The sequence below is a fragment of the Psychrobacter sp. LV10R520-6 genome (assembly GCF_900182925.1).
GTDB lineage: Bacteria > Pseudomonadota > Gammaproteobacteria > Pseudomonadales > Moraxellaceae > Psychrobacter.
Genome location: NZ_LT900024.1, coordinates 863904 through 921574 on the forward strand (window position 1 = coordinate 863904; position 57671 = coordinate 921574).

Annotated in this window: 34 protein-coding genes, 1 tRNA gene, 1 pseudogene and 2 CRISPR repeat arrays (1 of these 38 only partly in view); of the genes and pseudogenes, 17 read left to right on the forward strand and 19 right to left on the reverse strand. The window is 41.3% G+C overall.

All coding sequences use genetic code 11. The annotated features are described in order from the left end of the window. Positions 1-72 carry the 3' end of a DUF1810 domain-containing protein gene (locus U1P77_RS03605; RefSeq protein ID WP_321156028.1) on the forward strand. 378 nt of this gene lie to the left of the window's left edge, so only the last 72 of its 450 coding nucleotides appear in the window; its start codon lies beyond the left edge, outside the window; its stop codon occupies positions 70-72. 101 nt (positions 73-173) lie between these two features. Continuing rightward, positions 174-797 carry a hypothetical protein gene (locus tag U1P77_RS03610; RefSeq protein ID WP_321156029.1) on the forward strand — a complete coding sequence of 208 codons (624 nt, stop codon included), beginning with the start codon at positions 174-176 and terminating at the stop codon, positions 795-797. Between the two features lie 265 nt (positions 798-1062). Here U1P77_RS03610 and U1P77_RS03615 read toward each other — a convergent pair whose 3' ends face one another. The 8 genes from U1P77_RS03615 to U1P77_RS03650 all read right to left on the reverse strand — a co-directional run bounded on the left by U1P77_RS03615 (position 1063) and on the right by U1P77_RS03650 (position 12180). Continuing rightward, the gene (locus U1P77_RS03615; protein ID WP_321156030.1) at positions 1063-1749 is read right to left on the reverse strand and encodes a hypothetical protein; all 687 of its coding nucleotides are present in this window, start codon (positions 1747-1749) and stop codon (positions 1063-1065) included. 150 nt (positions 1750-1899) lie between these two features. Continuing rightward, positions 1900-3003 (reverse strand): PD-(D/E)XK nuclease family protein, encoded by a 1104-nt coding sequence (locus U1P77_RS03620; RefSeq protein ID WP_321156606.1) that lies wholly within the window; start codon positions 3001-3003, stop codon positions 1900-1902. A gap of 40 nt (positions 3004-3043) precedes the next feature. Continuing rightward, positions 3044-3949, reverse strand: coding sequence for an IS3 family transposase (locus tag U1P77_RS03625; protein WP_321156607.1), 906 nt, complete (start codon positions 3947-3949; stop codon positions 3044-3046). Next, positions 3922-4233 carry a transposase gene (locus U1P77_RS03630; RefSeq protein ID WP_321156031.1) on the reverse strand — a complete coding sequence of 104 codons (312 nt, stop codon included), beginning with the start codon at positions 4231-4233 and terminating at the stop codon, positions 3922-3924. Before U1P77_RS03630 ends, U1P77_RS03625 begins: the two co-directional genes overlap by 28 nt. Positions 4234-4438: 205 nt before the next feature. After that, positions 4439-5536: a PDDEXK-like family protein gene (locus U1P77_RS03635; RefSeq protein ID WP_321156032.1), complete on the reverse strand. Its 1098-nt coding sequence runs from the start codon at positions 5534-5536 to the stop codon at positions 4439-4441. Between the two features lie 274 nt (positions 5537-5810). After that, the gene (locus U1P77_RS03640; RefSeq protein WP_321156033.1) at positions 5811-7193 is read right to left on the reverse strand and encodes a GIY-YIG nuclease family protein; all 1383 of its coding nucleotides are present in this window, start codon (positions 7191-7193) and stop codon (positions 5811-5813) included. After that, complete coding sequence (locus U1P77_RS03645) at positions 7147-9351, reverse strand: DEAD/DEAH box helicase (RefSeq protein WP_321156034.1); 2205 nt, start codon at positions 9349-9351, stop codon at positions 7147-7149. The genes U1P77_RS03640 and U1P77_RS03645 overlap by 47 nt, the downstream gene beginning before the upstream one ends. A 48-nt stretch (positions 9352-9399) precedes the next feature. Then, positions 9400-12180: a class I SAM-dependent DNA methyltransferase gene (locus U1P77_RS03650; RefSeq protein WP_321156035.1), complete on the reverse strand. Its 2781-nt coding sequence runs from the start codon at positions 12178-12180 to the stop codon at positions 9400-9402. Between the two features lie 159 nt (positions 12181-12339). Between U1P77_RS03650 and U1P77_RS03655 the strand changes: the two genes are divergently transcribed. The 5 genes from U1P77_RS03655 (at position 12340) to U1P77_RS03675 (ending at position 20687) form a co-directional block, all read left to right on the forward strand. Next, on the forward strand, positions 12340-12837 hold the full coding sequence (locus tag U1P77_RS03655) for a hypothetical protein (protein WP_321156036.1): 498 nt from the start codon (positions 12340-12342) through the stop codon (positions 12835-12837). A gap of 378 nt (positions 12838-13215) precedes the next feature. Next, entirely contained in the window at positions 13216-15282 is a 2067-nt protein-coding gene (gene zorA, locus U1P77_RS03660) for an anti-phage ZorAB system protein ZorA (RefSeq protein WP_321156037.1), read from the forward strand. An 18-nt stretch (positions 15283-15300) separates the two neighbouring features. Next, entirely contained in the window at positions 15301-16032 is a 732-nt protein-coding gene (zorB1, locus tag U1P77_RS03665; RefSeq protein WP_321156038.1) for a type I Zorya anti-phage system protein ZorB1, read from the forward strand. Positions 16033-16037: 5 nt separating this feature from the next. Beyond that, the gene (locus U1P77_RS03670; protein ID WP_321156039.1) at positions 16038-17459 is read left to right on the forward strand and encodes an EH signature domain-containing protein; all 1422 of its coding nucleotides are present in this window, start codon (positions 16038-16040) and stop codon (positions 17457-17459) included. A gap of 9 nt (positions 17460-17468) precedes the next feature. Beyond that, positions 17469-20687: a DEAD/DEAH box helicase gene (locus tag U1P77_RS03675; RefSeq protein WP_321156040.1), complete on the forward strand. Its 3219-nt coding sequence runs from the start codon at positions 17469-17471 to the stop codon at positions 20685-20687. Between the two features lie 259 nt (positions 20688-20946). Here U1P77_RS03675 and U1P77_RS03680 read toward each other — a convergent pair. After that, positions 20947-21021 (reverse strand) — tRNA-Gly (locus tag U1P77_RS03680). Between the two features lie 264 nt (positions 21022-21285). On the opposite strand from U1P77_RS03680, the gene U1P77_RS03685 reads away from it, so the two are divergent. After that, positions 21286-22947, forward strand: a complete 1662-nt coding sequence (locus U1P77_RS03685) for an alpha-keto acid decarboxylase family protein (RefSeq protein ID WP_321156041.1) — start codon at positions 21286-21288, stop codon at positions 22945-22947. 136 nt (positions 22948-23083) lie between these two features. Here the strand turns inward: U1P77_RS03685 and U1P77_RS03690 are convergent, their stop codons facing one another. Continuing rightward, positions 23084-23875: a DUF5020 family protein gene (locus tag U1P77_RS03690; protein ID WP_321156042.1), complete on the reverse strand. Its 792-nt coding sequence runs from the start codon at positions 23873-23875 to the stop codon at positions 23084-23086. 711 nt (positions 23876-24586) lie between these two features. Between U1P77_RS03690 and U1P77_RS03695 the strand changes: the two genes are divergently transcribed. After that, on the forward strand, positions 24587-25819 hold the full coding sequence (locus U1P77_RS03695) for an NnrS family protein (protein WP_321156043.1): 1233 nt from the start codon (positions 24587-24589) through the stop codon (positions 25817-25819). 123 nt (positions 25820-25942) lie between these two features. Beyond that, the gene (locus U1P77_RS03700) at positions 25943-26509 is read left to right on the forward strand and encodes an Rrf2 family transcriptional regulator (RefSeq protein WP_321156044.1); all 567 of its coding nucleotides are present in this window, start codon (positions 25943-25945) and stop codon (positions 26507-26509) included. A 76-nt stretch (positions 26510-26585) separates the two neighbouring features. On the opposite strand, the gene U1P77_RS03705 is transcribed toward U1P77_RS03700, so the two are convergent. Together U1P77_RS03705 and U1P77_RS03710 are read right to left on the reverse strand one after the other, a co-directional pair. Beyond that, positions 26586-27332, reverse strand: coding sequence for a hypothetical protein (locus U1P77_RS03705; RefSeq protein ID WP_321156045.1), 747 nt, complete (start codon positions 27330-27332; stop codon positions 26586-26588). Between the two features lie 327 nt (positions 27333-27659). Beyond that, positions 27660-28019, reverse strand: a pseudogene (locus U1P77_RS03710) (hypothetical protein); the annotation flags it as partial. Positions 28020-28201: 182 nt separating this feature from the next. On the opposite strand from U1P77_RS03710, the gene U1P77_RS13510 reads away from it, so the two are divergent. Beyond that, positions 28202-28402 carry a type II toxin-antitoxin system RelE/ParE family toxin gene (locus U1P77_RS13510; protein ID WP_414479039.1) on the forward strand — a complete coding sequence of 67 codons (201 nt, stop codon included), beginning with the start codon at positions 28202-28204 and terminating at the stop codon, positions 28400-28402. Positions 28403-28513: 111 nt separating this feature from the next. Here U1P77_RS13510 and U1P77_RS13515 read toward each other — a convergent pair whose 3' ends face one another. Further along, complete coding sequence (locus tag U1P77_RS13515; RefSeq protein ID WP_414479040.1) at positions 28514-28636, reverse strand: hypothetical protein; 123 nt, start codon at positions 28634-28636, stop codon at positions 28514-28516. Here U1P77_RS13515 and U1P77_RS03720 point away from each other — a divergent pair. The 4 genes from U1P77_RS03720 to U1P77_RS03735 all read left to right on the forward strand — a co-directional run bounded on the left by U1P77_RS03720 (position 28635) and on the right by U1P77_RS03735 (position 31222). Then, entirely contained in the window at positions 28635-28988 is a 354-nt protein-coding gene (locus U1P77_RS03720; RefSeq protein ID WP_321156047.1) for a HigA family addiction module antitoxin, read from the forward strand. The genes U1P77_RS13515 and U1P77_RS03720 overlap by 2 nt on opposite strands. A 126-nt stretch (positions 28989-29114) precedes the next feature. Next, positions 29115-29399 carry an ankyrin repeat domain-containing protein gene (locus tag U1P77_RS03725; RefSeq protein WP_321156048.1) on the forward strand — a complete coding sequence of 95 codons (285 nt, stop codon included), beginning with the start codon at positions 29115-29117 and terminating at the stop codon, positions 29397-29399. Between the two features lie 60 nt (positions 29400-29459). After that, positions 29460-30071: an IS607 family transposase gene (locus U1P77_RS03730; protein WP_321154409.1), complete on the forward strand. Its 612-nt coding sequence runs from the start codon at positions 29460-29462 to the stop codon at positions 30069-30071. Then, complete coding sequence (locus U1P77_RS03735; protein ID WP_321154353.1) at positions 30068-31222, forward strand: RNA-guided endonuclease InsQ/TnpB family protein; 1155 nt, start codon at positions 30068-30070, stop codon at positions 31220-31222. The genes U1P77_RS03730 and U1P77_RS03735 overlap by 4 nt, the downstream gene beginning before the upstream one ends. A 1284-nt stretch (positions 31223-32506) precedes the next feature. After that, positions 32507-37881: direct repeats of the CRISPR family, unit length 28 nt; unit sequence TTTCTAAGTCACCTGAGCGGTGATGAAG. Between the two features lie 157 nt (positions 37882-38038). Then, positions 38039-47732: direct repeats of the CRISPR family, unit length 28 nt; unit sequence TTTCTAAGTCACCTGAGCGGTGATGAAG. Between the two features lie 178 nt (positions 47733-47910). On the opposite strand, the gene cas6f is transcribed toward U1P77_RS03735, so the two are convergent. The 4 genes from cas6f to csy1 form a co-directional block, all read right to left on the reverse strand. Continuing rightward, a complete protein-coding gene (cas6f, locus tag U1P77_RS03740; protein ID WP_321156049.1) occupies positions 47911-48516 on the reverse strand; it encodes a type I-F CRISPR-associated endoribonuclease Cas6/Csy4 in 606 nt (201 codons plus the stop codon). Positions 48517-48519: 3 nt separating this feature from the next. Beyond that, a complete protein-coding gene (gene csy3, locus U1P77_RS03745; RefSeq protein ID WP_321156050.1) occupies positions 48520-49554 on the reverse strand; it encodes a type I-F CRISPR-associated protein Csy3 in 1035 nt (344 codons plus the stop codon). A gap of 96 nt (positions 49555-49650) precedes the next feature. Beyond that, positions 49651-50601, reverse strand: a complete 951-nt coding sequence (gene csy2, locus U1P77_RS03750; protein WP_321156051.1) for a type I-F CRISPR-associated protein Csy2 — start codon at positions 50599-50601, stop codon at positions 49651-49653. After that, a complete protein-coding gene (gene csy1 / locus U1P77_RS03755) occupies positions 50598-52016 on the reverse strand; it encodes a type I-F CRISPR-associated protein Csy1 (protein WP_321156052.1) in 1419 nt (472 codons plus the stop codon). The genes csy2 and csy1 overlap by 4 nt, the downstream gene beginning before the upstream one ends. Positions 52017-52313: 297 nt before the next feature. Here csy1 and U1P77_RS03760 point away from each other — a divergent pair, with 297 nt between their 5' ends. Next, the gene (locus U1P77_RS03760; protein ID WP_321156053.1) at positions 52314-52595 is read left to right on the forward strand and encodes a type II toxin-antitoxin system RelE/ParE family toxin; all 282 of its coding nucleotides are present in this window, start codon (positions 52314-52316) and stop codon (positions 52593-52595) included. Positions 52596-52605: 10 nt separating this feature from the next. Beyond that, complete coding sequence (locus U1P77_RS03765) at positions 52606-52959, forward strand: HigA family addiction module antitoxin (protein ID WP_321156054.1); 354 nt, start codon at positions 52606-52608, stop codon at positions 52957-52959. 15 nt (positions 52960-52974) lie between these two features. Here U1P77_RS03765 and cas3f read toward each other — a convergent pair whose 3' ends face one another. Both cas3f and cas1f read right to left on the reverse strand, forming a co-directional pair. Further along, positions 52975-56541, reverse strand: a complete 3567-nt coding sequence (gene cas3f / locus U1P77_RS03770) for a type I-F CRISPR-associated helicase Cas3f (protein WP_321156055.1) — start codon at positions 56539-56541, stop codon at positions 52975-52977. 57 nt (positions 56542-56598) lie between these two features. Then, positions 56599-57588 (reverse strand): type I-F CRISPR-associated endonuclease Cas1f, encoded by a 990-nt coding sequence (gene cas1f / locus U1P77_RS03775; protein ID WP_321156056.1) that lies wholly within the window; start codon positions 57586-57588, stop codon positions 56599-56601. Between the last annotated feature and the right edge of the window lie 83 nt (positions 57589-57671).

A 57671-nucleotide genomic window follows, 5' to 3' on the forward strand; every position in this document is an offset into this window, starting at 1 on the left:
GCAGGCAATTACGATATAAACACTATAAGAATGTTAATGCAATTAAGTGATAAACAATATCAGCAAATATAACCGAACGAGACTTCAAAAGGTGATGTAATGTCGTCAACTCTCACCACAAATTTATACTTTTGAATACATTAAAAAACCACTAATTATCAGTGAGTATAACTATGAAGTACCAGATTGATGACTCGTATATAGATGATATACCTAGTGCTGTTATGTATCGACGGACCATGGAGCATTGCCCTAAGTCTACTATTGGTTGTTTTATAACGAGCGATGATTGGAATGAGCAGACTCTACTAGAGCTAAAAGAGGGATCAGAGGCTTGGTTTTTAGTGGGCTTACAAACAGATAATATAGATTTTGAGCGCTTAGATATTATAGAGGGCGTTATTAGATGTCAGCCTGATGAAGTAAACGATGTCATTAAACTGCTTAATGTAAACTCTGCAAGTACTATTATCGGTATAGATGTTGTAGATATTAAAAGTATGTTTGAGTGTGATAATTTATTTCAATTCATCCAAGCAAGTGCCACAGGTGAATCTGACTCAGATTTAGTAAAGATAGCTACACAGCAGTTAGTTAGTCAACTTATAAAAGCACGTCATACTAAAGGGTTGTTTATTGGAATGGAGAGTGTCGAAAGTCCCTCACTAGAGGTATTTTCTTATGTATCAGAAGCTGTTGAAGCCTTATTGTCTGATGATGTGTTTATATATTACAGTTCAAGTATTACTGATGAGCCTGATTGTTTTCGTTTAAAGGCGATATATGCTTCGGCATAGCTCAGTTTTGTAGTGGTCAAGTACTGACGTAACATAGGTAATAGCATCACTTGGTTGCTGCTATTACCTGCTGAGTCTGCTTGTGTCTGTACTCTAGTGCCTTTAGGACTACGCAGATTTAAGCATTGCTCAGGAGAAAGGTAACGATAGCCTAAATTCATTAGTAGTGTTAAAGCAGGAATTTAGGCGCTGAATTCTTCTTTGAAGTTGATGCTAGGGTTGGTCATATGAATATTCTTATAGTTATCGCTTGATAAGTGTGAAGCTAGTCGCGGCATTTTTTATAATTTGAAGAAGCATCATTCCAGTCGGCTTTGATACGTACACTTTTATTTGCTAGATATTCGTACTCTATTGTGTGTATGGCTGGTTCAGCTTCATAATAAAATGCGCCGGTGACATTTAATACATTAGAGGAGCTAGGATCTACTTTTATAACCTTGAAGTGTTGAGTGCCATTTGATGAGCCTGTACTATCGCTTAGAAACGCTGACTGACGATCTCCTTTAGCATACTCGCACTCTCCCCAAGAGCCTTGGTATTTTGTAGGAACCAAACTAGATTTTTTTGAGTAAACGTAAGAGCCGTTAAAAGCTTTTTCAGTAGAGGTACAGTTGCTTAAGTTTTTTAGCTGAATTTCATTGGGTGAAAAAGCAACTTCCACTCGGCAACCTAAGTTAGATTGATAATCTAGGTAGCCACTCTCTGGCACCGTAAAAACAACCGTTTGACTGTCTTGTATAGGCTTGGCTTTACTAGCAATAACAAAGCTAGAGTCGCCAATCATATTGGCAAGAAAAAGCTCATAATGTTTAGCGCCCTCATATTCAAAGCTGCTTAGATGTACTCGCTTATTGTTATTGGTACCGCTTACATAGACACCTTCTACTACAGGAGCGGCCATAGCGGTCAGTGGTAGTGTGGCAAGTAGTACAAAAGCTTTTTTGAACATGAGGTAATTCCTTTATATGATTCAACCGTTCTCATTGATAGGCGCAAAGCCTAAGCCTATTAATCCACCTTAACCAGCTTTGCGATTGGTTATCATGCTTCGAGATAGGTCGGATATAGGCGATGCTTAAAGTCCATACAACTAAAATATTTATTCAATCAATGTTGGACGATAATTTAGCTCTAAGTTGTTTAGGTGACCCATTAATTCAACAATATTGGCTGATAGTTCTTCTAAATCAAAATTTTTAAATGTAAAAGATATACCCCAGTAAGTGTTATTTATTTCATACCAAGGTTCACCTTTAAACTCTAGCAATGCATCGCCAATGAAGTTTTCGAATTGCTCTGTCAACTCATCAGACTGCTTGGCAATATGCAAATTAATCTTATGCGATATGTCATTATCACTAGCCTTCATCCATAGAACGATATCAGAGCCTGTTGTCCAGTTGAGGTTAGTGAATTTAATGACAGGTTCATAGTAATACCACTTACCGTGTTTTACTTTACATTCAAAATTTTGAAGATCACTGGCATTTAAGTCTGATGAGATTTTTGCTCCAATCTTAGGCATCAGATTGTTGTAGATATAATCATTCAATTGGGCAAATTCATTCAAGTTTTCAGTTAAAAAAGAAATTTCATTTGCATTGATATCAGTCATCGTGTTCAAGCCTTTTAAATGTAATAGAAACTCTCTGGCAAACAAAGTCCATTTGTTATAAGGGTTGTCAAACATGGTTTTTGACAAGCGTTTTTCAATATGTTCAACCAGTTCGTTGTATGAGATGCCATGCCAGCCATCTGCTGCCAGATCTGCACTGACGTTACCATTGAGGCAGAGCACCATTTTAACGAGTGTCTTTGAGGTTGAGCCTTTAGAGCCATTATTGATACGCTCATTACCAAAGGCTGTGTATTCATCAAAGGGGTTGTTTTGATGATGGTGGATTTTACATTCAATCACTATTACTTCAGTGTCAGTCTCTACGAGTAAGTCAATACGCTTGCCATTTTGCGTAGATACTTCCGTCTCTACACTCTCAAAAGTACCTAAGTCGGATAGTATGCCCTTTTTAGCGATAGCAGACTCTAGACCTCTAAAGAAACTGTTACCCAAACCGTGGTGGTTGGCTGAATCTAAGAAGAAGCTGAGCAGTTCAGTCGTTGGGTTTTCAAAATGCCCTCGTGTGCCAACATCAAATAGATTTAAATCCTCATCCGTAAAGTCTAGCGCTCTAAACTTATCTATAAGGGCTTTAAACCTATCAAGGTCATAGTGTAGTGGTCAACTAATTTAGGACACCTGACAAGAGGTTTTGGTTAAAGTAGCGTCTCTCTTTTTCAGCTGGTGACAGATGATCATTGAAGCTGTGCGGTCTCACGGTTTGATAGTAGCCCCAAATATAATCACTAATGGCGCTCGATGCTTCAGCGATATCCTCGTAACCACCCTTTGGCATCCACTCGGTTTTGAAGCTTCTAAAGAACCTTTCAGTAGGTGCGTTATCCCAACAGTTACCTTTTCGGCTCATACTCTGCGTCATACTCTTACAGTCAGCTATGGCTTCAGCGAATTTCTCACTGGTGTAGTGCGTGCCTTGGTCTGAATGGAACAGTATGTTGCTCGGTTTAAATCTGGTGTGATACGCCATCTGTAGTGCTGAGCTTGTCAATATGCTATCAGGAGAGTCTGATATGCTAAAGCCTACGATACGACGCGCAAACAGATCTAGAACCACAGCCAAATAGCACCAGCCCCCTTTGATACGAATATAAGTCACGTCCCCCGTCCATACTTGGTTCGGTGCTGCTGGGCTAAAGTTGCGATCTAAGATATTGTCATGGGTTCTATGTATTTGATCACAGTGCTTGTACTTGTGTGTCTTTAACTGGCAACTGATGAGCCCCATTTGCTTCATAAGCTTAGCAGTTAGGTAACGTGTCAGCTTAATACCATGCTCATTAGCCAATATAGCGATAACAGTGCGAGCCCCTGCTGATTGCTTTGAGTCGTTGAATATTTGACGTATCAAAGCCTTTAGTTTGACACGTTCTACATCAATGGGCTTAGTCTGTATACCATAGTAGTAGCTGCTTCTCACCACGCCAAATAGGTCACATAACTTACGCTTGCTTAATCGTTTGTCCTGCTCTGCAAGCTTGCTTATCAGTAGTAGCCTTTTAGACTGTCCGATGCCAACAGAGCTGAAGCCTTTTTTAAAATATCACGCTCCATTCTTAGACGCTTATTCTCTTTGCGCAGCTGTTGCAACTCTCGCTGCTCATCTGTTAAAGCCAAGCCTTGGGTTGGGGCAACGCCTCGCTGCTCTAGTCGATACTTTCGTACCCAGTTGTCTAAAGTGGAGATGCCAATCCCTAGCGACTCTGCCACTTCTGCAACCTTGCGCTTGTGATCAATCACTAAGCTGATGGCTTCTAATTTGAATTCTCGGGTGTATTCTCTGCGTTTGGTAGTCATACTAATGTCCTCTTTGAGTTAGTATAACCTCTTAAACACTGTCCAATTTTATTATGCCACTACATAGGGTACTTGCACTGATGTCATTGTAATTCCTTTTATCGGTCGTTTTTATGTTGTTGGCTTAGAGATTCCTAGAGATATCCTTGAAATGATGCACAGCGTACTGTACATCATTGTTAATGTTCACTACGACAATAAAAACCTATAACTGGCTACGCACTTCAGTTTCAAACTCGTTTATTAAAGTCAGTTTATGTATTAAGCCTTCAAGCGCTATCGTTTTGTCAAATTTTTCAAACGGTGCTTTATAACCTAAGGTAGTATCATTTTTACCTGTCTTCCATTGTTTAGTGCTATATCTCTTTAGGTGTTGATTGGCTTTATTTGCCAAGTCTTGGTGCCCTATATCAGTCACATAGTAGTTTATACAAAATGACTCGCCTGCACGTGCGTCTAAATATAGAGCGACAAATGAATTGGACTGCCATTTTTTGAAAGCAAAACGTAGAGCAGGGTACCTATTCCAAGTGCTTAATTTAATATCTATTTTTTCATTGGGGAAAATATTACTTAATTCTTGCAAGAGCTCTGAATGAAAAGCTTTAATGGTTTTGTCTTTTAATCGCTCAGCTTGATGTATTTCTCTTAAGTTTTCCAAAATGTAATCTGTAGTCTCAGGAGAAATGGTTGAACCAGACATAATACCTTCCAAATGTAATATAAATTCACGAAGCAAGACTAACCATTTATTGAGTGGCTGATTAATAAAGGCCTGTGCTAATTTTTCTCTGACGCTATCCAGTAATGCAGGGTAGCTTAAACCGAGCCAGCCTGTAGGTGCATTACCCTTAGGCGATAGCACCACAAAAATAGGGTGTTTGTCTTGGTATTGTTCTTCTCTATGAATATGCTGTTGATAGCTTTTAAACGGGTTGTTTAGTTTATGAAAAACCTTATTTTCGATTACCATGACCCAGTCATTTCCTTCTAACAGGATATCGATATATTTGTTATCCTCAGTAAAGACTTCGCGCTCAGGCTCAGTGATGATAGAGAAATCGCTGAAGTCAAAATCGGCTGACTCTGGATTAGAAACAGTGAGAGCATCAAATAATGCTTCCGTCATCAAGTTACCTAAGCCATGATCACCTTCACTGTCACAGAAAAAGGCTAGCACATCAGAGGTTGGGTTTTCGTAGTAACCACGGCTACCAATGCCGAATATCGTCAGCTCAGGTGTTTCTGGGGTGGGTAAGCTCTTGATATGCTCTATTAATTGTTTTAACTGAATAATATTCATTAATTAATTCACCTTAATTCGTTTCTTACCTGTTAATAATTGCTGCGTAATAAAACCCCGACATTCACAAAGCCACCTGGCAAATCTTACTATTAGCAATTTGTAGTGCTAGCTTTATATAAACAGGCTTAGATAAATTATCAATATAGTGTGTTCATATTTTGGCTGATAATCAGTATATCTATAAATGCTATTTATAGACCCGTAGTATTATAGGTAATCACATCTAATAATTTTTAAATATATGGATATAAGTTAATTCTGCAAAAGCTCATTATTTCAAAACCACCTTGCCAGCCACACCATCCATTCGATAGTTTTTAATATCCCCTGCGATAACCAGGTTAATTGCCTTTTCGATCTCATCAAGGGGAACGTTGAACCACTCTGTCGCCTTGTAGATATTATCATCACCTGCTTTTGAGGATACTTTGATCCTCTGATCATAGAAGAAAGCATGCAATACACTCTCAACGCTGCGGGCATTTGCATCATAAACTTGCCACTCAGCAATAATATCTACTGGTTGTTGCAGGAATGCTGTATCTCTAATCGAGTGCTTGGTTCTTGCTTCACCTGTAAGGGTTGAAAAACCAATTTTATGCAGCTGTTTATAGTGCTTTAAGTTGCTTGGCGTTTCAGTTAGCTTGGCGACATAAATCACACCAGTAAGTTGCCGATCGTCTCCAAAGTTTTTGGCTAGCTCATCATCCATCCAGTCAGGATCAGTAACTAATAGCTGATAGCTGTTTTCATATTTATATTGGGCGGTAGCTAAAGAGCGAATGAGCATGTTAGATTCAGTGCCGTTAGCAAATACTAAGCGTAAGCGCTTTTGGTTACGCTCATTCTTTCGATTCTCTGCTTGATATATGTCCGCTACATAACACAAAATCCCGTTTAAAACGAAGACACTGCCGATGTTGATATCTTTCACTGATGAGAAATTACTTTTAGTAAAAGCACCCGTTTGAATAGCCTTATATATACGCTCGAATGTTGCTTCAAACTTATAAAAGTCCTTACATTCAAACCGGCTTGCTATATCTTCGTCATTATATTGATCGTAGCTGGCACGTGCAGTGTTTTGACTGTCATTGACTAAAATTTCAGAATGAATGTTGTCAAAAAGCCCTAGGTCATCGCTATTAAAGATATCGTCTAAACTATTAATAGAAGATGGTTCGCTAACTGTCTCTATTACTGGCTCATCTTCTTCAATACTAGTTTTACTTTCAGCAATATTATTTTCATTGCTCATACTTTTATCTGAGGCTGTAGGCTCTTCAGGTAGGGTAGAGGTATTACTTTGAGTGGCTAGCAATTCATGTTTATCTATGGAGAGTAATTCTTGGGATTTTGAGCTGTTAGTTTGTATTGTGGTTAAAAGGCGGGCGAGTATTTTTTCATTAATCTCGCCAGCACTATCACTAGGGCAGCGTCCATTTTTATCGATAAAAGTATTTATGTCGTTAAACTGCTGTGTTAAAACGGTGTTATTGGCCGAGCCTTTAGTAACGGGCTTTATATCATCTAATAGACCGGTACTGTCATTAGAGAAAATATCTTCTAGCGTTTTGTACTCACGACTTTGATAGATCTCATCAAGTTTAATCATGATTGTTGGCTTCTCGCTTGGCTTTTTGGTTTCTGACATAGGAGATAACTTCAGCCATACGTCGTTCGATAGCATCGTCTGAGCTTCTATTAGGCTGACGATCTTTGTTCTTCATAAACGCAACTATTTTTGGCCACATCAGTACGGCTTCGGCCTCAGTTACGGTAGAACGGCTGGCATGCACGACATCATTGATCGTTTGTAGTACTTCTTTATCGACTGTCCTAGACAGGACTTCATAAGCATCATGAAATGGGTTAACCGATTTAACTAGATCAATGGGAAGGTTGTTTACATTAACGAACTTACTGCCAACCTTCACAAAGCCGTTGCTAGGGTTAGAGTCATTGCTACTGCTTGATTTGGTTTTAGGGTTATAGATTTTTGCGTCAGCTGGTAAATGGCGCTCTTTAATAATATCGTTTTCATTGAGCTGCTTTTTCCGTTCTGCGTTTAGAGTAGTGATATCTACATACTCCTCATGGCCTTGCTTAATGAAAAATCGTTCATTTTCGATGACAGCATCATCAGGAATATCCTCACCTTCAACCACGCCGCCTTGGCGGTTGATGGCCATATATTGCATAACACCTTCTTGTACTTGTCGCACTTCACTATTATCTAGCGCTGGGTATTTACTACGAATAATACTTGGAATAACGGCGTCTGAAACGGCTTCAGTTTCTACGTTATTGGTTTCAGCGGCGATATACTTTTTAATACTATCTGTATTTTGGCATAGTTGAGCCAATATCTCGTCACGGTCTTGGTTGAGTATCTTCATGACTCGATCAGAAGGGGGATTTACTGTGTCATCAATGATGACGGTACCTGCCGGCAAGTCTAATGTACCTAATATATCTAGCTCACTACGACGTTTAAAGTTGATATTAGGTTTGAGCACCTGCTCCATAAGCAGCGATAGAGTAATGGCTTTTAATAAGTCATTGACAGAGCTTGTCACTTCGGACTTATCAGCTTCTGGCTCAGCAATTAAGTTAGTAAATTGAGCATGGTGTTTGCCTTCACTATCCCGTGTTGAACGTCCAATAATCTGTACAACCTCGGTAAGAGAGCCGCGATAGCCAATGGTTAATACGTGCTCACAGTATTCCCAGTCAAAGCCTTCTTTAGCCATCCCAAGGGCAACGATGATATCCATATCATCATACGAATTAATATTAGATAAGTAAGCCTGTGTATTAACGCGTATGGCATCATCAGTAACTAAGTCAGCAAGTAGTAAGTGTCTGCCATCGTGTGTGCGTACTGTGATTACGCCAGTATTGTCATCACGAGATTCGACCTCACCGATAATATCTATGATGCGGCCAACGGTTTCGTATTTATCAGTTTCTGCAGTCAGGCTATTGACGTTAGGGATGTGAATGAGGGTTTTTTTGGTAGTATCTAAGCACTCATTTAAGGCATCAAAGAATGATTTTTTATAGAAGTGATAACCTAATCCTAATGACTTTAGGTGTTCATAACCATTCAGCTGTTCGTAATAGGTGTAAGTAACTTTATCGAACCTTTCTTCGTCGCTATCTGACAAAATCGGTACTGAGTCGCCACGGAAATAGGAACCAGTCATTGCCACGATATGAGCACTAGTCTGCGTCATAATGCCATCTAGTATCGCACCCAATCGGTTGGACTCATCTGCTGACACGTGATGGAATTCATCAATACCAATAAGTATGTCGTTAAATAGCTCAATATTACCGCCATCCTCGATAACCTTATCAAAGCCATATCGAAAGCTGTGATGTGTGCAAACTAAGACTTGGGGTAGTGAGCTGTGGTCTACATCTTGATTTACAAACTCCGAGAAGATAGCGGTTTTGCGGATATCACTTTGAGCTAGGTTTAAGCATAAGTTATAGCGATCTGCTACCTCCCAGTCTGCAAAGAAACCAAAATCACTAAGTGGTGTTGATTTAAAGGATTTACCAATACTCATCTCTGGTACGGCAATGATGACCTTTTTAGCACCTTGATTGATAAGCTTGTCTAAGGCCAAAAACATCATGGCGCGTGATTTACCAGATGCTGGCGGGGATTTAATCAGCAAGTACTGGCTATTACGTTTCTCGAACGCACGTGCCTGCATTTCCCGCATACCCATTGAATTATGTTTCTTGCTTTGACCAGTTCGGGCGTAAGTCTGATTTAGGATATTAACGGGCTGAGACATACAGCTTTTTACTCCAAAATGTATAAAATCTGCGGTATTGTTTTAAAGTTATTTAGCTTTCTTTTTAACCTTGCTCTGCTTTTCTGCTTCGATAAGCTGCTCATAGCGCGCCAGCAAATGCGCCAAACGCTCTTCAGTATTCGCAAAGCCTTGCGGGCGATACAGCTTGTCTACTGCCTCATCGAGAGTACTATGCGCTTGTTTTAAGTCTTCAGGCATCTTATCTGGATCGTATAGCTCCGCTAAAGTCATGCCCGCATTACTGGCTCGAGCTAATAGGATTTCTTCCGCTAGATTTTCAATATTCTCTTTCTGTTCGTTAGTGGCATCAGGGAAAGGGAAGGTGTTGTATACGATTGTTCCTGAATAGCGGTAACGACTTTCTAATCGACCAGCCACTAATCGCATCCAGTCGTTATGGATAAGTGAGGTTAAAATTGCAAAATCGTATATTGTTCCATTGGGAATGATATTGACGAGGTTCGTAGCTATAACTTCATGACTATAAAAACCTATTGGCACATATTGACGGCGTTCAGAGGTAACTCCAGGAACTAGAATATAGTTTCCTAATTTAGGCTGCGCTCTTTGAGCAAATAAATGGGGTGTTTTGGCAAAGTTACGAGTTGATTTAGCTTTGCTATCTAGTCTGAACACTTCTACATTAGTTACTTTTTCTTTTATAAGTGGGTAATTGTCCAAATTTGATATATAGAAATCTTCAAGCCATAAGCACCATCTTTCCTGACTATTGAGAAACTCTCTTGAGCCCAAAACTTTTTTGATAAAGTGTATTGACTGAGGTTCTTCAAGCTCAAATTTTTCTTTTTCAGATTGGTCTAAAAATAGAAACCCACCATCTCTAGGCATACTTCCAAAAACCATTTTTTTGGAATTATTTAATGTTTCATTTCGACCACCTACGACGGTTTGATTGCCTTTAATTAGATAAGGGCTAATAGTTTTCACTATTTCGGTATGCCAAGACATATCAATTAGCTTGTAAATAGTTTTGTTAATATTTGATTTAGAAGATAGTCCGATGATAACAACATGAACTGCTGCATTGTGTTTGGCATTATTTTTCCATGGAAAGGTTTGATAAGCAAAGCGAATACTTACTCCTAGTTCAAATATATAAGGGAATAGCATTGCTACCTGTGCGCCTTGTGAAATAGAATTAGTCGCTACTAAAGCTAATTCAGCATTGGTATTAGTGATATATTTGGAGCCTTTCCAAAGCCATGAAGACACATAATCTAAGGTTTTATAATTACTAAACTCTTCAAACACTTTTTCCATATCATTATTTTGACTATCGCTATGATTATTTCTTCCGCCAAACGGAGGATTGCCAATAATATAAATCTCATCATTGCCATTATTTGGACAGACCTCATTCCAGTCGATACGCAAACTATTGCCATAGACAATATGGCCACTGTCTTTAAGCGGCAGCATCGGCGTCGATGCGCCAAGCTCCTGCTCGAATAGTACATTCATTTGGTGCTCAGCTAACCAGAGTGATAAACGTGCTATTTGACTGGCAAAGTCGTCATACTCTATGCCGTATAAATTATCTAAACACACTACGCTATCAAAGCCTAAGCCTAATAGGTTGTCTTTAGAGCCTATTAAATCACGTTGTGCTTTTAATACATCAATCTCAAGTTTACGTAATTCTTTATAAGCAATAATCAAAAAGTTGCCTGATCCACACGCTGGATCAAATACTTTGATTTGGCTGATACGCTTAAGTAGGGCATCTAAGCGCTCGGCTTTATTGTTCTTATGGCGATTGTCATGACTCAGTGCTATAACTGTGTCTAGCTCTTCACGTAGTTCATCTAAGAATAGTGGCTGTATGACCTTCATGATATTGCTAACGCTGGTGTAATGCTGTCCTAAGCTGCCACGCTGTTCAGGATCAATCACTGCTTGAAACATTGAACCGAAAATATCTGGGTTAATCTCTGCCCAGCTCAAACGTGCACACTCTAGCAAGATACGGCGGGTCCGCGCATCAAACTCAGGAATGGCAAACTGATATTCAAACAAGCTACCGTTCACATAGGGGAATGCACTTAGGTGAGTGGGTTTAGCATCGCGCTCTGCGCTAGAGTCAGGTAAATCGAGAACTTCAAACAGCTCAAACAGTGTGCTATCGACGTCACTGCCATCTATATGGGTGGTTCTATCAATAACATCATGGAACTGGTTTGCTTTAAAAATACCAGTGTCTTCGGCATAAAAGCAGAATAGCAGTCGCGTTAAAAATATATTGAGAGCATGCAAGTCATCAGCAGTATTAAACTCGTTGAGCTTACGGATATGGTCAAACAAGCGTCCCATCTTTTCAGACGCTTGTACATCAGCAGGGTGCTCTGAGTACTCACGAGCACGCTCTAGGCCGGCAAGTGGCAATAGAAAGTGGTAGTTTTTATAAAGATCAGCAAAGTCGCAGTCGAGCGTCTCATCATACTTGGTGTCGTTAACTAGGACAGTCTTAAAGTCCGTCACCATTATCATACGGATTTTGTGCTGATTAATAATCGAACTGCTTTTTAGCTCGTTTAAAGCTTTAGCAAGGTCTTGACCTGCACCTACAGGCTTGAAGTAGATACGATGTTTATTGGCAACCTCGCCAGCTTCAGGATTGGCTGCTACGTTATAACGGCCGTCATTCTTTTTGAGTGAAGTTATCGTGGATTTTGAGACATCTAGCAGCGTTAAAAAGTCATAAATGAAATCTTCTTTTTTATTTTTATCGATAACTTTAGTGGTTAATTTTTCTAAATCTTCAAAAAACTGGGTTTGGTTAAATGCCATGATTGTCTCTATAGGTGATTTACTGGTGTGAATAGGCAGGCTAATGTGCAATTATAATCACATCTTATAGTATTTAAAGTCTTAGATGTTCTAAATGAGATTTGATAGTGTCTTACCGCTTGTAATAATAAGAAAGAAGTCTATTAATGGGGATAAATAATGATAGTTAGTACTAAGTTTCAAGGTGATTCGACTCGTATTGGATGGATCCAACATGACAGCTATGGAGAAGCGTTACATATCATAATTGATTTTGCTAGTGATAAGCATCGTGAAGCTGAAACAGTGATTGATATTCGCACTGAATTGAGTGACTTACGTGATGAGCTGAGAGTGAAAGGTTTTGATCATAGAACCTTGCAATGGCTTCATGATTCTATGGCTGCAGCTTTTCGTATGGACTATTGTCTTAACGCAGACCTGTTTACTCATGCGACGGCAAACCCTCATGCACCACCAGAAATTATTAATCTTTGGTTTGATTTTCTTAGAAAAGAGCTGGAGAGAGTTTTTACTCATCATTTAGAGCTACCTAGATTAATTCTTACCGTTGCTAGCTATCCAAACCCTAATCCTAAGGGTTCAGATGCGGAAGACGAGATTTATGATTTAACTAGGCAGTTATATCCTAATTTGAAACATTTTCAGCTTGAATAATAGGGATAAAACCTTCAAATTTGCTAAGCATTATTAGATTCGAATTACCTATATCTGCCATATAAAAGGTGGCTGGATTTTACAGACATTCTTAAAGATGGTTTCTACTATTCCTCCCATCCGACATAGTTGTGAACTCTCAGAGCTATCTGTTATTTCCTAAATATTATTTGCCAATCATTTTCTAGTCATTTGTTTATGTTACTATTCTCTTTTTGTAAGTTACAGCTTGTAATTCAGGGTTTGGATTACTGTCATGGGTATTTTGACGTAAATCTTTATTGTCGAATTGAGCTGACTCTAATTTAGTTATGTTTGAATTTGATAGATTAAATTGTACAGCTTTCAATTTTTTATTTGGTGGGATAGGTGGTATTGATGGATTGGTTCAAAACAGCTCAATTTGTGCAAGAATTTTATGTTTTTCCTATACTGGTTTCTATCTTTTTGATATTTATTTCTATTCGATTTATCTTAAATTATTGGATACCTGCTCGTGTACTAAATAATAAACTATCGAAATTAACTGATGAGTTAGATAGCCTTAATGATAATTCTAATATCGATAAGGGTTTATTGGATGCAAGTTTTGAAGATACCCTATACTTAAAGCAGGCTTGGTCAAATTATAAAAAAACCTTTCATGATATTTATGAAGCAGTGGATGGAGAAGATATTGTCGTTCATTCGCGTGCAACCGTTCCAAGTGAAGTGTTTTTTACCGAATCAATCATCATCGATACGCCCTTAAAAGTAGATTTTTATAAGCATTTACCCGGTATGATTACCGGTGTCGGTATTATCGTTACATTTGCAGGTCTGTTGATTGGATTGTTAGCTTTTGACCCTGCAGGAAACCCTGACAAGGTTCAAGACAGTCTGGCTTTGTTACTAACAGGGGTTGCAGAAGCCTTTATGGCATCTGCGTTGGCTATCACCACCGCAATGCTGATTACTTGGCGTGAAAAGTCATGGCTTAGACAGTGTTATGCGCAATTACAACGTTTAAATACCGCCATTGATAATGCCTTTACTGCCGATGACAGTGGTGAGGAATACTTAGCCAAATTACTCAAATCATCGCAAGCCAATGAGGCTAATGCTCGACAGCTTAAAGATAGTCTGGTTAATGATTTAAAAACCATGATGACTAACTTGATCGAAGAGAATAAAAGAAATCAAGCTGCTTTTGCTTCACAACTCAGTGAGTCTTATGCTCAAGTAGGCGCATCAACGGCAACTCAGATTGGTGAATCTATTAAAAGCACATTACAAGAGCCTTTAGATAAAATCGCCTCAAGCGTGCAGCAGGTCAGCGGCGATCAGGGTTCAGCTGTGCAAGAACTTATGACTGATGTGTTAACTGCTTTTATGAGTAAGCTGGAAACGACATTTGGTGGTCAAATGACAGGTATGAGCGAGATGATGACACAGTCTGTCACGGCTATGCGTGAGATGCAGTCAGGTTTCTCTCAATTAATTACAGATATGCAAACTAACAGTGAAGTGTCGACCAAAACGTTAGAGACACAAATGGCTAAAATGATGGAGGATATTCATCAAAAGCAAAATGAGATGTCTACCCAAATGAACGAAATGGTAGAAAATCTATCTGCAGGTTCGGCTAAGATTGGTGATCAAGGGTTATATGCTGTTGAGCAGTTAAACAGTAAGGTTTCAGAGCTTGTATCAGGTTTAGGTACTTCAATGTCAGACCTGCTATCAAATGTCGCAGAGCAACGTATCGAGCAGGATCGCCAAATATCAGATAATCAACAAAAATTGCATGAGCAGTCATCTGTATTGATTGATAACTTAGGCAGTGAAATTAAAGAGTTGATTGTTCATAGTCAAAATGCGGTTCAGAGTCATAAAGAAAATATCCAAAAACTTTCTCAAGTGACTACTGATAGCATCACTGGTATGAATAGTGGTGCGGAAAAAATGCGTGTAGCTTCTGAACAGTTTACGACGGCTGGCAGCTCACTAATCACAGTGACTGGTAAAACATCAGAACTTATTGCACAGGTTAATACGACGTCAACCAATATGACCAGTGCCAGCAGTAACCTTATCGAGTTAATAAGAGATTATAAGAACTCTCAAAACAGCGTTAATCTTGCAATTGAAACACTAGAAAGTCTCATTCAGCAGTCAAAGTCTGAAGCTAGCATGAGTAGTCAAATGCTTAATGATATGAAGAATATGACTACAGCTCTAAACCAAGTCAAGATGGAAATGCAAGAATATTTAGCAGAAGTTAGTGATGTTCTAGTGAAGAGTTTTGATAGCTTTGGTACTTCCGTTGAAAGCAGTCTAAATCACTCGTTAGTGTCTTTTGACAACACACTTGATCAAGCCGTTAAACGCCTTGCAACCGGTGTTGAGGGTCTAGGAAATGTGGTTGAAGATCTTGAAGACCTTACGCAAAAAACCAGACGCTAATTCGGGAGTGTATCGATAATGATTGGTAATAGGTACGCTAAGAAGCCTCGTTCAAAGGATGAGGGTGAAAAGCCTTTCTGGATCTCATTTGCTGACTTAATGACAGCTCTCATGACACTGTTTTTAGTCGTGATGGCAGTATCATTAATGGTAGTTACTAAGAAAATTAACGAAGCAACACAAGCGGAGAAAGAGCGGAGTTCAGAGGTCTTAGATATTTGTACTAGTATTAAAGACGACCCTACTTTAAAGAATCAGCTCATCACCGTAGACTGTAAAGAGAACCGTATAAATTTTGGTGAAGCAGGCCGTTTTGGATACAATGATTACCGCTTAAATTCAGAGGGTATAAAGGCTTTAAGTGCTTTGGTCCCTGTTGTCTTGGAAGCTGCCAATAGTGAAAACGGCAAAAAATGGTTTAAACAGATTGTGATTGAGGGCTTTACAGATACGGATGGATCATATTTATATAACCTGAATTTAAGTTTGCGTCGTTCGGAGTGGGTGATGTGCAGTTTATTGGACCCCACATTCAATCAAGAAATTACCTTAACTGACGCGCAAAAAAATCAAATCAAACAGCTATTTTTGGCTGGTGGCGTCTCATTCAATGCGGCAAAAGACAGTAAAGAAGCTTCACGTCGTGTAGAGCTGCGGATGCAGTTCTATGGCTTAAAAGAAAAAGACAGTGCTGAGGCGCAGCCGATTTTCGTCTCTGCCCCTATTGAAACCTGTCAGCTGGCAAGGTGAATGTGATGAGTATCGCTATTTTAAAGCAGAGGTTAAATCAGAGTGTCAATAATTTCTCTGAGCCTGCCCAAATACATAATAAGTTTGCCAGACCGAATAAATTAATTAAGACATTAAAGCTCATTGAACGTAAGTTTGATGATATGGAGAACGCTCAGCCTATCGAAGAAAAGATTGTGAACTCAATTTTAAAGTTAGAAAAGCATGGCAAAGACTATCTGACAAAACGAGATTGGAAGAACCTAGCTTGGTCACTCAGTAAGAAGCTGTTAAGTTATGAAGATAAAATGCTTTTTACATTTATAGGTAGCCAGCTTATTGAGCAATTTAGCAAAATGGATCCTGAATTACTAAAGTCCGTTTATTTTCCTCTACTTTATAGTTATTTTGCGGTAGAACAAGATGAAATAAACAAACGTCCCAATAACTGGGTTCAGCTCAGAAACATCTTAAGTACTAATCGCTCTACGTTATTTCAAGCCACTCCTCGACCTAAAAAATGGCTTACCACGTTAACTGATCATCCTGAAGTGCTCTCAATGGATCCTTCTAAAAGATTTATTCGTGACTTTTTACACAATAGCGATGACAGCAGAGTGAGTAATCAGTTAGAAAATTTAAGCATTGCTCCTAATAGCTGGTTTTGGGATAGCTTGGTAAATTCTTCGATTAAATCAGTTAAGACAATGAAAGAAGATGACTACTTCAAAGTAATTCCGCGTTTCTTACTATTACTTGAAAAAAATCCAATTTATACCACAGCTATTTTAACGGCTCTACTTGAACGTTATGCTTCTACCTCAAAACGCACGGTAGTACACGAAGCTTTAAAGAACGTCTGTTTGACGCAATGGGGTAACCCGCAATACGACTCATCAGCAGGTTGGCGGAATGTCGGTTCAGATACTAGAAAAATGGTGGTTCAGTGGTTTGTCAGAGCAGATTTGGAAGCCTTCTTTAAGTTATTCAGCGATACAGCCGATATCAATCGCTTTGATTACTGGATTAAGTTCATTGATAAAATCTCTTTTTCTCAGATATTTTTAGGACCAGCTGCCGTGCAATCTAGGCATTCTGAGCATAAAAAATTTAGAGAGCTTAACCACGGTAGATTGAAAAATCTTGTAGGTTCTACTGCTAGTAATAATGCTTTTCTACTAAAAATTGATAATATCCATATTGTTGATTTTTCAGATACAGGGAATGCTTGTTATGGATATAGTAATTTACCTTTTAATATTAATAAGAAAAACATAACTGTTTTTGAATTAAAGAGCAAACAGCATTCAATCTTTAAAAGTGGGTCTGGCCGAGGGATGAGTTTAAGTCATTCAGGAAACTGGGAAGCGAGATTTGATGAAAAACTCGCTGAATTGGGAGTTTTTTCCAATCGATTGAATAGTCCAAAATATAAAAGACGTTATTAGAGAATAGTTATGAAATTAGCATTCTGGAAAAGAAACAAATCTGTTGAGCATGCTTCTGCAGAAGAAAGTACTGTACCTTTACAGCTGCAATACGATGATATTGGCTTACAGCATCGTTATACACCTGTGGCTAAAACTGATGCAGATTTCTATTGGGAGAGCTTGGCTGATGAGGAGATTACTTATCAGTCGGATGATCACTATATCTTACCATGGGAAGAGCTTTTTCAGATTCAACAGAATGCTGAGCATGATAGCGTTATTAATCTGCTCAACCTGCCGTTATCAAATGACTTATACCCGGTCATTCGTAGTGAAAATGGTATAAGTGATTCGAATTTCCAAATTATTCTGGATGGTTGGTGTGATAAAAATAGGGTTAAGTTTAAAGGCTCAGTCAAACGAACAGGCGCAATTATTAGTCTTACTGGCAAAGACTATCTATTAAGTGAAGCCACTTGGAAACTGTTAGAGAAAATCAAAGAGTTTTCTCGTATTACAGATAAAAATAAATCATTAAATCAAAAATATTGGGCGCAAATACGCAGTTTAGCGAATAAAAGCGAGGCGAATTTAGATGAGTTTCTACGTAAAACAATCGTACTCGCCCCAGAGGAGCTCCAACTTAATCTTCGTAAAAACTTAATTAGTGCAGAGTCAGTGGTAGAGGTGCAGCCTGATTTTAAAGACTCGCCCTCAAATTGGCTACAAATTTTTGATAAGTATAATGCAGTTCAAAACGAATATACGATCAGCTTACCAGAAGGTGGCCTGGCACACGTTATCATCGATCCGCAAGTTAAGAATGTACTAAATGAAATTAAAAAGATGCCAAATCGTCGGATAACTGGCGAGCGTGCACAGACATTTTTGCATAACCCTTTTGCCCAATTAGGGGAAGATGCCTTAGAGGTGATATCTCCAGAGGGTTTTGAGCAATCAAAAGAAGAGGCAGAAATCTATAGCTATCGTTTGCTAATAGATAAAACCTATGATGAGTCATCAAATTTTAGTGCGGCTCGATTAACATTGCATGAAAACTCGAGTCGAGAAAAAGATGCCATCCTGTTAGAGCTTTCAAATCTAACGCAAGCTCAACACTTTATTGCTACCTATGAGAAGTCATCACCTGTTTTCCTGTGGGCAGGTTACAGTATAGATAAAACCAACTACTTAGACAACCAGATAGAAGCGCTGAAAAATGACCTAGAAAAAATTCAGCAACATAAAGATGATTTACAAGCTAAGACCGTATTAGATTTAAGTAATTATAGCGATAGAGTGATAGGAATTGGTGAAGCTGAAAAATTGAGCTCTGAAGCAATTCAAAAAGATAGTGGCGAATCCGAATGGTTACCACAGAATCTTATTGATGAGTCAGCTAGCTTATCCCAATTTACTTCTGATAATACTGATGCCACCACTGAACTACTTGAGCAACGTATCCATCATGCAGAGGCAGAAGGGGAGGGCTTTGTTCTGCACCCAGACAGCAATGTATCTATTCCATTAGATGATGCAAAAAAATTACTTGATGAGCTGCGTGATTCAAAAGGTGAAGACCCGGCTGAAAACAACATAGAGCAAGAGCAGCCAGATACTGATGAAACAAAGAAAAAATCCACCTTATTGATTGCCAATAATATCGATGAGGCTGACTTTACTAAGAAGCGAGCTGAAACTCTGACTTTTGATGAAAGTAATCGCCCTCAGGCCAGATTGCCATCAAGTTTTAGAAGCCAAGAGTTTAGTCTGAAAAAGCATCAAGAGTATGGTATTGCCTGGCTACAAAACCTATATCAGTATGCGCCAATTCAGGTAAGCGGCTGCTTGTTAGCGGATGATATGGGTTTAGGGAAAACTTTGCAGTTACTTTGTTTTATTGGTGAATATTTAGAAACCACAGAAGATAAAAAGCCTGCATTAGTCGTAGCGCCAGTTTCTTTATTGGAGAACTGGGAGGCTGAAATCAATAGGTTTTTTAGCGCAAAATTTGGAAAAGTCTTAAGTTTATATGGCGATAACTTAAAACAGCGAAAAATACCGAAGCACCTAATATCTTCTCAATTAAGTAATGATTACGGAATAACAAATCTACTTGAAGAAAATTGGTTAGGTGGTGCAGATATCGTACTGACTACTTATGAAACCATGAGAGACCTTGAGTTTTCTTTAGGAAGGGTAGATTGGAGCATCATGGTATGCGATGAAGCACAGAAAATTAAAGTGCCTACTGCAATGGTTACTAAGGCCGCTAAAGCCCAAAAAGCGGACTTTAAGATTGCTTGTACAGGCACGCCTGTAGAAAACTCACTTGTTGATCTATGGTGCTTGTTTGACTTTATACAGGAAAATTTGCTGGGTTCTCTTAATGAGTTTAATAAAGATTATCGTCGTCCTATTGAAAAGAAAGACGATGAAGATAACGCGATAATAGATGACCTTCGTCAATTGATTGAGCCACAAGTATTAAGACGTATGAAGCACGATGTCGCTGAGTTGCCAGCAAAACATGAAGTTAATGATTGTAAAAATATTAAAATATCAACATTGCAACGTACACTATATAAACAAGTATCAAATGATTGTAGGAGTTTATCTGAACAAGGACATAAGGGTGTTATGTTAGCTGCATTACATAGTATGCGAATGATTTGTGCCCATCCCCTAAAACTCCAAGAGCAAGCGACTATCAAAGATTCACCTAAAGCCGAATGGTTAATAAAGACTTTAGAGAGTATAAAACAAAAAGATGAGAAAGTTATCATCTTTACTGAGTTCAGGGCTATTCAAGTGTTCTTAAAACGCCTTCTCCTTGAGCGATATGGATTAAACGTTACTACAGTGAATGGGGATTCGAATACTAATAGTAGAGTAGGCTTAACTCGGCAGGGTGTTATTGATAAGTTCCAAGAAATGGATGGTTTCAACGTGATTATCTTATCCACGGTGGCAGTGGGCTTTGGTGTGAATATCCAAAAAGCGAATCATGTGATTCATTATACACGTAGTTGGAATCCAGCTAAGGAAGATCAAGCAACTGATAGAGCTTACCGAATTGGGCAAGATAAAGAGGTTTTTGTTTATTACCCATCTATTGCAGCACATGATTTTGAGACGTTTGAAATTAAACTAGATAAGCTACTATCTAGTAAGCGTAGTCTTGCTGATGATATGTTGAAACCAAATGTAGAACTCACTCAAGAATTGATTCAGTCGATTTATTGAGAACCTACTATAGAGAAATTGAATCACTAGCAAAAACCAAGTTCATCTCTACGGTTTATTAAGCATAGCTCAGAATGATTTTCATATTTATTAAATGAGAAGAAAAAATAGTGAGAGTGGAATTTTTTTTGCATCAATTTTTAGGTAGGTAAAATTTCAGGTTGGGTTTGTTTGTATAAAACCGCAGTAACCCCTTAAATTAAGACAAAAAAAAGCCTCACTATGAAGTGAGACTTTTTCGCTCTTAAAGAGCCATATTTGGAGCGGGAAAAGAGATTCGAACTCTCGACCCCAACCTTGGCAAGGTTATGCTCTACCACTGAGCTATTCCCGCTAATTCATCAACTAACTATCGCTAGATGATGATGGCGTATTATACGCAGTTTTTTTAGCCTGTCAACAGCCATCATGCAAAAAGGTAAAAATTAGCAAAATAGGGATGTCATCCTACTAGGGATGTATGTTATAACATATTTTTATAATAGGTATTCCAAAAGATTTGTGTGTGATAAATAAGCTGAAATACCACTTTATAATTACACCCAATCACAGTTACAACCACGACTACTTATAATCATAAGTCTTAAGGATAAGAAACATGAGTCAACAATACACTATCGCTGATTATTTATTTGATCGCATCGCTGAGGCGGGTGCTACTGAGATATTTGGTGTGCCGGGTGATTTTAACCTAACGTTTTTAGATAATATTATCGCCTCTGATAAGCTACGCTGGGTCGGTAATACTAATGAGCTCAATTCAGGCTATGCCGCAGATGGTTATGCGCGTGAACGTGGTTTTGCCGCCATGGTGACTACTTTTGGCGTGGGGGAGCTGTCTGCGATTAACGCCACCGCTGGCTCGTATGCGGAATACGCGCCGGTACTGCATGTGGTCGGTGCGCCTGCCATGGCTTTGCAAGACTCAAAGCGCCGGATTCATCATACGCTTGGTGATGGTGTGTTCAATCATTTTATCAAAATGGTAGAGCCAGTGACTGTTGCACGCGCGCAAATTACCCCTGAAAATGCAGCCTCTGAGATTGATCGGGTGATTCGTATGGTGCTCAAAAAGCATCGTCCCGGCTACTTGATGCTATCACCTGATGTGGCGCGCCAGCCCATTTATCCACCTTCTACCAAGCTTATCGATAGTGAAGAGGATATTACCAGCCAAGCCGCTTTAGTAGACTTTAAACAGGCGCTGATAGAATTCTTACCCAACAAGACCACCACCTTGATGGCAGATTTGATGGTGCATCGTTTAGGACTGCAAGACCGTCTCAAAGCTTTGATCGCTGACACTGACATTCCTTATACCACCTTATCGTGGGGTAAGACCTTGCTCGATGAGCATAGTGAGCGTTGGGCAGGTACTTATGCTGGCGTGGCGTCACGTCCGGTAGTCAAAGACGCGGTAGAAAACTGCGAATGCTTGATTAAGATTGGGGTGCAATATACCGACACTACTACCGCAGGATTTAGCCAAGACATCAATCAAGATGTGGTGGTTGACTTGCATTATGAACGCGCGTCCATCAGCGGTCAGAACTTTGCGCCAATCGCGCTTAAAGACTCGCTACAGGTGCTACATGAAGTGATGACCTCTGGTATCACTATTGTGCCAAAGCCTTTGTGTGAGAAAATGCAGCCACATGAGCAACAGGGTAAGGATGACGAGCCTATCCGTCAAGATGACCTATGGCATATCATTGCTGAGCGTCTAAACCATAACAATCTGGTATTTGCTGATCAAGGGACCGCTTATTTTGGTATTAGTGATGTTCGTTTGCCAGAAGGTGTGACCTGCTACGGGCAGCCTATGTGGGGATCAATCGGCTATACCATACCCGCAGGCTTAGGCGGCGCTATTGCCTCTCCGCATAAACGTAGTGTGGTACTGATTGGTGATGGCTCAGCCTTACTGACCATTCAAGAGATAGCGGTCATGCTCCAAGAGCGTATCAATCCGGTTATTGTGCTGATCAATAACGATGGCTATACCGTTGAGCGTGCGATTCATGGCGAAAATCAGCGCTATAACGATATTCCAAAGTGTAATTGGCAGTCTATGCCGCAAGCCTTTGGCGGCAATGAGGACAATACCTTATTACTTAAAGCTGAAACTGCTGGTGAGTTAAAAGCGGCTCTACTAAAAGCAGCAGACACTACAGATAAAATGGTGTTCTTAGAGGTGATAGCGGACAAGCATGATATCCCACCTTTACTAGCAGATATAAGCGCAGCGCTTAAGCCCTAAGCGGTTTAAGCTTATAGTGTCAATCGTTTAATGACACTACGTTTAATAGCCAAGGTAAAAAGCCCCATTTAGCATCAATAAGCTGAATGGGGCTTTTCTGTGAATCATTAAGAGTTACAGCTGATTGAGGTTTTACTTAAAAATGAACTTTTACCAGCGCACTTGGAACGCTTTGATCTACACCATCTCGACCAAATTTATTTTGCCAGTAGCTGTATTCCATACCCACTTCAATGCGGTTATCGATACCGAGAACTTCTTGCAAGTTGTATTTGACCTGTGGGTTGATATGCAGCTGATTCGCTTTATCATCATTGTTAAAAGAGTAATCGACATAACCATCAATCACAAAGTTATTCTTTTCCCAACCGTAGGTTAAAGTGATTTGCTGGTCGTCAGCATTACTGAAAGTGTCATCGTTAAAAGCGTGAAACAGCGTAGCTGAAGCATATTTCATACCTGGAATAGGTATATTTAGATCAGCACCAATACCAACTAAGAAGTTATCTTGCTCAAAACCGTTAGTGTTCGAGCCAAACTCGTAAGTACTCGCTAAGTTAACTTGTTTGATGATGCCATTACTATAGTCTGAAATCTTGAACTTTGGAGACAGCTCGCCATAGATATCTTTGGCTCTGGTGCCTTCAGCATCACTTGCACCCTGCAGGCGATCAACGAAGAAAAAGACGCCGCCCCAGCTGTGAGCAGAGGCATGTTCTAGCGTTACAGTTGTCAGCTCGCCATCTTCCGCTAATTCATAATCACTGCCATAAAGTACAGAAATACTGGTGTCAGTAAAAAAGGTCTTAGCCTGAGCACCAGTAGTCACAGTGCCCAAAGCGACGATAGCAATAGCCGCAGTGGTTAATGGCTTGATAGTAGATAATTTGGTATGGATAGATAAATTTGTCAGTAAATTAAAACGCACAGTATTACTCCCTTATGTACAGTCGTTGGTTTTCCCTAAAGGCGTGGCTATATCGATAATAAGAAGTCTGGTTTTAACGTCCTGTTAAAATGCATCAGTACCGCTAGGGAAAAAATAGATATGATTAAAAAAAGCTACTACAGACAGTAAATATCGTCTGCTAAATAAGAAAAGTGATTAAAGTAGCTAGGTGCTGCTACGAAAGTAAAAATCGATAAAACTGAATCAATAGTGACAACCGTAACAAGATATTTATTAACGATTTGAAACAGTTAACCATAATTTAATAGCTCTAACAACTCTAACTTATCCAAAATTGAAGCCCTAATATGTAGTGTTATCTTGCTGATATCGACTAAGATTATGATTATTTTTAATAAAACTGACTAAATGGTCAGGTTTAAATATTTTTTTTATTTAAAAATATTTAGTATATTATTTAAATACTGGCTGTTGACACACGCATAAGCTGCCAAAGACGAATGAAGTGAGTCACTATTGTGAATATAAGGCACTGCTTTTGTTCAATACCACTTTGATGAAGGCAGCAATATACGTCTGCACGACTTTATTTACCTATCGCTTTTTTCTATGTCTTCAACTTACCTCCACAAACACCTTTGACGACTAAATACGTTGTGTAATCTATAACATTCATTTAAAATGAATTTTTAAGTTAAACTTTATTATATTCATAATAAGAAGTCTGCCATGCAATCTATCTCTTTACCCAGCAAACCGCCAACTTCTCCACATCCTATTCTTAATTTGAGCTTTCGCATATTTTTTAGTGCAGCGGCGTTATTTGCCGTTATATTTATGGTGTTGTGGTCGTTTGTGTTTACTGGCCATACTAATATTGACGCGCAAACCCTGAATCCGCTGTACTGGCATGGTCATGAAATGATTTATGGCTATGCATTGGCCGTGGTCGCGGGGTTCTTACTGACGGCAGTGAAGACTTGGACAGGAGTCATGATGCCACACGGCTATAAGCTGCTGGGTATTTTTGTTTGTTGGTTGCTGGCGCGTCTTGGCTGGGTCGGGTTTGGTTTAGGTATTGGGCAAGGGGCTTGGTTGCTATATATGGCAGCCGTGTTTGATATGCTATTTATAGGAACCATGGCGTTTGTTATTTTTCGGGCGGTGCTACAGGTCAAGCAATACAAGCAGATGGGAATTTTGGCCAAGCTTGCGCTGCTGACGGTTGGTAATGGACTGTGCTATTGGGGTGTGTTTAGCGCAAATATGAACCTGACTAAGATTGGTATGTATCTGGGGTTTTACTTAATTATTGGCTTGATATTGACCATCGGTCGGCGCGTGGTGCCGTTCTTTATTGAGCGCGGTCTCAGTATGGATGGTACAGAAAAGGTTACGGTACGAAATAGTAAAGTACAAGATATCGCCAGCTTATTGTTTTTCTTGGCATTCTTTATCGTTGATTTATTTTACCCTAACAAGTATCTGCTGACCATTACTGCGCTGGGAGTGGCGGTGGTTAATATCGTACGTTTAATAGGCTGGTATCATCGCGGTATTTGGCAAAAGCCGCTGCTATGGTCGCTGTATATTGCATTTTTGGGTATGTGTCTGAGCTTCTTATTGTACGCGCTACAACCGTGGTTGGGCTATAACCATAGTATTGCGGTACATGGGTTGTCGATCGCGGGTGTTGGAATGATGACGTTAGCGATGATGGCGCGAGTGTCGCTGGGTCATACTGGACGCAGTATTCATACGCCTCCTAAAACCGTCAATATCATGTTTGGCTTGATGGTGCTAGTCTTTATCAGTCGCGTGCTATTGCCAATAGTAGATATGGATAACTATTTGCTATGGATAATGATAGCGCAGGGAGCATGGATTGCTTGTTTTGTGCTATTTTGCATTAGCTATTTACCCATGCTGACACGACCTAGACCAGATGGCCTATTTGGTTGAGGGTTTGGATAATGGTTTGGCCAACAGTTTGGGTACTTTTAAAATTCACATTTAGAAAAAAACGATGAGAAGTAGAGCAGTCATGACAGTTAAAAAAATTAAAATAAACAGGAGCGCTAGTAAATGCGACTAACCAACTATAGCGATTACGCGTTGCGCTCGTTAATTTATTTGGCAGTCAAGCCTGAGCCGCAAACGCTGGCCAATATTAGCGATATTGCGCGTAGCTATGACATTTCTAAGAGTCATTTAACCAAGATTATTCATCAATTGGGTCAGCTCGGCTATATAGATAGCGTGCGGGGTAAAAACGGCGGTATTCGGCTGGCACGTGCGCCTAAAGATATTAATTTGGGCGTATTGATAAAGCAAATTGAGCCAGACTTTGCTTTGGTGGAATGTTTTGCCACGAAGTTGCCCAGCAATGACGAGACTACTGATGGCACTAATCATGATACGACTTATGATAATGGCCATGATGAGGCTAAGACGCCAGGTTTGCCGTTGACCCTTATCGATGAATTAGCAGTAACCGAAAATAATGCCAAATCGGGCTGTGTTATTAGCCCCGCATGCCAACTAAAAGGGGTGTTTTTTGAAGCACTGACGGCGTTTATTAACGTTCTTGAGGGTTATACACTGGCGGATATTATTAATAACGAGGATGAGCTTAGGCGCTTATTGTCATAAGGCTTGTTGTCATAAAGAAGAGTATTGAAAAGACTACCATTTTGGTAGCCTTTTTTCTGTAAGCCTTTTTAGACTCTTAGGGGTTTTCAAGTTTAGGACGGGCTTTATCAACGGCAGTCAGTAATGCTCTCTTAAACCCACCAGCCTCAAACTTAACCAAACCTGAATGGGCCGCACAGAAATTTCGGGTATCACGCCACTCATGCGCCAGCTCTGTTGCCCAGTTGCAATATTGCTTGCCAGCATTGGGCTCATCTTTGAGCGCTTTTTTGGTCATTGGGTGCAGCATCAGCTCTGGTAGCACCGCTTTAAGCAGTTTTGTTGGAGGGCTCATAAAAGTATCATCAACGTGCAAGCTTTGGCTGGCAGGATGGAATACCAATAGCGAGCCTGAGTGAATCTTCTCATTAGGCGAGATATAATGAATACCTTTAGGAAGAGAGAATTCAAGCTCAGGGTAGCGCTGGGCTACCGCATCGCTTTCAACCAAATCATCTGCCCATTGTACTTCTGGTACTTGCTTGGGATGACGCTCACTGCCATAAAAGGTAGCTTGCGGGAAGTCTTCAGCCATCTGCGCACAATGTACGGTATGAAAAGGATGGACGTTGAGCACGGCCTCTATATCTTGACCGTCATTGGTCAATGCCATGACTTTTTTACGAACATCACCCGTTAGCGCGTAACTGTCCAAAAAAATAAAGCGTCCTGATGGCAATTGGATTAGCGAGCATTGTGTGCCTATATTGATTATGCCGCCTAAGCGGAATGACCCTCGTATATTCCAAAATTCTGCGCCCAAATTTATTATTTGATCGGCCATTTTTGTTATTCCTTAACTTATGATCTATTAACTTGTAGTGACTGGTAACTTAAAAGGTTACCTTTATACAATGTTTGATGATTGTGACTGATGAAGTGCTCAAAGTCTGTTATAAAAAAAATGGTTGATATAGGTATTCAAAAATAAAGTAAACAAAGTAGGGCGTGTCGGTTACTAAAAAGGCCTGCCTTTTTGGTCGCTATTTTTCAATATGACTCGTTTTTTATGATCGCTTTAACAGTTGAGAGACTTCAAGCTCAGGGCGTGCTCTATCGATGGCAGACAGTAATGATGCCTCAAACTTACCTTCCTCAAAAGTCACCAAAGCTGCGCTACTGCTTCGCTTTCAACCAAATCATCTGCCCATTGTACTTCTGGTACTTGCTGGGGATGACGCTCACTGCCATAAAAGATCGCTTGAGGAAAGTCCTTCGCCACTTGCGCACAGCGAACGGTATGAAAGGGATGGACGTTGAGCACGGCCTCTATATCTTGACCGTCATTGGTCAATGCCATAACTTGCTTTTGTACATCACCCGTTAGAGTATAACTGTCTAAAAGTATAAAACGTCCTGACTGTAGTTTTACCAAAGCGCATTGGTTGCCGATATCAAGTATGCCATTTTTTATGAATGATCCTCGTATGCTCCAAAATCCTGCACCTAAGTCATAAATTTTATCTGTCATCTGTGTTATTCCTTAATAAATGGTGCATTGGACGGTTCTTAGATTTAATGGTACTTAGATTTAATGGTACTTAGATTTGATGGTACTTGAAACCTGCGTAACAATTGCTATACCGCGTTTTATAATTATGGCTTGTATGCTCATTTTAGTCTGTTATAAAAAAGAAGGTATAAAGATGTCTTATGGTCAGCCTTTATCAATTCTTGTTAAAGTGGATAGTTATTTATTCTGGCAAACGAGCCAAACGTATTGCACCCGATATTTATAGTCGAGCAAGAGCCAAACTGCATGCATTGGATATCACAGACAATCTTGACGACTTGCGACTACCGCCGAGCAATCACCTTGAAAAGTTAACAGGTGATACGCGACTCTCAACTTAATAGGGGCTATCGTAGGCTGGCGCTTTTAGCCCAGTCAATCGTAACAATTTGCCAAAAACGCTGGGCTAAAGCCACAGCCTACACCAAAAATTATGATAGTTGAGAGTGGGGTCAGGTGATCGTAATGGTTAATATAGTATTCGCATCAAACAACAATGGCGCCTCTGCTTTGAATGGCATGATGGTCACGCTGAGAACGTCGAGATAGTCGATTACCACTAAGGAAATCCTCATGTCCATCACCATGCAAGAAGCTAAAAATATGGATTTTAGTGATGTTGCTGATACAACGTTATCTGACATTCCATTATTAACACCGGGTGAATATCTCAAAACCGAATTCCTAGATGAACTGGGTTTATCAGCATATGCGCTTGCTCATGCTACTCATATGCCTGGCTCACGATTGAGTGAAATCATTAATGGCAGACGGGCGATTACAGCAGATACGGCACTACGTCTAGCAAAATACTTTGGTATGTCTGCGCAGTTTTGGCTTAATCTACAAAGCCATTACGATCTTGAATTGACCCGCCAAGAAGTGGCAGACGATATCGACAATATCGAACCTTATGACAGGGCATAGCTCATACCATAAGCTTTGCTGTTTGGCCTAACATTTCAGTTTACGCTGCCATAAAGATATATAAATAACCCGCTTATCGAACTGCTAAAGGTTGCATTATGAAACTCGTTTATCGAAGGCGCTAGCTTGCAAGCTACGGATAAAGGGGATGTATATAACGTCCTAAAATCTACCGTACTGGGTAAAAATACCAATGTAGTCAAAAGAGTATACAATTTATTAAATGCCAAAGCGCCGGTAGACTTAAATGACCAAACTCAAGAGAGCGATGGTGAAACTCTAATTATGGTTGCCGCTAGTAATAACCGAATTGAAACTGTGAAATACTTACTATCTAAAGGCGCTAATCCCAATTTGGTTGCTACGACTAACGATAAGAGTAAGGGTTACGAACAGTTACCTAAAATATAACCAATTCTAATCATTTATATCTATAATAAGTAAATTAAAAAACAATAAAGAGATAGGGTTATGGGAAAACTGGTTAGTATTGGGGAGGCGGCCAAGCATTTTGGGGTTGCTCAATCGACATTAAGACGTTGGGATGAAGATGGTACGTTAGTCGCCAAAAGAACCGAAAATGGTCACAGACGTTATGATTTAAATGAAGTAAGACCACACCCTTTAAATACACCACCAAAATTAGACCGAAAAACCATTGCTTATGCTCGTGTTTCAAGTCGTGACCAAAAAGATGACTTGCAGCGCCAAGCGCAGGTTTTGGAACTTTATTGTGCCAAACAAGGTTGGCGTTTCGAGACAATCACCGATTTTGGTAGTGGTATGAACTATAAGAAGAAAGGCTTAAAAACCCTGCTTGACGACATTCTTGACAACAAAGTCGAGCGACTGGTAATCACCCACAAAGACAGACTTTTACGCTTTGGTGCTGAATTGGTGTTTATGCTATGTGAGGCGCGTGATGTTAAGGTGGTCATTATCAATCAAGGCGAGGAACTTAGTTTTGAGCAAGAATTAGCCCAAGATGTATTAGAGATTATCACTGTATTTTCAGCGAGGCTCTACGGTTCTCGCAGCAAGAAAAATCAAAAACTAATAGAGGCGGTTAAACAAGTATTATGATCCGTGGTCATATCATCGAACTCAAACCAAACAACGTACAGGCGAACCATTTTGCCCGTGCTTGCGGTGTGGCGCGGAAAGCTTACAACTGGGCCTTGCATGAGTGGCAACGTCAATATAGAGAGGACAAGGCCTACCGTGACGCCTGTTTATTGGCTGGTATTGAGATTGATTCCAAAAATCTAAACAGACCCTCACAAGCCAAGCTCAGACGCGAATTGAACGCCATTAAACGTGAGCTATTCCCGTGGATGACGGAAGTGACAAAATGTGCCCCGCAAGCCGCAATCATGCAACTGGGCGATGCTTATAACAACTTTTTTAAAGGGCTGGCTGAATACCCCGTCACGCGCAAGCGTGGTAAAGACGATAGATTCAGTCTCTCTAACGACCAATTTGCCATTAAAGGTAAATCCATTCGCATCCCTAATTTAGGCTGGGTGCGCATGAAAGAGGCTTTACGGTTTGACGGTAAAATAATGGCGGCCACCATCTCTAAGCGCGGCGGGAAATGGTTTGTCAGCGTTGCAGTTGATTTAGACCACAGGGTTAAAAAGATTATCAAGACAGGTAAAAGCGTTGGTATCGACCTTGGTATTACCGATTTATTAGTTTTATCAGACGGCACCAAAATTAAAGCACCTAAGCCCTTAGCTAAATATTTAAGCAAATTAAGAACACTCAATAAAAACCTGAGTCGCACTAAAAAAGGCAGTAAAAACAGAGAAAAGGCGAAAACCAAGCTCTCTCGTTTGCATTATAAGATCAGAGGTATCAGGCAGGATTCGTTGCACAAAATAACCTCTAGCTTGGTCAGAGAGTTTGATGTGATTGCGATTGAAAGTCTTAATGTCAAAGGCATGGTTAAAAATAGAAAGCTGTCACGCGCCATTAGTGATTTGGGTTTCTTTGAATTTAAGCGTCAGCTTATCTATAAAGCCAATGAGCAAGGCAAGGTTGTGAAGTCAGTCGGTCGTTTTTACCCAAGCTCAAAGACTTGCTCAAACTGCAATCACATCCTTGGCAAAGATGAATTAACACTAAAGATGCGCGAATGGACGTGTCCTGAGTGTCAGTCCAAACATGACCGCGATCTCAACGCCAGTATCAATATTTTAAATAACGCGACTGTTATTTTAACAGTCGCATAACCCCGCTCATTGGTCGGTGAGTTCCATCGCCAATTAAAAAAGTCTGTGGAGTCGTAGTCAGTCTAAGTCTCAAACGAGAGGTAGCGCATGGCATTGAAGCAGAAAGAAAATTTTAAATCTAGCTAGTTAGATATATTTAGTGAGATTTGAGTAATATTTTTGGAACGGGTCGTATAACCAAGGTGCCTATTCATATGCGTGTATACGTGGTCATGTGAAAATGCAAAAGCTGCTAGCAGAAAATGGGGCGATTAATCACCGAACTGGTAAGGCCAGCTGTGAATAAGCGTTTTGATGGCGTTAAAAAGAAGAGTTAATCATAAGGCTGCTATATTAATAGTCGCCTTATTTTTTTGTTTAAATTTACGTTTTGATTGTAGCGTTTAGACAATCCTATTTAAAGGTGAGCAAGGATAAGTAAGTGTCTGGGAGACACTTACCCGCAGCGCAAGGCGAAAAGCTATGCTTTGAGTATGAACTGCGCCCCTAAAATTGGCATGCAATTTTTTAACGGTGCTCATAAGTCACCTGAGCGGTGTCTTTTTTCTATCAAATTTACGTCAATATTCCAGTTATTAGCAAATCCTATTTAAAGGTGAGCAAGGATAAGTAAGTGTCTGGGAGACACTTACCTGCAGCGCAAGGCGAAAAGCTATGCTTTGAGTATGAACTGCGCACCTAAAATTGGCATGCAATTTTTTAACGGTGCTCATAAGTCACCTGAGCGGTGTCTTTTTTCTATCAAATTTACGTCAATATTCTAGCTTTTAGCCAATCCTATTTAAAGGTGAGCAAGGATAAGTAAGTGTCTGGGAGACACTTACCTGTAGCGCAAGGCGAAAAGCTATGCTTTGAGTATGAACTGCGCATCTAAAATTGGCATGCAATTTTTTAACGATGCTCATAAGTCACCTGAGCGGTGTGTTTTCTCTATCAAATTTACGTCAATATTCTAGCTTTTAGCCAATCCTATTTAAAGGTGAGCAAGGATAAGTAAGTGTCTGGGAGACACTTACCTGTAGCGCAAGGCGAAAAGCTATGCTTTGAGTATGAACTGCGCATCTAAAATTGGCATGCAATTTTTTAACGGTGCTCATAAGTCACCTGAGCGGTGTGTTTTCTCTATCAAATTTACGTCAATATTCTAGCTTTTAGCCAATCCTATTTAAAGGTGAGCAAGGATAAGTAAGTGTCTGGGAGACACTTACCTGTAGCGCAAGGCGAAAAGCTATGCTTTGAGTATGAACTGCGCATCTAAAATTGGCATGCAATTTTTTAACGGTGCTCATAAGTCACCTGAGCGGTGATGAAGACGAGCGCGGTCAATATCTTTACGATGAGACATTTCTAAGTCACCTGAGCGGTGATGAAGTAGAAGTGATGATTAGAGAGCGCGAAGTTATATTTCTAAGTCACCTGAGCGGTGAGGAAGCGCCCCTCATCTCTAAACCATCGGACTGAATATTTCTAAGTCACCTGAGCGGTGAGGAAGATGTCTAATGATCTCATGGATTTTAGCGTTGATTTCTAAGTCACCTGAGCGGTGAGGAAGACAATATAAGCCATAATTCTCTCGCTCCGCATATTTCTAAGTCACCTGAGCGGTGAGGAAGCGTCCGAACCTGATGTTAATGTCGCGCTACTTTTTCTAAGTCACCTGAGCGGTGATGAAGAAAGCTGATAGTCGTGCGACCTATAGCAACAATTTCTAAGTCACCTGAGCGGTGATGAAGCAGATGTGCCAAATGATAAAGGTTGGATTGGTTTTCTAAGTCACCTGAGCGGTGATGAAGGATTGTTTGACGTATTTATGACATATAACGCATTTCTAAGTCACCTGAGCGGTGATGAAGTTCTTTAATCACTTGATACTCGCTGCTTGCTTTTTCTAAGTCACCTGAGCGGTGATGAAGATTCAACTGGCTAAAAAGGTTGCAACATCACAATTTCTAAGTCACCTGAGCGGTGAGGAAGATAACGACACCTTAAATACGCTTCACCAATTATTTCTAAGTCACCTGAGCGGTGAGGAAGCGTTCTAGCTGATCGTGAAGATGGCCATTTAATTTCTAAGTCACCTGAGCGGTGAGGAAGAACCATAAGTATCTGACCGTCCTCAATAGTAGTTTCTAAGTCACCTGAGCGGTGAGGAAGGTGACATTAAGCCGGACGGCTCAGTAAAAATATTTCTAAGTCACCTGAGCGGTGAGGAAGTTAGCGTTGCAGTTGATGACAAAGAAATGACATTTCTAAGTCACCTGAGCGGTGAGGAAGCAGCTCACGCATGTAATAGATTTCAGTCTTACTTTCTAAGTCACCTGAGCGGTGATGAAGTAGTGCGACCGTCTTCTAAGTCTACTCGATACTTTCTAAGTCACCTGAGCGGTGATGAAGTAACCAGTTTTCCTTTGATTGATACATCAAGTTTTCTAAGTCACCTGAGCGGTGATGAAGAATTAGCTAATAATTGCAGGTATTCAAGTTTCTTTCTAAGTCACCTGAGCGGTGATGAAGCCTTGCAATTAAATTCTTCAAGGCTGGACCAATTTCTAAGTCACCTGAGCGGTGATGAAGTAAATATCTGTATAATAAGAATCAAGCAATACTTTCTAAGTCACCTGAGCGGTGATGAAGGGGATAGGTGTGACCGCTGTGTTTGACGCAGTTTTCTAAGTCACCTGAGCGGTGATGAAGTAAATGATGCCGATATATTTTTACCTGACAATTTTCTAAGTCACCTGAGCGGTGATGAAGAAGAAAGTAAGAAAACTTACCTATTTTTTAGTATTTCTAAGTCACCTGAGCGGTGATGAAGGGTTCAGCGACAAGCACTACAGATAATTATTTTTTCTAAGTCACCTGAGCGGTGATGAAGATAACACATCGACAATCATGTACTCGCAGATTTTTCTAAGTCACCTGAGCGGTGATGAAGTAACTATAACTCCGTACGACCCAACACAGTTTTTTCTAAGTCACCTGAGCGGTGATGAAGAACCAGTCATTACTTTTGCGCTCAGTGTTTTTTTTCTAAGTCACCTGAGCGGTGATGAAGATGTTGAGTTACTATCTGTTATAACGCCTAACTTTCTAAGTCACCTGAGCGGTGATGAAGACAGGCTTTTAGCAATGGGTTTGAAAGTTTGGTTTCTAAGTCACCTGAGCGGTGATGAAGGCCTTGATTGCGTCCCTTGTTGCGTCTGTCGCTTTCTAAGTCACCTGAGCGGTGATGAAGTTGAAAACTTAGCTATACAGATGACAGAAACATTTCTAAGTCACCTGAGCGGTGATGAAGTAACAATAACTTGATCCGCGACCGTTGGAATATTTCTAAGTCACCTGAGCGGTGATGAAGCGTCCCTCTTTCTTACAGCGTCCGACCATGTTTTTCTAAGTCACCTGAGCGGTGATGAAGGGGTCACTGTTGATCAACCAAGCATCGCATAATTTCTAAGTCACCTGAGCGGTGATGAAGTAAGAGCTGACAAATTCATCGCTCGCCCTTTTTTTCTAAGTCGCCTGAGCGGTGATGAAGGATTCAATAACTTCTTGTTCAATATCACTGACTTTCTAAGTCACCTGAGCGGTGATGAAGAACCTGCTCGATCTCAGCAAGTATGCTATCGATTTCTAAGTCACCTGAGCGGTGATGAAGCATTTGACCATTTAAGCGTCAACAACTCAATCTTTCTAAGTCACCTGAGCGGTGATGAAGATTTTATACCTTATATTATTATATACTTATGCTTTTCTAAGTCACCTGAGCGGTGATGAAGTAATAAACGATTTAACCCCTCGATAACCAATATTTCTAAGTCACCTGAGCGGTGATGAAGGATGCTACTAACGAACAATATCTAGAATGGCTTTTCTAAGTCACCTGAGCGGTGATGAAGTACGATGGATCAATAAATCCTAAACGTGCTGATTTCTAAGTCACCTGAGCGGTGATGAAGGATTAGCTCAATATCACGGCACACATTGTCATTTTCTAAGTCACCTGAGCGGTGATGAAGAGTATTAAAGCTCTAGGTATTACCATAACAGGTTTCTAAGTCACCTGAGCGGTGATGAAGCATCTGATTTTGTTAGCTCGACAATATGAGCATTTCTAAGTCACCTGAGCGGTGATGAAGTGCCATTAACTGAAAAATGGTCATAGCGGAGATTTCTAAGTCACCTGAGCGGTGATGAAGATTCTGTTGTTATGTAACCATCACCATCTTTATTTCTAAGTCACCTGAGCGGTGATGAAGGACCTTTGGTTGAGCCACCTGTGATTTGGCGATTTCTAAGTCACCTGAGCGGTGATGAAGCGTCCCTCTTTCTTACAGCGTCCGACCATGTTTTTCTAAGTCACCTGAGCGGTGATGAAGGCGCAGCTTGCTACTAAGTCTGGAATTACTCATTTCTAAGTCACCTGAGCGGTGATGAAGCCTGGCGATGGTTCAAGCCCATCGTGCGCATTTTTCTAAGTCACCTGAGCGGTGATGAAGAACTAGATCACATCATCAACGTTGCGCGCGGTTTTCTAAGTCACCTGAGCGGTGATGAAGAACTCATCAGCCAGTTGGTTTTCAACAATTAATTTCTAAGTCACCTGAGCGGTGATGAAGTGCCATTAACTGAAAAATGGTCATAGCGGAGATTTCTAAGTCACCTGAGCGGTGATGAAGGATGATGGCATCGAGATATCTATAATTCAGTGTTTCTAAGTCACCTGAGCGGTGATGAAGACTGCTATCTTCGCGGTCACTGCTTTTTTTGTTTTCTAAGTCACCTGAGCGGTGATGAAGTTGTTAAGCTGATGCGTCATGTTGAACGAGCCTTTCTAAGTCACCTGAGCGGTGATGAAGGATGTTAGCTGGTGCAACTAAAATGTGGCAAATTTCTAAGTCACCTGAGCGGTGATGAAGGCGGCCATTAGTGCTTGGTGGTCAGATCTGATTTTCTAAGTCACCTGAGCGGTGATGAAGTTCGTTCTGACATAGTTCTTCATGGGCTTTAATTTCTAAGTCACCTGAGCGGTGATGAAGGAGTCTGCATAAATTTTGGCTTCCTGCTTAGCTTTCTAAGTCACCTGAGCGGTGATGAAGTAATGCTAAGCGCTAAAGGTGTGACTATAGAATTTCTAAGTCACCTGAGCGGTGATGAAGATCAAGCCATAGTCAGCAAGATTATCGCCTGTATTTCTAAGTCACCTGAGCGGTGATGAAGTCTGCAATATCAGCAGGAATAAAGGCTGAGTGTTTCTAAGTCACCTGAGCGGTGATGAAGGTATCGCAATCTGAAATGACTTTCTATCTGGATTTCTAAGTCACCTGAGCGGTGATGAAGAGTATGAGAGTGAGCTAGAGATAATTATCAGATTTCTAAGTCACCTGAGCGGTGATGAAGAATAAGACTGTATTAACACCAATCTCATTACTTTTCTAAGTCACCTGAGCGGTGATGAAGACTTTGAAGGCGTCGAATGGGATATTCGCTACTTTCTAAGTCACCTGAGCGGTGATGAAGTATTCTGTGCAAGAGACCGCTTGTTCTTAGCATTTCTAAGTCACCTGAGCGGTGATGAAGATAAAAAAGAATGGAACGATAAAGCCGGAATGTTTTCTAAGTCACCTGAGCGGTGATGAAGGTCTGAGTAAGCACTGAATGGCTGTGGTTTGCTTTCTAAGTCACCTGAGCGGTGATGAAGTTGACTCAGCATCATCGTAAGTGGTTTCGATATTTCTAAGTCACCTGAGCGGTGATGAAGAAAGATAAAATTTATAGAGTAAATGGCGAGATTTTCTAAGTCACCTGAGCGGTGATGAAGCAGACACTTGATGACATGATGGCGGAGCTGCATTTCTAAGTCACCTGAGCGGTGATGAAGAGTCGGAAGACGAGCAAGGCGACCCGTTCGCATTTCTAAGTCACCTGAGCGGTGATGAAGACAGTCGTTAGCGGGTTCGGGAAATACATCAGTTTCTAAGTCACCTGAGCGGTGATGAAGGCGTTTTCAAATACGTTTTCACTGGATTTTTATTTCTAAGTCACCTGAGCGGTGATGAAGCTTCAACATAGTCATCAATCTGAAACTTAGAATTTCTAAGTCACCTGAGCGGTGATGAAGTTATCAATAACTTTACCTTGACTGTCTTTGTTTTTCTAAGTCACCTGAGCGGTGATGAAGAGTGATAAACACCGGTACCGGAATCGGTAGTATTTCTAAGTCACCTGAGCGGTGATGAAGGCGTCAATAGCATTAGACTTCTCACGCTTCTTTTTCTAAGTCACCTGAGCGGTGATGAAGAAGGGAAGCGTCTTAATATGTGCCCGCTTGCGTTTCTAAGTCACCTGAGCGGTGATGAAGACTACCGCCTACAAAATGGCAGTTTTGGCACTTTTCTAAGTCACCTGAGCGGTGATGAAGTGGGTGTCTCTGGAGGGTATCGCGTACGGTACTTTCTAAGTCACCTGAGCGGTGATGAAGTTAAATTAGTGCGGACGTCTGGAGACTCGAATTTTCTAAGTCACCTGAGCGGTGATGAAGGTTACGCCCTCTAGTAACGCCGCCGCAAAGGTTTTCTAAGTCACCTGAGCGGTGATGAAGAGACGGGTAAGGTAAAACTGTATGACGATCAGTTTCTAAGTCACCTGAGCGGTGATGAAGGTGGTTTGTGGTAACTTAATTTACGACCACTTTTTCTAAGTCACCTGAGCGGTGTGTTTTCTCTATCAAATTTACGTCAATATTCCAGCTATTAGCAAATACTATTTAAAGGATTTACTCTTGCGCATCTAAAATTGGCATGCAATTTTTTAACGATGCTCATAAGTCACCTGAGCGGTGATGAAGGCGGACTCACCTGCTATTAGTGCTAACTGATTTTTCTAAGTCACCTGAGCGGTGATGAAGGTGTAGATACACCTGCTGGGGATTATGCGCTATTTCTAAGTCACCTGAGCGGTGATGAAGTGTTAGGCTTACCTTTTTTTTCATGCTTGATATTTCTAAGTCACCTGAGCGGTGATGAAGATTGGTGATTGCACTCAAAAGCAACGCAGCAATTTCTAAGTCACCTGAGCGGTGATGAAGAGTCGTAACCAAAGTTAATATTATACGTGTTATTTCTAAGTCACCTGAGCGGTGATGAAGAAAAACTAGTAGCACTTGATGTATCAACCAAATTTCTAAGTCACCTGAGCGGTGATGAAGCAAAGATACTAAGATACCATCTATGCTCTCTTTTTCTAAGTCACCTGAGCGGTGATGAAGTGATAAAGTCATTGAAATTAGTTTTAGCGGGTTTTCTAAGTCACCTGAGCGGTGATGAAGGTGTGCAATGGTAGGTGATTATAACAAGTACGTTTCTAAGTCACCTGAGCGGTGATGAAGACGCTTTATCAAATGCAAAGAATGGATTTGAATTTCTAAGTCACCTGAGCGGTGATGAAGGTAGTGATGGATAAGAATGGCAAGCCTAGCGATTTCTAAGTCACCTGAGCGGTGATGAAGATTTAATAGCTCGCCCATTTTTATCTACCTTTTTTCTAAGTCACCTGAGCGGTGATGAAGGCTATGTTGTGAGCATTACCGACACGCTCATATTTCTAAGTCACCTGAGCGGTGATGAAGTGCTTCATAGTGAAGGCATAAAACAAGCTGAGTTTCTAAGTCACCTGAGCGGTGATGAAGACTATACCAGCCTCACAAGAAGCAATGTTTGATTTCTAAGTCACCTGAGCGGTGATGAAGAAGGTTCGCAAGAATGGCTAGACGCTCGATTATTTCTAAGTCACCTGAGCGGTGATGAAGTGACAGTATAATATATATAGACTAATATATACTTTCTAAGTCACCTGAGCGGTGATGAAGATTGTGACCAGCAAGTCAGTGACGGTCAAGGCTTTCTAAGTCACCTGAGCGGTGATGAAGTTTGGTATTAACAACACGCGAACAGCATGGCATTTCTAAGTCACCTGAGCGGTGATGAAGGCTGATTGTCCTAGGGTGGTAGTGATTGGTACTTTCTAAGTCACCTGAGCGGTGATGAAGTAAAGCAAAAGCTGCTAATTCAATACAAGATATTTCTAAGTCACCTGAGCGGTGATGAAGGTCTTTCGTAATCCGCCTGTATTTTACCTAAATTTCTAAGTCACCTGAGCGGTGATGAAGGTCAATGCAGCTTCAATATCCCCGACAGTATCTTTCTAAGTCACCTGAGCGGTGATGAAGTAGGTTGACAGCGCACTCGTTAGATACCTCAATTTCTAAGTCACCTGAGCGGTGATGAAGCGGATTGCCATCAGCAAAGTTGGCAGCGTCTATTTCTAAGTCACCTGAGCGGTGATGAAGATGAGAAGTATAACGCAAGCGGTTACGGCAAATTTCTAAGTCACCTGAGCGGTGATGAAGTGCTACGCCACCGACCCACAGCGGTGTGAGCATTTCTAAGTCACCTGAGCGGTGATGAAGATATCAAAGCGTTTGCAAACTCATAAACATAATTTCTAAGTCACCTGAGCGGTGATGAAGGTGTAAAGCCACATTGTATCCCGCCGCGTCCATTTCTAAGTCACCTGAGCGGTGATGAAGGGCAACAATAGCGACTATAAGCGCGGTCCCAATTTCTAAGTCACCTGAGCGGTGATGAAGGAGTCCGTGCCTTTAGACAGCGCGTCTATAATTTTCTAAGTCACCTGAGCGGTGATGAAGGGGGGAAAGAAGTCATGAAACTCAGCTACATGTTTCTAAGTCACCTGAGCGGTGATGAAGCTGTTAATCTCCGGTTTATTACCACTAAAAGCTTTCTAAGTCACCTGAGCGGTGATGAAGGCTACAGGACGCGGCGCACGCTGCGGTTATGATTTCTAAGTCACCTGAGCGGTGATGAAGACGACCTGGAGCGCCAGCTATTGGTTAACAGCTTTCTAAGTCACCTGAGCGGTGATGAAGTCTATGCCCATATAATCAAAAAGGGGCTTGTATTTCTAAGTCACCTGAGCGGTGATGAAGCACTCATAGGGACTTCAACACCAACCTCAACATTTCTAAGTCACCTGAGCGGTGATGAAGGTCAGTGCCCTGTATTGCCGTCTTTTTCTATCTTTCTAAGTCACCTGAGCGGTGATGAAGCGGCTGGTCTGCGAATATCGCTTGAGTGAGCTTTTCTAAGTCACCTGAGCGGTGATGAAGTTACGTGTTGATATAAAGCAAGCTAACAAAGATTTCTAAGTCACCTGAGCGGTGATGAAGATATTATGAATGGGACAGAGCCACCGCAAGAATTTCTAAGTCACCTGAGCGGTGATGAAGGGCACTCAAGTACGGCAAGCTTGATGAAACTTTTTCTAAGTCACCTGAGCGGTGATGAAGACATCAAAAACACAATGCCGATTGCGATCACTTTTCTAAGTCACCTGAGCGGTGATGAAGTTCAAACAACTCTTTTTTGTCATCGACCGAATTTTCTAAGTCACCTGAGCGGTGATGAAGCAGTCGAGCCGATAGCAGAGCCGACACCCACCTTTCTAAGTCACCTGAGCGGTGATGAAGTTACATTAAGCGCGAAGTAAAGGTTACACACTTTTCTAAGTCACCTGAGCGGTGATGAAGGTAGAACTTAAGTCAGCCACAGGAACAGTGGATTTCTAAGTCACCTGAGCGGTGATGAAGCGCAAGAACTTAACAAGCGGTTAGTAACACTATTTCTAAGTCACCTGAGCGGTGATGAAGAACTGTCTTGATCCTTCCTCTAAAATGAGGTTTCTAAGTCACCTGAGCGGTGATGAAGCGTTATTTGGCTGACTCTCCATGCGTTTATCATTTCTAAGTCACCTGAGCGGTGATGAAGTCAAGCGGTTGGAAGTCATAATTAACCTGGGTTTTCTAAGTCACCTGAGCGGTGATGAAGATCACTAAAAATTTGTACTTGAAGAAATGGTGTTTCTAAGTCACCTGAGCGGTGATGAAGCCCAAGCCGCTGTTGCACCAGTAGCCATACCTTTTCTAAGTCACCTGAGCGGTGATGAAGGTTGCAGCAATGTGATGTGGCTTTCATTATCAGTTTCTAAGTCACCTGAGCGGTGATGAAGCGCAGATTTGAGCAAACAGCCGCTAACATGATTTTCTAAGTCACCTGAGCGGTGATGAAGACATCAGTCCATTTGATATTGCCAAGTCTCAATTTCTAAGTCACCTGAGCGGTGATGAAGGCAAATGTGTGACTCAGTAAAAGTAATTAAGTTTTCTAAGTCACCTGAGCGGTGATGAAGGCATAATCTATGTGCCTTTGCTTCTCTACAATTTTCTAAGTCACCTGAGCGGTGATGAAGACGCATCGGTAATCGACGGTTTACGCCAAGTATTTCTAAGTCACCTGAGCGGTGATGAAGAATTAGGCCGCCCGCTTGTATATGCTCGAAAATTTCTAAGTCACCTGAGCGGTGATGAAGTTTAGGTGGGCTTTTTTACGTTTTGGCTTACATTTCTAAGTCACCTGAGCGGTGATGAAGGATCACCGCCCCTATGAACAAAGACGGCAGCCTTTCTAAGTCACCTGAGCGGTGATGAAGTTGAAGTGGGTTTGGTTTGCGAGATTGAAGGATTTCTAAGTCACCTGAGCGGTGATGAAGTTTTTATTGATAGTCTTATTCGTAGGCTTAGTTTTCTAAGTCACCTGAGCGGTGATGAAGTATCACTCTCATTTTGATAACGAGCCGATAACTTTCTAAGTCACCTGAGCGGTGATGAAGCTAGCTATTGTCACCACTAATAATAACGAGAATTTCTAAGTCACCTGAGCGGTGATGAAGTAGTTTTAATGCTATTGCTAGCTGTTAATGCTTTTCTAAGTCACCTGAGCGGTGATGAAGGACAGTGATACTATAGAATACTATCAAAGCATTTTCTAAGTCACCTGAGCGGTGATGAAGGTGCAAGCCCTGATAGATTGATAGGCGCTGATTTTCTAAGTCACCTGAGCGGTGATGAAGGCTTGGTTTTCTGTTCGGTCTTTTCTTCAGCATTTCTAAGTCACCTGAGCGGTGATGAAGTTAGCAGACGCTGAGGAAGAAGACGAACAGATTTTCTAAGTCACCTGAGCGGTGATGAAGTTGGGCTTGTGTTTTTGCTGGCGTCAGCACTTTTTCTAAGTCACCTGAGCGGTGATGAAGCCTTATCGCTCTTAACCCACTCTTCGCGCTGATTTCTAAGTCACCTGAGCGGTGATGAAGCTTCCGCTTTACCGACATACTCGCTATCATGCTTTCTAAGTCACCTGAGCGGTGATGAAGTCAGTAAGTCAGTGGTGAGTAAGTATGAGTATTTTCTAAGTCACCTGAGCGGTGATGAAGCGGTGGTCGCATTACTAGGGCGGGATTTGTTGTTTCTAAGTCACCTGAGCGGTGATGAAGGCATGGGCGGTGAGCATGAGTGATATTGACATTTTCTAAGTCACCTGAGCGGTGATGAAGCGGCTGCCTAACTTCATTTTGTAATGCTTGTATTTCTAAGTCACCTGAGCGGTGATGAAGCACAACAAGCCTTTAGGTGTCATCGTCCGACTTTTCTAAGTCACCTGAGCGGTGATGAAGACTCGTTATATGTTTTCGTATATTTTGTCCAGTTTCTAAGTCACCTGAGCGGTGATGAAGCCAAGCATTCCTGAACCAACGCTAATCATTGATTTCTAAGTCACCTGAGCGGTGATGAAGATCAAACGGGTTAATAAAATCAGTGTGAGCTATTTCTAAGTCACCTGAGCGGTGATGAAGAAACAGCTTGTGAATGTCATAATCTTTCTGCGTTTCTAAGTCACCTGAGCGGTGATGAAGCTATTGGCCGATATGGGCAGCGCAATCGAGATTTTCTAAGTCACCTGAGCGGTGATGAAGTTGGGGACAGCCGTATCAACTGGGACGCCCTATTTCTAAGTCACCTGAGCGGTGATGAAGAGGTTCCATATTATTCTCCTAATTACCCAAACTTTCTAAGTCACCTGAGCGGTGATGAAGACCCATTGCCTTTTTTTGTGTCTAAATTTTGATTTCTAAGTCACCTGAGCGGTGATGAAGCAAGGCTGGAAGTTTATGGCATGTTTGAAGCTTTTCTAAGTCACCTGAGCGGTGATGAAGCTCAAGAAGTTTGTATGCGTATTCCGGTAAATTTTCTAAGTCACCTGAGCGGTGATGAAGTGGGCGAGGTCACAGCGTGTTATTTTTGCATCTTTCTAAGTCACCTGAGCGGTGATGAAGACATGGAAGTGATGCTGTACTAACCCCCTAATTTTCTAAGTCACCTGAGCGGTGATGAAGTTATGCGTCTTGGCTTGTCCAGAAAGGGGTTGTTTCTAAGTCACCTGAGCGGTGATGAAGGCTTTAAGGCATATTGACTTTTGCCATTCCTATTTCTAAGTCACCTGAGCGGTGATGAAGCCATTACTCCAGCGGAAGCTGGGCAAATCAGTTTTCTAAGTCACCTGAGCGGTGATGAAGCGCATGATGGTCGGGCTAAAGACCCTTCATTGTTTCTAAGTCACCTGAGCGGTGATGAAGGCCAAGTGATTGCCGCTGACGACTTTTTAACCTTTCTAAGTCACCTGAGCGGTGATGAAGTCCTATATTGAGCTGGGTAGCTGCTGGTAGTTTTTCTAAGTCACCTGAGCGGTGATGAAGTTGTGCGCTTGCTTGGCGTCCCCTGTCAGCTTTTTCTAAGTCACCTGAGCGGTGATGAAGCTTCGTTGCGCGGGCTTGGGTCAGGCAAGTAATTTCTAAGTCACCTGAGCGGTGATGAAGATGAAGATGAAGATGCATTGATGATAGATAGGGCGGTATTTCTAAGTCACCTGAGCGGTGATGAAGTAACTGGTGCGGTCGAGGCGGTTTCTGCTAATTTTCTAAGTCACCTGAGCGGTGATGAAGCCTTTGCCCTCCAGTTAACATCTTTTGTCTATTTCTAAGTCACCTGAGCGGTGATGAAGTTTACACTAGTATTAATGGGTTACGCATTGTTTTTCTAAGTCACCTGAGCGGTGATGAAGATATTCAAGTTTTTCAGCTGTTCTTCTCTGTTTTTCTAAGTCACCTGAGCGGTGATGAAGTGGTGACCATGTAGCTTTAGTAAAACGTGGGCTTTCTAAGTCACCTGAGCGGTGATGAAGCTAATTGGTTTGCTTGGGGTATTAGTGATTGATTTCTAAGTCACCTGAGCGGTGATGAAGCAAGCCATAAGTAAATCGCTCATTAGATAATATTTCTAAGTCACCTGAGCGGTGATGAAGGGGGTAGCGCCCAATTCACTTTTAAAATAAATTTTCTAAGTCACCTGAGCGGTGATGAAGGATGAAATTAATGCGGTATGGGAAAACGCTCTTTTCTAAGTCACCTGAGCGGTGATGAAGAAGCCACTGACGGCTTTTTATTATCAATCTGTGTTTCTAAGTCACCTGAGCGGTGATGAAGTTGACATTGTTAATCCTTTGTTGGTTAGTAGTTTTCTAAGTCACCTGAGCGGTGATGAAGTTGACATTGTTAATCCTTTGTTGGTTAGTAGTTTTCTAAGTCACCTGAGCGGTGATGAAGCAAGTAGCTTGATAACTACATCTTGCCAGTTCTTTCTAAGTCACCTGAGCGGTGATGAAGACTAGCCCACCCAAAAAGTGGCGATTTGATAGATTTCTAAGTCACCTGAGCGGTGATGAAGATTTTTAACTCAATAACTAACAAAGTTAACGATTTCTAAGTCACCTGAGCGGTGATGAAGTCCGCGACTGCTCAACAGGTCATCAAGGATATTTTCTAAGTCACCTGAGCGGTGATGAAGGTTTGATGCTGACACGCTTTTCGATATGTATGATTTCTAAGTCACCTGAGCGGTGATGAAGACTGTATCGTCATCTAATAGATCGCACTCACCTTTCTAAGTCACCTGAGCGGTGATGAAGCGAGTGGTGCTTTATTCAATGGGCGTTTTTATTTTCTAAGTCACCTGAGCGGTGATGAAGCATTGACACCCTCTGTCAACCATGGACGAGCATTTCTAAGTCACCTGAGCGGTGATGAAGCAAGTTTAGATAACATCATGGGTAACACGCGATTTCTAAGTCACCTGAGCGGTGATGAAGAGTGGCAGTTAAGGGGTTATATGTGGCTGTATTTTCTAAGTCACCTGAGCGGTGATGAAGTGAGCGCAAGGAGACCGACTTATCAGACAGATTTTCTAAGTCACCTGAGCGGTGATGAAGAGATGTGCAAGACAGGCATGGTTATGGCACATTTTCTAAGTCACCTGAGCGGTGATGAAGAACTCATCAGCATAACGGTTGTATATCTTGGTTTTCTAAGTCACCTGAGCGGTGATGAAGTCAAACGTCAGTGCTGACATTCAAACGGTTAGTTTCTAAGTCACCTGAGCGGTGATGAAGCTAAAGCGGTATTGTACTTAGACGGCTTATAATTTCTAAGTCACCTGAGCGGTGATGAAGGAATATGCCTTTGACAGCAATGTTGTCGCTAATTTCTAAGTCACCTGAGCGGTGATGAAGTTTGTGGGTTTGAGGCATCTCTATACTCATCGTTTCTAAGTCACCTGAGCGGTGATGAAGAGTTGTCGAATGGCTTTGCAAAGAAGTCGATATTTCTAAGTCACCTGAGCGGTGATGAAGCACTGTAACCGGCACCACCATGCGAGCAAATGTTTCTAAGTCACCTGAGCGGTGATGAAGGCGGCGATGGGTTCCCGATGATAGCCAAGCATTTTCTAAGTCACCTGAGCGGTGATGAAGGTTAGGGCCGCAGTTTGACGGGCTTCTTCCGATTTCTAAGTCACCTGAGCGGTGATGAAGACTTAATGGCAGATATAAACAACCTTGGATCATTTCTAAGTCACCTGAGCGGTGATGAAGGATGCTGAGAAATCAAAGAACAGACCATTGGTTTTCTAAGTCACCTGAGCGGTGATGAAGTCTTGCGGTAATGGTAGGCTTAGATTGCTTGCTTTCTAAGTCACCTGAGCGGTGATGAAGTACTTGGCTTAACTGAGCCTAAGCCTGACATTTTTCTAAGTCACCTGAGCGGTGATGAAGACTGAGACAGGACAAGCATATCACGGGCAATGTTTCTAAGTCACCTGAGCGGTGATGAAGAAAACCCATCTGCGGAACTCTTTTGCTTTGTCTTTCTAAGTCACCTGAGCGGTGATGAAGCTCTGACGGCTTGACTGTGGGGTAATCATTTTTTTCTAAGTCACCTGAGCGGTGATGAAGCACTTGATGAAACACAAGGCGGTATAGGTCGTTTTCTAAGTCACCTGAGCGGTGATGAAGTCAAACGCTGAAGCTGGACATGCTCCATCTATTTTCTAAGTCACCTGAGCGGTGATGAAGATTCTAAAACTGGATCAGCGGGACATTGTGCATTTCTAAGTCACCTGAGCGGTGATGAAGAAAAGCGAACATAAGCAGACTAACTATTATTATTTCTAAGTCACCTGAGCGGTGATGAAGCTGCCGTCCAATTGAGTTGTTGACGCTTAAATTTTCTAAGTCACCTGAGCGGTGATGAAGGCGACAATAAATAGAGAAGTTAGTTTTGCTAGTTTCTAAGTCACCTGAGCGGTGATGAAGTTTTGTCTCCTGTCTTGTAGTTTTTAAATGCTTTTCTAAGTCACCTGAGCGGTGATGAAGACCAGATGGAAACTGACCAATTATTTCACTGCTTTCTAAGTCACCTGAGCGGTGATGAAGTAAAGATTAGAGCACCAGTTGCACCAGTTGCATTTCTAAGTCACCTGAGCGGTGATGAAGTAATTCATTGGATAGCCTCACGGTAAGAGTAATTTCTAAGTCACCTGAGCGGTGATGAAGTACATTTGAATTGAGCTCTATCTTCCCTATAATTTCTAAGTCACCTGAGCGGTGATGAAGTTAACCCCTGTTGCGTCATACCAAGCACAAGTTTTCTAAGTCACCTGAGCGGTGATGAAGAATTTAAGTCAGTCTGAGCTGATGTTCTATATTTTCTAAGTCACCTGAGCGGTGATGAAGATGTAAGACATCAGGCTCTTTTTTATGACGATTTTCTAAGTCACCTGAGCGGTGATGAAGTCTTACATGCTTATGAGCTTGATTATCAAGATTTTCTAAGTCACCTGAGCGGTGATGAAGACCAATCGCCACCACAGAGGGGATGACTTGGATTTCTAAGTCACCTGAGCGGTGATGAAGCCTTAATCATCATCATGCCTTTGTCAGTCTGATTTCTAAGTCACCTGAGCGGTGATGAAGCAAAAGCATACAAAGGGGATCCCGGCCCAAAATTTCTAAGTCACCTGAGCGGTGATGAAGTCAATGGGGTGTTTTTGGTGATTCGCCTCTATTTCTAAGTCACCTGAGCGGTGATGAAGCCGAGGGTGAAAAAGGCAGGCTGTGCTTTGTATTTCTAAGTCACCTGAGCGGTGATGAAGGAGCAAACTTGCAACATACCTTCGTTTGGAAATTTCTAAGTCACCTGAGCGGTGATGAAGAGGAATTATACCTCTAAAAAACCAGTTATGACAAGGTATGGAGAGCAAAATACCCTATTTTACCCTCCATTTTTTGCCTTATCATAACTTTATGATAAATAAGCGAATTTTTAAATAATCTAAAAAAAAGGTTTTTACTCCTAGTTTTTGGGTAATTCGTCATTACCATGAAAGCAAGTTACCAATGTGGCACGGTAACCTGACCTATTTTATTATTCATACCATAAACATTGAACGTGCCTTTACAAGCGCTGGCAGTTACTTCTTGAAAAATTGCCAGTTTATAAGGTTGTTGATTGGTCTCACTTTTTAAGTTGATATGAGGATAGGGCTTATTATCCTGTTTATGCGCAGCACAGTGTACAAGCGCATCTTCAAGGCTGATGTCTTTATGTTTGGCAAATTCTTCAGCTTGCTTGAGCGGATTTTTTGGACGATAGCGGCTGACCACCAGATGACTTTTTGTCTTATCACCGACCTCGATAATACTTTTAATATGCACATAATCAGTTAGTCTTGATAGCCAACCGTTGAGATTTAGTGTTTCTAAATCCTTTTGGCTGAGCGCAAACACTCGCAGCTTAAGCCCAAGCTTGGATGATTTACCCTTGTCATCATAATGATAATCAGGAAAGCTGACACCAATTGACTCGATGCCATGCTTGTTTTTGATCTCAGCTAAGCCGATATGCAACTGTGTAAACAGCTTACTCCAGATAAAGTAGGGTGCAATATCAGGATCGGGAATAATAGTGATTTCTTGGTAATGCGTCAGTTGACTCATGGTTTACTCCTTACCGCTGGCACCGAACACGCCGCCACGAATAAGTACGCCCATTACATAGTGTTGCTGGTTGGCGTCTGGCGCTTCACCTTTGAGTACCCAGTTATCAAATAGGCTATAAAAGTCCATTTTGTCTTTAGGTTGGCGAAATGCAGTACCCATAGTTGTCACTGCGCCATATGGTTCGATGGCAATAGGGAATTTGGCATTAGGGTACCAATCATCAATAGTGCGAATGGCGTTACTGACTTTTTGCGAGTGCATGCCAGCATTATCTTCAGAGCCCTTTCGGTCACTGACACGATATAATACTTTGCTCTTTTTACTGCCGGTATCAAGGATTAGCTCTTGTGATGGATAGACCTCTTGACCATAACCGATGACCGCTTGAGCTTCTATATATAGAATAATAAACGCTTCATCATTTAGCCCCGCTTTAATCCAGTCAGCAACTTGCTTAATATTGGCATCATCCATGTCAAAATTGTTAATGCTGTAGTTCTTTGCATCATCAATAGTGATCGTTTTCTCGTTACACTTAACAGTTACTTTAATGCTTTCAGTACCAACACGATTTCGCCATAACCAACGAGCGTTTAGAATATTAATCGCATAGCGGTGAGCTAACTCGTCTAACCCTTGGTTGCTTATATAGTCAGTGACGACTTGCTGTAATGCTTGTTGATAATCTTGGTCATTACAGACATTTGGCTTGCCCGTAAACGGTAGAACTTTGACACTAAAACGAGCGATTAAGATGTCATTTGATTCATCCAAGGATGCTGAGTCGACCTTTTGTAAATTGGCTTTTTCAGTCTCGGCATCTAGTTTGGTAGGGTCGTTAGTAATGGTGCTTTTTAGACGATTGCTAATCGTACCACGAACGGATTTTTCTTTGATCACCACCGGTGTCCGTGTAGATTCTTTATTTTTATCAGTATCGGCTTGACTGTTAGTCTGCCAGAGATAAGCATCTGAGACATCAAGGTTGCGTTCAAATGCAAGAACAGATGCGGTTTTTAAAGTGGGTTTTGACATGGGATTCTCCATAGTTGTTATAGTCATTGTGCTGAAAGACTTGGATGTTATTTAGTTTTCAAAAGACGGCTGTTATTAAAGCTAAGATCAGTGGTGTTAGTCGTCATCAGACTGGGTGACTAAATACAGGTTATTAGATTCGTCATACTGTTGGTACCAAAGCGCATCTGCTAAGTCTTTGATACGATATGGGAACACCCATTTGCCAAGTCCATAGATGGCTTCGACGTATTGGCTAGGATATTCAGGGTTACGGACATTTTGCATATCACCGGCATCATATAAGTCTGAAATACCTTGATGACCAATGGGAATAGGGACTAACCACCCTCTACCTTGTTTGGAGGATTGCGTCTCCCAACGGGTCGTTCCATTGCCATTATCAATGGGAGTATGCTCTAAGGTGGCTGTATTGATTAACGCATCTAAAGCGGTGGCTTCTGGATTATGCTGTTGTAATTGTGCGGTAATATCGATTAGATCTTGTTGCGCGTTCATTAAAATAAATGCGGGAAGTAAATGACGAGTAAAATCATTAATGTCTTCTGCTGGTAAATAGGTAACGGCATTAAATCTGTCTAGACCATGGACGCTGCCACCTGCTATCCGTTGTTGCTGTATTTTGATTTCAACAGTTTTTAATAGTTGGTCGATCTGTTCCTCTTCAAGTATAAAATCATCCGCATAGACCCCGACGATCAATGACACTTTTAGATGACAACGGCCCTCTTCAATGATTGAAGCCGTTTTGCCAGATTTTAGGATAGGATTACGAGTTTGGTTAAAGGTATATTCTTTATAGTTTTCCTCACGGTATATCTGCGGTAGACACTCATAGCAACCTATCAGGACACCGTCTAAATGCATCTGTTCAAGTCCTGATACCTGCCCAATTTTACGACTGAGCGCATGGATGGCGCCTGTAAAACCAGTGATCGCCGGAAATCCATAAGTTATCGGACTGGATATCGCATTGGCATCTTGAATACGGATGTTCTTAATCAAGATATGGCCAACCAGTTCTTTGTCAGGATAGATATAACTCATTTGAATGCTCCTTGACCCATACGTTTAGACTCTTTTAACGCGGCTTGCATCTCATTCTCCCACTGGGTTTGTTCGGCGTCAGCAAAGTCGTCTTTGATTTTGGGAAACTCCTTTTTCAGTAAGTTTTGTAGCCAAGCTGCAAATCGCTGTTCTATTTCTTGTTGCCAATAGCCGTTGTCAAAGTCAGTTTTAAACGTGTCTTCGTCCATTAGCTCTTTACGATAAGGATCAAGCCAAAGCTTTTCAGCATAATCAAGCTGATATTCAGCTGACCAGCCAGCAGGTCGATTGTTCTGAACGCTGTTCGCCACAGTCAGTATCTGTAGTAGCAGCTCGTCCAAGAGTGACTTGCGGGTGTCTCGTATTGTCACGTTGTTATAATTAGTTTTAATAATCTTGTACAAGGCATCTAGTGTCTTTCTAGTTTTATAAGCCATTGTTTTAGAATTAAAGATACTACTGGCATTTTTACTAAATGATAAATCTTGTGATTGTGTAAAACTGGGAGGCAGGGAAGGGAGGAGATAGTTTCTACCACTCTGTTTGCTGATGAGTTTGCTAATGTTTTGTGGTTTGGTGCCACCCAGTTGCAACACAGCTAAATCATGTATCGTGATATAAGGCTGTTGTTCAGCTGTTTTTTTGTGTCGATTATCGCGAGCAAGTTTATTCTCTTCAGAGAATTTTAGATGGTTAATATGTCGAAACAGCTCATGAGTTAATACAGAGGGATATAAAGGAATAATAGTATGATAATCCGCTGTAGTAGTAGCTGTAATTGAGTCTTCGCTGCACTCAAGAGGCCATAGTAATTGTTTATTACGCTCATGGGTGGACGGATTATCAATTTGTCTGGTTAAGGTACTAACAAATACCTGTTGATATACGTCTGATAAAGTTTGTTCCTCAGCGAAGCTACCAGATAGAGCAGGATGATTAGTCAGCAGTAAATCACGAACAGTCAGTTTTGGAGATTTATGATCCGCACTAGCACCATCAGTAACGCCATCTCTAGTAATCGTCCAATCAAACAAACCGGCTAATGGTAGTGCCGCTGCGTTGCCATTAGCATCCATCAAGCCGCTAATAAGACTATGAGTACCCATAAAGTCATGCTGAGGTTGGCTTCGAAAGTTGACGTTGTCGCCCTTAGCGTTTGGATGAACACCTTTTGAGATATGGGTGCCGAAGTTAAGCTGGGTTGCCATTGTCTTGGCTTCTATCATCCAATTGACTTTGTTAAATTTCTCCTTAAAAGGGCCTAGCTGCGACTGCAATTCACTAATATCAGCAAAGTCTTTAGATTCCTCTGCTTTAACAAGTTTCTTTTGAATGGACTCTGTTTTTTTATCGTATTGCGACTGCAAAAAATTATCAATGGCCTGTTTAACCTGAGCTTGGGTGATATTTTTCATTTTGTAACCCTTGAATTGTTCAAAAGTAATGATTTAACTTGTAATTAGACTAACATAGTTTTATATATGATTGCCACTATAACGTTAGTAAAATTCATATTGATAATATTGACATTTTTTTGTATATTTAGATTAATGGTGCTAATATCTTCTCACTATCATAAAGATAGCTTAGAAAACTATTAGGTTAGTTAAGTTCATAACCTTTCACCACCGCACAGGTGGCTTATCAGATTGCTATTACTTACGCATGGCGTTATTATAACGCTATGCCTTACCAACTATAGGACAATTATTATGATTGCCTCTTTTGCTGATAAGGCGACAGCAGCAGTATATTTTGGCAAACGAGCCAAACGTATTGCACCCGATATTTATAGTCGTGCAAGAGCCAAACTGCATGTACTAAATGTCACGGACAATCTTGACGATCTGCGCCTACCGCCGAGCAACCACCTTGAAAAGTTAACAGGTGATCGTAACGGTCAATATAGTATTCGCATCAACCAACAATGGCGCATCTGCTTTGAATGGCATGATGGTTACGCTGAGAACGTCGAGATAGTCGATTACCACTAAGGAAATCTGCATGTCTATAACGATGCAAGAAGCTAAAAGCATGGATTTCAGCGATGTTGCCGACACAACGTTACCTGATATTCCATTATTAACACCGGGTGAATACCTTAAAACTGAATTCCTAGATGAACTGGGTTTATCAGCGTATGCGCTTGCCCGTGCCACCCATATGCCAGATTCACGACTTAGTGAAATAATCAATGGCAGACGGACGATAACAGCAGATACGGCGCTGAGATTGGCAAAATACTTCGGTATGTCCGCGCAGTTTTGGCTCAATCTACAAAGTCATTACGATCTTGAGATTACAAGGCGAGAAGTGGCAGACGATATCGATACTATTGAACCTCATGATATGGCATAGCTGATATCGTCAGCCTTAACTATAATCATTCATAAACATACCTTCATCTTTCCAGCAGCCGAAGCGTTCATCAAACAGCCAGCCATTTTTGGAATCATAGACTGACAATACCGCAAATCTTATTAAGATCGTATTGGGGCTTAAATCAGAGAGTTCTGCTTGCACCTCTACTAACGCATCATTTAAATTGTCAGTTAACCATGGAGTTATGTGTGAATTAGCTATAGATAACTTAGTTGGTTTAATTACCTTTTTTACTGAGTTTGCAGACGATATGCCTTTTTCTTTGGCTTGTTCCGCGATATAAACTGAATAATTCTGGTTTTCAAAATCATGATTATCGCTCTGTTCTAAGTCATTTGATGCAGCATATAACAGCTCATTATTGGTCACAGAGGTTTTGAAGTTTATTGGTTCGATAATGTATTCGACCTGTGCTTGTCCGGCCCGAAAAGGAGTTAAACAACTAAGATGGACGTGTGAGCGATTTGAGGTTTGTATGTTTTGCCAATAACCATTAACAACATTGGTTTTATTATTGGTCATCAAGTCTGCCATTACACTGTGTTCTAAATCGCTTAAATAGCGTGCCGCTTCAAACTCAGCTTCTGGCGCTTTGATAATCCTTGGAATAGCATCAACCCGTCTTAGTTCAGAGGCTCTAATGATCTCATTACTATCATGACTGGCTAATAAGAAGCTCGCTTGTTCAAACCCAGGCCGAGTAAATACCTCTGTGCCTATACCTCGATTGGGTTGTTTTAATGACTTGATATTGTATTGCATGATACTGATGTTTGGCAGAATGGCTTGTTTATTAGGGCGATGCCGCCAGACTCTTCCTGCCAGTTGAATGATTGAGCGCATAGAGGAGGGCTCTACGATAGCCCAATCATAATCATGGTCGCGCCCAACTTCGGCGACTGGTGTCGCTAGTACTATAAAAACATGATGGGTTTTATTAGGATGCTGCCGAATGGCTTGATTGATATCGTCATGTTTAAACAAGCAGTTATCATCATCGGAGTCCCTTTTTAGAATAGTATCTAGTTTTTTTTCTAGACGGTTACGTAGAATTAAAACCTGATTGGCGTGGTAACAGCACAAATGATATTGAGTGGTCTCTGCTGCTGGCGTGTTATCGAGATTGAACATAGCGATAGCGGTATTCATCAATGGCTGAATATTGGCCATACGAATCAGACCAATACTCACACGATGTCGGCTGTCCTCTTTAAGGATATTATGATTTTGATGTAACACTTGTGATTGGTTGAGTAACGCTGCCGCAAATGCTTCATAAAAGGTGATATGTTGTTCTTTGTTATACACTATCGATAGAGGTAGGATATCTGCCTGCCGCCGAGTAGGCTGTTGGTTCAGGAAGTCCGTTCTAGCACTGACAAAGTCACTATGATGTTGCTTAAAGTCATGGGTGTCATCACACGGCATGGCGACACAGCGATTTTCATCAAACCAACCACAAATAACTTTAGGAGTGGGCTTTTGCAGTTGCGCATTAAATAACTTTCTACCCGCCAGATAGGCCTCGAACAATCCTTGTACCATATCTGGGGGTAAGGTTGCGGAAGACAGCATCACTCTAGTGCCGAATAATCCTGCTAAATGTATAAGCCTCGATAATGCTGGCAAGTCATTATGATCGAAGTCATCCGGTTCATCTAAAATCAGGTCACTGCTCAGCAGGCGCAATATAGGGGCGATATGCTTCCCTCCTCTTTTACATTCAGAAGCTTGCATGAGGTGATCAATCGTACAAACAACGACTGGCGCAAATAACAGCTCACGAGCTTTTTGACTTTCAATAACTGTGCCTAGACCTAATTCCTCATAATCTGCAATATCAATCTCGCTATCTACCCATTCATCTATTAATGGATTGGCAGACTCACTACCATATACGGACTCATAATTTACGGATTCATAGTTATCTTGGTAATCAGATGGCGTGCTTTGGTTATCTGCATTGTTGCTGTCGGACTCATTTTTAGAGGCTTTGTTTTGGTTCAGCTCAAACAGTTGCTTTTGTGCGCTGCCGCCAACTAAGACAGCGAGTTGATTGGCGTCAAGTTGCAAATCCTCTCTAAAACTAAGCCCTGTTTGTAAGGTTAAGACTCTAAGACCCAACGCAACAGTGATTCTTGCCCCTTTTTTGGGATCGCTTAAACCATACATAATGCGAGCGTTACCGATAGTCTTTCCGGCTCCTGTTGATGCCATATTGACCCCAAAGAAACCATGGCTTTCACTCAACTCACGATACTGATAAGCCAGCTTAAAGGCCTTATTCTGCCATTTAAAGCGTTTGTGAGCGGTGTTTTTGACTAAAGGATCATGTTGGGTAAGTCGGGGTAGTCCTTCGTGGATGGCAGGCAGTGCCCGACAAAACTGCGCGGTAAACTCGCTGACACCGATTAGATGTTCATCCAGTGCTTGTTTAATTTCATTGGTTTGCCGATCAGTATTAGCAGCTAGCTTATCTTTAAACTCAATACTTCCTTGCACTCGTCTTTTGTCATTTGCATCAAGACTTGAATAATTATGGTCACCTATCATCAAACATAACCGGGATAAGTGTAGTAAAAATGGATCGCTGATAGCGTACTGATGCACAGTAGCATGCTGACTAAGTTGTTGTAGCTGCGGATGAAGCGCCGCTTTTTTTGTCCAACGTTTAAGTTTACGTTGCCATAAAGGACTATAAATCACCAGCTCATCAAATTGCCAAAAGCTTGTTTGTTGTGCTTCGGTCATCTCGTCAAAACTTCTAGGATTTCTTACCCAGTAGTCATGAGCTTTTATAACAGCATAGAACTTTTTTTGTTCAGCTTTAAGTTTGGGGTTGTTAGATTTTTTAAGGTTCTTAGCTGTCTTTTCATTGAACCAATATTCGGTGAGCGGAGGTAATCGGTGGTGAGTAACAATTAACCATGCTACCCATCCTGCTAATGGGGGTAGCTGATCCAGTTTGGCCTGTTCTGTTTTCTGTTGTAAGTCCTCTGACGTAAGGGTATTCGAGCTGAGAAAATCCGGTAGGTTTTGTAGTCGTAACAGCCACTGCTCATCGGTTTGACAATCTGTAACGAGCCAAATAAATAACTTAAGTGACACCCACTCATGGCGGTATGGGTCACCCTGAAAGGTAGAGTGAAACAGCTTATGTTGAAAGCCAATAGTAGATTTGCCAATATCATGCAATAGAGCTGCGATAGTTGCGATAATCTGCATACTTTCTAATGATGTCCACTCATTTTCCCACTCTCGGTGCAACAAATTGCGTCTAGTCTGATTCACCGGCACCACACCGATCTCATTAAATTTACGCTTATTACCCACTATCCACACCAGCTCTGTCAGCTGGCGTGATTTATTACGATGACAGCTAACCGCCGTAGACTTGGTCGCTGATTTGCGGAGTAATTGCTTGACCGTTTTTAGCCCATCCTCTGTAATCGCGGTCTGCCATACATTGTTACCAATGCGATTGGCAAAGGTATCTAAGATACGCCGCGTACGACTAAGCGATTTCTTTTCACACTGCGAGACAAAAGTGACAATCATAGTTTTATTTTTATCCGTCTGGTAATAGTTGCCGTCAAATCAAAATTTATACGGTTCTCACCACTCAGTAGTCATAGCAAGTTGTTTGATAACTTCGAACTGATAATCCAGCGCCTTATGCTTAGTAAACATATTAAGACACTCTTGCCGGAACTGCTGCTCACTAAGATTTTCGGCGGCGCAGATGAAGGCGAGGGGTAGCACGAGCGCGTCTTTGATGATATCGGCAATATCGAATACCAATGCACCACGCCGGGTTTTGCCATGCATCACCGCAAAGCCATGCGGAATACCCAACGTCCACGCTGTGGTTGCTCCAAGGCCGTAAGCCAAATAGTTGCCATGATTGAGAAAGCCATTGGCCTTATCAATGCCCTCATGCTCACGAGTAAAGCCATCATAGCCAGTATTCTTTGCGGCCAGCTTATACAGCTTCTTGGTAAGTCGTGCCTCAAGCTGTAGCAAGTGCATAACTTCTTGCTGTTGATCAATCTGACGGATATTATCTTTAAGTAGGGCTTGCACCGCATCAATACTGCTGTCAAAGCCCCATTGTTTTAAGTCGCTATCTTTACTCCAAACCGTTTGTAAGTAAGCGAGACGAGCGTGTTGTAAATGTTTGGCAGCGGTTAAGCGTTTTTCATCATCCCACCACCAACTCATCCAGCCTTGAATATATTCAGTGGGACGATACTCGCTTTGCGGGGTCATCCATTCAATAAAGACTTCACGTTCAGCACCCATAAATAACGGCATACCGCCACCACCGCAAAATCCGACCAGTACTCCCGCTTGCGATAACAATCGCATCGCCGCTTGAGTGATGGATGTCCCTGTGCCAAGCAGTATTGAGGTAGTATTAGCGATAGGAATGTTATAGTACAGATTGGCCTTGTCATCTTCGGTCAGGTATAACACGCGACCGTCTTTTTGCATGACGCGACAATGGGAGAGGTAGTAGATATTGGCACGTTTTGAGTGCAAGATTGTTTTAAGGTCTGAGCTGTCAAAAGCATTGTTGGTATAAGGATTACTAGGCTTTGCCACGTTGACTCCATAACCAAACGCTAACGTATACGCTTGATGTTGTATAATGAGGTGATGGGTATGTTTTTCTGACAAACCATTAT

Bases quoted from the DNA above. Each gene is read 5' to 3' on its own strand.
- U1P77_RS03610 (WP_321156029.1), top strand. From the start codon at position 174: ATGAAGTACCAGATTGATGACTCGTATATAGATGATATACCTAGTGCT.
- U1P77_RS03615 (WP_321156030.1), bottom strand. From the start codon at position 1,749: ATGTTCAAAAAAGCTTTTGTACTACTTGCCACACTACCACTGACCGCT.
- U1P77_RS03630 (WP_321156031.1), bottom strand. From the start codon at position 4,233: ATGACTACCAAACGCAGAGAATACACCCGAGAATTCAAATTAGAAGCC.
- U1P77_RS03635 (WP_321156032.1), bottom strand. From the start codon at position 5,536: ATGAATATTATTCAGTTAAAACAATTAATAGAGCATATCAAGAGCTTA.
- U1P77_RS03640 (WP_321156033.1), bottom strand. From the start codon at position 7,193: ATGTCAGAAACCAAAAAGCCAAGCGAGAAGCCAACAATCATGATTAAA.
- U1P77_RS03645 (WP_321156034.1), bottom strand. From the start codon at position 9,351: ATGTCTCAGCCCGTTAATATCCTAAATCAGACTTACGCCCGAACTGGT.
- U1P77_RS03650 (WP_321156035.1), bottom strand. From the start codon at position 12,180: ATGGCATTTAACCAAACCCAGTTTTTTGAAGATTTAGAAAAATTAACC.
- U1P77_RS03655 (WP_321156036.1), top strand. From the start codon at position 12,340: ATGATAGTTAGTACTAAGTTTCAAGGTGATTCGACTCGTATTGGATGG.
- zorA (WP_321156037.1), top strand. From the start codon at position 13,216: ATGGATTGGTTCAAAACAGCTCAATTTGTGCAAGAATTTTATGTTTTT.
- zorB1 (WP_321156038.1), top strand. From the start codon at position 15,301: ATGATTGGTAATAGGTACGCTAAGAAGCCTCGTTCAAAGGATGAGGGT.
- U1P77_RS03670 (WP_321156039.1), top strand. From the start codon at position 16,038: ATGAGTATCGCTATTTTAAAGCAGAGGTTAAATCAGAGTGTCAATAAT.
- U1P77_RS03675 (WP_321156040.1), top strand. From the start codon at position 17,469: ATGAAATTAGCATTCTGGAAAAGAAACAAATCTGTTGAGCATGCTTCT.
- U1P77_RS03685 (WP_321156041.1), top strand. From the start codon at position 21,286: ATGAGTCAACAATACACTATCGCTGATTATTTATTTGATCGCATCGCT.
- U1P77_RS03695 (WP_321156043.1), top strand. From the start codon at position 24,587: ATGCAATCTATCTCTTTACCCAGCAAACCGCCAACTTCTCCACATCCT.
- U1P77_RS03700 (WP_321156044.1), top strand. From the start codon at position 25,943: ATGCGACTAACCAACTATAGCGATTACGCGTTGCGCTCGTTAATTTAT.
- U1P77_RS03705 (WP_321156045.1), bottom strand. From the start codon at position 27,332: ATGGCCGATCAAATAATAAATTTGGGCGCAGAATTTTGGAATATACGA.
- U1P77_RS13510 (WP_414479039.1), top strand. From the start codon at position 28,202: ATGGTCAGCCTTTATCAATTCTTGTTAAAGTGGATAGTTATTTATTCT.
- U1P77_RS03720 (WP_321156047.1), top strand. From the start codon at position 28,635: ATGTCCATCACCATGCAAGAAGCTAAAAATATGGATTTTAGTGATGTT.
- U1P77_RS13515 (WP_414479040.1), bottom strand. From the start codon at position 28,636: ATGAGGATTTCCTTAGTGGTAATCGACTATCTCGACGTTCTCAGCGTG.
- U1P77_RS03730 (WP_321154409.1), top strand. From the start codon at position 29,460: ATGGGAAAACTGGTTAGTATTGGGGAGGCGGCCAAGCATTTTGGGGTT.
- U1P77_RS03735 (WP_321154353.1), top strand. From the start codon at position 30,068: ATGATCCGTGGTCATATCATCGAACTCAAACCAAACAACGTACAGGCG.
- cas6f (WP_321156049.1), bottom strand. From the start codon at position 48,516: ATGAGTCAACTGACGCATTACCAAGAAATCACTATTATTCCCGATCCT.
- csy3 (WP_321156050.1), bottom strand. From the start codon at position 49,554: ATGTCAAAACCCACTTTAAAAACCGCATCTGTTCTTGCATTTGAACGC.
- csy2 (WP_321156051.1), bottom strand. From the start codon at position 50,601: ATGAGTTATATCTATCCTGACAAAGAACTGGTTGGCCATATCTTGATT.
- csy1 (WP_321156052.1), bottom strand. From the start codon at position 52,016: ATGAAAAATATCACCCAAGCTCAGGTTAAACAGGCCATTGATAATTTT.
- U1P77_RS03760 (WP_321156053.1), top strand. From the start codon at position 52,314: ATGATTGCCTCTTTTGCTGATAAGGCGACAGCAGCAGTATATTTTGGC.
- U1P77_RS03765 (WP_321156054.1), top strand. From the start codon at position 52,606: ATGTCTATAACGATGCAAGAAGCTAAAAGCATGGATTTCAGCGATGTT.
- cas3f (WP_321156055.1), bottom strand. From the start codon at position 56,541: ATGATTGTCACTTTTGTCTCGCAGTGTGAAAAGAAATCGCTTAGTCGT.